The 47,629-nt window shown below is 45.5% G+C and carries 43 protein-coding genes, 5 tRNA genes and 5 pseudogenes; 22 read left to right on the forward strand and 31 right to left on the reverse strand.

Features of this window, described 5'->3' with window-relative positions; translation table 11 throughout:
* Positions 1-45: 45 nt before the first annotated feature.
* Positions 46-1,665 carry an APC family permease gene (locus tag AXI59_RS13440; RefSeq protein WP_061528495.1) on the reverse strand — a complete coding sequence of 540 codons (1,620 nt, stop codon included), beginning with the start codon at positions 1,663-1,665 and terminating at the stop codon, positions 46-48.
* 183 nt (positions 1,666-1,848) lie between these two features.
* Here AXI59_RS13440 and AXI59_RS13445 point away from each other — a divergent pair, with 183 nt between their 5' ends.
* A complete protein-coding gene (locus tag AXI59_RS13445) occupies positions 1,849-2,109 on the forward strand; it encodes a hypothetical protein (RefSeq protein ID WP_061528496.1) in 261 nt (86 codons plus the stop codon).
* 43 nt (positions 2,110-2,152) lie between these two features.
* Here the strand turns inward: AXI59_RS13445 and AXI59_RS13450 are convergent, their stop codons facing one another.
* Positions 2,153-2,851 carry a YqeB family protein gene (locus AXI59_RS13450; RefSeq protein WP_061521316.1) on the reverse strand — a complete coding sequence of 233 codons (699 nt, stop codon included), beginning with the start codon at positions 2,849-2,851 and terminating at the stop codon, positions 2,153-2,155.
* Between the two features lie 116 nt (positions 2,852-2,967).
* Here AXI59_RS13450 and blaOXA point away from each other — a divergent pair, with 116 nt between their 5' ends.
* Positions 2,968-3,780, forward strand: coding sequence for a class D beta-lactamase (gene blaOXA / locus AXI59_RS13455; RefSeq protein WP_061528497.1), 813 nt, complete (start codon positions 2,968-2,970; stop codon positions 3,778-3,780).
* Positions 3,781-3,808: 28 nt separating this feature from the next.
* Here the strand turns inward: blaOXA and AXI59_RS13460 are convergent, their stop codons facing one another.
* From AXI59_RS13460 to AXI59_RS13500, 9 genes are all read right to left on the reverse strand, one after another.
* Positions 3,809-4,057: a sigma-G-dependent sporulation-specific acid-soluble spore protein CsgA gene (locus AXI59_RS13460; protein ID WP_061521318.1), complete on the reverse strand. Its 249-nt coding sequence runs from the start codon at positions 4,055-4,057 to the stop codon at positions 3,809-3,811.
* A 91-nt stretch (positions 4,058-4,148) separates the two neighbouring features.
* Positions 4,149-4,625 carry a DUF4879 domain-containing protein gene (locus AXI59_RS13465; RefSeq protein ID WP_061521319.1) on the reverse strand — a complete coding sequence of 159 codons (477 nt, stop codon included), beginning with the start codon at positions 4,623-4,625 and terminating at the stop codon, positions 4,149-4,151.
* A 101-nt stretch (positions 4,626-4,726) separates the two neighbouring features.
* Positions 4,727-4,906, reverse strand: coding sequence for a hypothetical protein (locus AXI59_RS20500; RefSeq protein ID WP_061528498.1), 180 nt, complete (start codon positions 4,904-4,906; stop codon positions 4,727-4,729).
* A gap of 13 nt (positions 4,907-4,919) precedes the next feature.
* Positions 4,920-6,071 carry an ABC transporter permease gene (locus tag AXI59_RS13475; RefSeq protein WP_420806856.1) on the reverse strand — a complete coding sequence of 384 codons (1,152 nt, stop codon included), beginning with the start codon at positions 6,069-6,071 and terminating at the stop codon, positions 4,920-4,922.
* The gene (locus AXI59_RS13480) at positions 6,071-7,261 is read right to left on the reverse strand and encodes an ABC transporter permease (RefSeq protein ID WP_061528500.1); all 1,191 of its coding nucleotides are present in this window, start codon (positions 7,259-7,261) and stop codon (positions 6,071-6,073) included. The genes AXI59_RS13475 and AXI59_RS13480 overlap by 1 nt, the downstream gene beginning before the upstream one ends.
* A gap of 10 nt (positions 7,262-7,271) precedes the next feature.
* A complete protein-coding gene (locus tag AXI59_RS13485) occupies positions 7,272-8,198 on the reverse strand; it encodes an ABC transporter ATP-binding protein (RefSeq protein ID WP_061521323.1) in 927 nt (308 codons plus the stop codon).
* A gap of 140 nt (positions 8,199-8,338) precedes the next feature.
* Positions 8,339-8,983, reverse strand: coding sequence for a response regulator transcription factor (locus tag AXI59_RS13490; protein ID WP_061521324.1), 645 nt, complete (start codon positions 8,981-8,983; stop codon positions 8,339-8,341).
* Position 8,984: 1 nt separating this feature from the next.
* On the reverse strand, positions 8,985-10,118 hold the full coding sequence (locus AXI59_RS13495) for a sensor histidine kinase (RefSeq protein WP_061528501.1): 1,134 nt from the start codon (positions 10,116-10,118) through the stop codon (positions 8,985-8,987).
* A 24-nt stretch (positions 10,119-10,142) separates the two neighbouring features.
* A complete protein-coding gene (locus AXI59_RS13500; protein ID WP_061528502.1) occupies positions 10,143-10,856 on the reverse strand; it encodes a YjjG family noncanonical pyrimidine nucleotidase in 714 nt (237 codons plus the stop codon).
* 129 nt (positions 10,857-10,985) lie between these two features.
* Here AXI59_RS13500 and AXI59_RS20505 point away from each other — a divergent pair.
* Positions 10,986-11,111 (forward strand): annotated as a pseudogene (locus AXI59_RS20505) (Lrp/AsnC family transcriptional regulator); the annotation flags it as partial.
* A gap of 41 nt (positions 11,112-11,152) precedes the next feature.
* Here the strand turns inward: AXI59_RS20505 and AXI59_RS13505 are convergent.
* Positions 11,153-12,538, reverse strand: coding sequence for an amino acid permease (locus AXI59_RS13505; RefSeq protein WP_061521327.1), 1,386 nt, complete (start codon positions 12,536-12,538; stop codon positions 11,153-11,155).
* A gap of 460 nt (positions 12,539-12,998) precedes the next feature.
* Entirely contained in the window at positions 12,999-13,430 is a 432-nt protein-coding gene (locus AXI59_RS13510) for a MarR family winged helix-turn-helix transcriptional regulator (protein ID WP_061528503.1), read from the reverse strand.
* Between the two features lie 196 nt (positions 13,431-13,626).
* On the opposite strand from AXI59_RS13510, the gene AXI59_RS13515 reads away from it, so the two are divergent.
* The 3 genes and pseudogenes from AXI59_RS13515 (at position 13,627) to AXI59_RS13525 (ending at position 15,654) form a co-directional block, all read left to right on the forward strand.
* Positions 13,627-14,031, forward strand: a complete 405-nt coding sequence (locus AXI59_RS13515; protein ID WP_061528504.1) for a CidA/LrgA family holin-like protein — start codon at positions 13,627-13,629, stop codon at positions 14,029-14,031.
* On the forward strand, positions 14,001-14,693 hold the full coding sequence (locus tag AXI59_RS13520) for an LrgB family protein (RefSeq protein ID WP_061528505.1): 693 nt from the start codon (positions 14,001-14,003) through the stop codon (positions 14,691-14,693). Before AXI59_RS13515 ends, AXI59_RS13520 begins: the two co-directional genes overlap by 31 nt.
* A 117-nt stretch (positions 14,694-14,810) precedes the next feature.
* Positions 14,811-15,654 (forward strand): annotated as a pseudogene (locus AXI59_RS13525) (aldo/keto reductase).
* A gap of 50 nt (positions 15,655-15,704) precedes the next feature.
* On the opposite strand, the pseudogene AXI59_RS13530 reads toward AXI59_RS13525, so the two are convergent.
* Positions 15,705-16,052 (reverse strand): annotated as a pseudogene (locus tag AXI59_RS13530) (DUF4885 family protein); the annotation flags it as partial.
* Here AXI59_RS13530 and AXI59_RS20915 point away from each other — a divergent pair.
* Both AXI59_RS20915 and AXI59_RS13535 read left to right on the forward strand, forming a co-directional pair.
* The gene (locus tag AXI59_RS20915; RefSeq protein WP_420806857.1) at positions 16,011-16,190 is read left to right on the forward strand and encodes an FDLD family class I lanthipeptide; all 180 of its coding nucleotides are present in this window, start codon (positions 16,011-16,013) and stop codon (positions 16,188-16,190) included. The pseudogene AXI59_RS13530 and the gene AXI59_RS20915 sit on opposite strands and share 42 nt — an antisense overlap.
* A gap of 123 nt (positions 16,191-16,313) precedes the next feature.
* Positions 16,314-17,189: a S8 family serine peptidase gene (locus AXI59_RS13535; RefSeq protein ID WP_276203583.1), complete on the forward strand. Its 876-nt coding sequence runs from the start codon at positions 16,314-16,316 to the stop codon at positions 17,187-17,189.
* 126 nt (positions 17,190-17,315) lie between these two features.
* Here the strand turns inward: AXI59_RS13535 and AXI59_RS13540 are convergent, their stop codons facing one another.
* The 12 genes from AXI59_RS13540 to AXI59_RS13595 form a co-directional block, all read right to left on the reverse strand.
* Positions 17,316-17,522, reverse strand: coding sequence for a hypothetical protein (locus tag AXI59_RS13540; RefSeq protein WP_061528508.1), 207 nt, complete (start codon positions 17,520-17,522; stop codon positions 17,316-17,318).
* Between the two features lie 167 nt (positions 17,523-17,689).
* Entirely contained in the window at positions 17,690-19,492 is a 1,803-nt protein-coding gene (gene glmS / locus AXI59_RS13545) for a glutamine--fructose-6-phosphate transaminase (isomerizing) (protein WP_061521344.1), read from the reverse strand.
* A gap of 435 nt (positions 19,493-19,927) precedes the next feature.
* Entirely contained in the window at positions 19,928-21,274 is a 1,347-nt protein-coding gene (gene glmM / locus AXI59_RS13550) for a phosphoglucosamine mutase (protein ID WP_061521345.1), read from the reverse strand.
* Between the two features lie 17 nt (positions 21,275-21,291).
* Positions 21,292-22,734: a CdaR family protein gene (locus AXI59_RS13555; RefSeq protein WP_061528509.1), complete on the reverse strand. Its 1,443-nt coding sequence runs from the start codon at positions 22,732-22,734 to the stop codon at positions 21,292-21,294.
* Complete coding sequence (gene cdaA, locus AXI59_RS13560) at positions 22,727-23,548, reverse strand: diadenylate cyclase CdaA (protein ID WP_061521347.1); 822 nt, start codon at positions 23,546-23,548, stop codon at positions 22,727-22,729. Before cdaA ends, AXI59_RS13555 begins: the two co-directional genes overlap by 8 nt.
* 171 nt (positions 23,549-23,719) lie before the next feature.
* Positions 23,720-24,346 (reverse strand): anti-sigma-W factor RsiW, encoded by a 627-nt coding sequence (gene rsiW / locus AXI59_RS13565; protein WP_061528510.1) that lies wholly within the window; start codon positions 24,344-24,346, stop codon positions 23,720-23,722.
* Between the two features lie 13 nt (positions 24,347-24,359).
* Complete coding sequence (gene sigW, locus AXI59_RS13570) at positions 24,360-24,923, reverse strand: RNA polymerase sigma factor SigW (protein ID WP_061521349.1); 564 nt, start codon at positions 24,921-24,923, stop codon at positions 24,360-24,362.
* A 230-nt stretch (positions 24,924-25,153) separates the two neighbouring features.
* A tRNA-Gln gene (locus tag AXI59_RS13575) sits at positions 25,154-25,225 on the reverse strand.
* A gap of 4 nt (positions 25,226-25,229) precedes the next feature.
* Positions 25,230-25,314 (reverse strand) — tRNA-Tyr (locus AXI59_RS13580).
* A gap of 19 nt (positions 25,315-25,333) precedes the next feature.
* Positions 25,334-25,406 (reverse strand) — tRNA-Thr (locus AXI59_RS13585).
* Positions 25,407-25,411: 5 nt separating this feature from the next.
* Positions 25,412-25,487, reverse strand: a tRNA-Val gene (locus AXI59_RS13590).
* A 3-nt stretch (positions 25,488-25,490) separates the two neighbouring features.
* Positions 25,491-25,562, reverse strand: a tRNA-Glu gene (locus AXI59_RS13595).
* 181 nt (positions 25,563-25,743) lie between these two features.
* Here AXI59_RS13595 and AXI59_RS13600 point away from each other — a divergent pair.
* From AXI59_RS13600 to AXI59_RS13660, 13 genes and pseudogenes are all read left to right on the forward strand, one after another.
* A complete protein-coding gene (locus AXI59_RS13600) occupies positions 25,744-26,199 on the forward strand; it encodes a 2-thiouracil desulfurase family protein (protein ID WP_061528511.1) in 456 nt (151 codons plus the stop codon).
* Between the two features lie 14 nt (positions 26,200-26,213).
* Entirely contained in the window at positions 26,214-26,690 is a 477-nt protein-coding gene (locus AXI59_RS13605; RefSeq protein WP_061528512.1) for a GNAT family N-acetyltransferase, read from the forward strand.
* Positions 26,691-26,789: 99 nt separating this feature from the next.
* The gene (gene murQ, locus AXI59_RS13610) at positions 26,790-27,707 is read left to right on the forward strand and encodes an N-acetylmuramic acid 6-phosphate etherase (protein ID WP_061528513.1); all 918 of its coding nucleotides are present in this window, start codon (positions 26,790-26,792) and stop codon (positions 27,705-27,707) included.
* Positions 27,708-27,719: 12 nt separating this feature from the next.
* Complete coding sequence (locus tag AXI59_RS13615; RefSeq protein ID WP_061528514.1) at positions 27,720-28,571, forward strand: MurR/RpiR family transcriptional regulator; 852 nt, start codon at positions 27,720-27,722, stop codon at positions 28,569-28,571.
* A gap of 15 nt (positions 28,572-28,586) precedes the next feature.
* A complete protein-coding gene (locus AXI59_RS13620) occupies positions 28,587-29,954 on the forward strand; it encodes a PTS transporter subunit EIIC (protein WP_061528515.1) in 1,368 nt (455 codons plus the stop codon).
* Between the two features lie 18 nt (positions 29,955-29,972).
* Positions 29,973-31,256: a penicillin binding protein PBP4B gene (gene pbp4b / locus AXI59_RS13625; RefSeq protein WP_061528516.1), complete on the forward strand. Its 1,284-nt coding sequence runs from the start codon at positions 29,973-29,975 to the stop codon at positions 31,254-31,256.
* Positions 31,257-31,302: 46 nt separating this feature from the next.
* Positions 31,303-33,216, forward strand: coding sequence for a glycoside hydrolase family 3 protein (locus AXI59_RS13630; RefSeq protein ID WP_061528517.1), 1,914 nt, complete (start codon positions 31,303-31,305; stop codon positions 33,214-33,216).
* A 15-nt stretch (positions 33,217-33,231) separates the two neighbouring features.
* Positions 33,232-34,476, forward strand: a complete 1,245-nt coding sequence (locus AXI59_RS13635; RefSeq protein WP_061528518.1) for an exo-beta-N-acetylmuramidase NamZ family protein — start codon at positions 33,232-33,234, stop codon at positions 34,474-34,476.
* Between the two features lie 140 nt (positions 34,477-34,616).
* A complete protein-coding gene (gene btr, locus AXI59_RS13640; RefSeq protein WP_061528519.1) occupies positions 34,617-36,212 on the forward strand; it encodes a bacillibactin transport transcriptional regulator Btr in 1,596 nt (531 codons plus the stop codon).
* 87 nt (positions 36,213-36,299) lie between these two features.
* The gene (locus tag AXI59_RS13645; RefSeq protein WP_061521359.1) at positions 36,300-37,253 is read left to right on the forward strand and encodes an iron-hydroxamate ABC transporter substrate-binding protein; all 954 of its coding nucleotides are present in this window, start codon (positions 36,300-36,302) and stop codon (positions 37,251-37,253) included.
* Between the two features lie 19 nt (positions 37,254-37,272).
* Positions 37,273-38,280, forward strand: a complete 1,008-nt coding sequence (locus tag AXI59_RS13650; RefSeq protein WP_061528520.1) for a FecCD family ABC transporter permease — start codon at positions 37,273-37,275, stop codon at positions 38,278-38,280.
* Between the two features lies 1 nt (position 38,281).
* Positions 38,282-39,292, forward strand: coding sequence for an iron ABC transporter permease FeuC (feuC, locus tag AXI59_RS13655; RefSeq protein WP_061521368.1), 1,011 nt, complete (start codon positions 38,282-38,284; stop codon positions 39,290-39,292).
* A pseudogene (locus AXI59_RS13660) lies at positions 39,289-40,043 on the forward strand (alpha/beta hydrolase). The gene feuC and the pseudogene AXI59_RS13660 overlap by 4 nt, the downstream one beginning before the upstream one ends.
* On the opposite strand, the gene AXI59_RS13665 reads toward AXI59_RS13660, so the two are convergent.
* From AXI59_RS13665 to AXI59_RS13685, 5 genes and pseudogenes are all read right to left on the reverse strand, one after another.
* A complete protein-coding gene (locus tag AXI59_RS13665; protein WP_156476289.1) occupies positions 40,032-40,973 on the reverse strand; it encodes a bile acid:sodium symporter family protein in 942 nt (313 codons plus the stop codon). The pseudogene AXI59_RS13660 and the gene AXI59_RS13665 sit on opposite strands and share 12 nt — an antisense overlap.
* Before the next feature lie 150 nt (positions 40,974-41,123).
* Positions 41,124-42,506, reverse strand: a pseudogene (locus AXI59_RS13670) (SulP family inorganic anion transporter).
* A 289-nt stretch (positions 42,507-42,795) separates the two neighbouring features.
* Complete coding sequence (locus AXI59_RS13675; protein WP_061528522.1) at positions 42,796-43,842, reverse strand: zinc-dependent alcohol dehydrogenase; 1,047 nt, start codon at positions 43,840-43,842, stop codon at positions 42,796-42,798.
* Positions 43,817-44,767, reverse strand: coding sequence for an inositol monophosphatase family protein (locus AXI59_RS13680; RefSeq protein WP_061528523.1), 951 nt, complete (start codon positions 44,765-44,767; stop codon positions 43,817-43,819). The genes AXI59_RS13675 and AXI59_RS13680 overlap by 26 nt, the downstream gene beginning before the upstream one ends.
* On the reverse strand, positions 44,764-46,032 hold the full coding sequence (locus tag AXI59_RS13685; RefSeq protein ID WP_061521365.1) for an aspartate aminotransferase family protein: 1,269 nt from the start codon (positions 46,030-46,032) through the stop codon (positions 44,764-44,766). Before AXI59_RS13685 ends, AXI59_RS13680 begins: the two co-directional genes overlap by 4 nt.
* Before the next feature lie 269 nt (positions 46,033-46,301).
* Between AXI59_RS13685 and AXI59_RS13690 the strand changes: the two genes are divergently transcribed.
* Positions 46,302-47,513: an MFS transporter gene (locus tag AXI59_RS13690; protein WP_061528524.1), complete on the forward strand. Its 1,212-nt coding sequence runs from the start codon at positions 46,302-46,304 to the stop codon at positions 47,511-47,513.
* Positions 47,514-47,629: the final 116 nt, after the last annotated feature.

Below are 47,629 nucleotides of genomic sequence, written 5' to 3' on the forward strand. Positions count from 1 at the left end.
CTCTATGGGGTCAGTCCCTATCACCGCAAGGTTTTTTCAAGCCCATTATTCTTTTCCGGCAGCGGCTTCCGCCTGCGCGCCTTTTAATTGATCATTAATTTCTTTCGCATCTTTCAAATACTCAGTCTGGAATCCGCTCTTGAGCGCCCACGTGTAGAAGCCAAGCGCCACGACCGCAATCAGCCCCATATCCCAGCCGTAAGGAATGATGTTTAAGCCGCCGAACTTATCACTTCCGAGCCATGAAATAACCATCATCGTGAGCAGATAAAAAACCATCCATACACCGGCTTTAAAGTTTCGGCGGAATCCTTTCCACTTTGCTTTTGCCTGATAGTAGAAATAAATCGGAAGACCGATCAAGATAATAAACAGCACCTGCCCCGTTAACGGCCAGCGCGCCCAATACAGCACGAGAGACGCAAACACGAACCCGAGCGGAGCAATCACGCTGAGGCCTTTTAAACGAAGAGGCCGATACAAATCTTTTGCCGTCCGCCGAAGCGTCATCACCGTCACAGGACCCGTGATGTAAGAAATCAACGTGGCAACGGAAATAATTTCAGCAAGCACGCCCCATCCCCTGAATAAAAACAAAAAGATAAAGGATACGATAAGATTAAAAATCATAGCCTGGCGCGGTACGCCATAAAGCGGATGAAGCTTTCCGAAAATGCTCGGCATGTATTTATTTTTTTCCATACCGTAGATCATGCGTGACGTCGTCGCTGTATAGGTGATGCCTGTCCCTGACGGAGATACGAACGCATCCGCATATAGAATGATGACAAGCCAGTTGATGTTTAATGCAATCGCCAAATCAGCAAACGGAGAGTTAAAGTTCAGGTGGCTCCAGCCATGGGCTATCATGGAAGGATCAACCGCTCCGATAAACGCGATCTGCAAAAGCACATAAATCACGGTAGCGACCAAAAGTGATCCGACAACCGCAATCGGTATGGATCTGCCGGGGTTTTTCGCTTCTCCCGCCATGTTGATCGGGCTTTGAAACCCGTTAAACGCAAACACGATACCGGATGTGGCTACCGCTGTCAGTACACTCGCCCAGCCATTCGGTACGATGCTTGAACCGGATGTAAAGTTCCCGCCGTGAAAACCGGCAAACAACAGAGCCCCGATCGTAAGCCCCGGTATAATGATTTTAAAAATCGTAATAAGAGAATTCGCTTTAGAAAATAAATTAACTGTCCAATAATTCAGTAAAAAGTAAATAATCAGCAATACGGATGCGAAGCCAAGCCCCTCGCCCGTAAGCGTGCCGTTGTGCACAAGATTGCTTGTCCACTTTGCCCATTCCCAAGGCCATGAGCTCATATATTGAACCGATGCAACCGCTTCCACAGGAATAACGGATACAATCGCAATCCAATTTGCCCATCCGGCAATAAATCCAATAAACGAACCGTGAGAATATTGGGTGTATTTAACCATTCCCCCGGCTTCAGGAAACATAGAACCCAATTCACTGTATGAAAGTGCGATAAAAAGAATGACGATCATACCGATAATCCAGGAAATAATAGCGGCAGGTCCCGCAATCTGGGCCGCCCGCCATGCTCCGAATAACCAGCCAGAGCCAATCATCGACCCAAGTCCGACCATCATGAGTGCAAACGTTCCCATTCTTCGATGCAATTGGTTCATATAGTTAACACCTTTCAACTCATTTGTGACTCCAGTTGTCATATTTATATTATTATTCTGATTAATCACTTTTGTCAATCTTTATCGCATTAAAGCAGACCACCAAATTCATCCACCCATGTTTAATCAGCCGTTAAGCGGGAATAACAACTGAAACGCCAGAAATAGAAAGGAGTTCTTATAATGAAACAAAAACTGCTCATTTCAGGACTTGCTGTTTCTACTGTCGGAGTGACTTCCTACCTGCTGAAAGATAAATCTAACCGCCAAAAGGTAAAAAACTTTATTCACAGCCTCAAATCATCGTTTTCCGGCAAACCAAATATTGACTCATTTCCCGTCAGTAAAGCAGGAAACCCGCATCCTGAGGATATTGAAGATAACAAAATGGTATCTGAAGGCTCTATGTACCCGGTTCAATACTATGATGAGAAGAAGAAATAATTTTTCCGGAGCTGCCAGCCGTTACAAAACGGCGGCAGTTTTTTTATGAAGGCAACGATTTATAGGTCCGCCAATATTGACGGATTCCTTGATCACGCACCGTAATTCCCAGTTTAGAGATTTCCTCTTTCAGCTCTTTCACATCAGCCTTATCATCTTTTTTCAGCGCCTTTTCTCTTGCTTTTAAAAGGGCGTTTACACCCGGCTCCAAATCCGGAGTGTCCGGCACCCACCGTTTGTATTCTTCTTTAAAAGGATCTTCCAATCCAAGCCATACGTATCCATGCCTGCGAAAAGCCTTCTCTGCTTTTACACCGGCGGGCTCAAGCTTCTCCCGAAAAAGCTCCTGCCCTTCAGTGCCCAATAAGACAAGCTGCTTCTGATCCATAAAAACCCCCGAGATGGTGTCTCTCGAAAACACGCTTTCTTCATTATGAATTTTTAAGGAAACATCGCTGTCAGAAACGATGGCAACAAGACATTCTTTAAAAATGGCCTGCGTCAGCCACGCTCCTCCAATTAAACCGATGATGGCGGTCACAATCGCGGCCTTCCACCCGTGAAAAGAAGCAATAATCCCCAAAGGCCCCTGAAAAGGCACCCACTCCAATGTGACAGCCCATCTTGCAATGACAGGCAGAAACCAGCCGATTGCCGCTCCCAATAACGGCGGCACCAGCCACCCCACCGCTTTCTCAACCGGTGACAGTTCAAGAACCGTCTGATTTTTCATTTCATTCATTTGTCTCCTCCGCCTTTGTTCCTTTATCCTGAATTTCACATTTATTCATTATACAAACAAATAGTTTATGCTGTAAACTGATACAGAAAGTACCAAACAACAGGGAGGTAAAGGTGATGAAAAAGGGGTTATACGGGTTCATTGCATTACTGGTGCTGGCAGCCGCAGGGTTTTCCATTAAAGCGGCAATGCCGGCGGCCGCGGCAAAGGATAAACATCTGAACGTCAGCCGCATGAAGGTGGATAATTTCTTTCACGGACGCGAGGGCACATTTATTATGAAAGATGTTCAGACGAATCAAACCTATATTTACAATGAAAAAAGAGCTAAGGAACGGATGACACCCCAATCCATCTTCAAAATTCCCAATGCTTTAATCAGCCTTCAAGTGAAAGCCGTCCGGGATGAATACGATGTGAAACGGTGGGATGGCGTAAAGCGGGAGCTGGATTCCTGGAACAGGGACCACACGCTCGGTTCAGCCATGAGAGAATCCGTTGTCTGGTATTATCAAGCACTGGCAAGAGATATCGGCGAACCGCGGATGAAGGATTGGGTGCATAGGATTTCTTACGGAAATGAGGACATAAGCGGCGGCATCGACCAATTTTGGCTGTCAAGCTCTCTTACCATTTCACCGCTGGAAGAAGAAAGTTTCATTGAGCGTCTTTATAAGGAAACACTTCCTTTTGATAAACCGGTGATGAAAACAGTCAAACGCATGATGATCCAAGAAGAGGGCGATCATTACACCTTATACGGGAAAACCGGAACAAGAACGGCCGGTTATAACATGGGCTGGTTCGCCGGATTTATCACGACCGAAAAACATTCATATATATTCGTCACTAATGTGAATGATACCGGAATCACCGCTAAACAAATCACAACAGATATTCTCAAAAAGTACGGACTTATTACACACTAAAAAAAGCCCTGCAGCTTGCGGGGCTTTTTTAAAACAGCAGCTCATACACCTCATTCAATTCCCTCGTGCGCTTATCATCCTGTTCGTCCTGTGCGTATTTGATTTCCTTTTCAAGCACTTGATTTAAGAAGTCCATTTCAAGATCATTCAGATCCTTCACAAATTCCTCCTCATTCGCGTAATGCTTCACTCGCAATTTTTTATAAATCCTTTGGCATACCTCGTGCTCCAAATGATTCGAAAGCGACTCACGCAAATATCCGAGTGTCATATCCATCCGTTTCAGTCCCCTTTCCTTTCTGAATAGCTTGCGGAAAGAGAGAAAAACTATACATAAAAGCCCGGTATTTGCATACCGGGCAATCGATTTATTTTTGAACCTGGATTGAGAAAAATCCGCTGCTTAACGGCGTATACGGCCCATTCAGCCCTGTTGCGGAAAAAGAAAACGTGCCGGAGCTGACATTTTGAAGAGGGACACTGTAATATTTAATATATCCGGTAATGATATTGCCGTTTTTCGTATACTCATCCTCCAGCGCTTTTGACGTAAAGCTCGTAATGTTCGTGCCGTTGTTAAAAGCCTGAATCGTATTATTGTTCGGATAACCTTGGAAATACACGGCCAGATAACCTGTTGTGCCTTTCATTGGAATGGAAGCGCTGAGCTGATTGGCACCGATATTTTCCCATTGATAATTCTGTCCGTCAGATGTGACCCCGATAATACGGATTTGCGTTAAAGCAGGAGCGGGCGCTGCAGAAGCTGATTGTGTCAATATCCCGCTGACAAGCACCAAAACAGCGGCGGCCGCGGCAAACATCATAACAATTCTTTTCTTCATGTTTCTTCCTCCCCGCAATCAGTTTTTTCCAATAGATCCTTCCATTCGTATTTTACATGATTTTCCAGGAAAAAGAATACAATATTACAAAACTTTGTTAACTATATATGAAAAGCTCTGGACACACCATTAATGATTAGAAATATTCCGCAAATCCTTAAGATCACTCTCGAACTTCTGTCGTCTTTACCGAAAAAGGTTTTTCCAAGCCAGCCGATCCATATATTCATCGCAATTCCTGCGAGCAATTCTATGATTCCTATGATTTCCGCCATATACAAAGCAGTTATCCTCCTACCCGTGCTTTTTCACATTATGATTGATAAAGTAAAATGATACGGCCAAAGCTGCGGCGCCAATTCCCAAAAATAAGCTTAACGGCGTGATTTGTGAGCCGATCGCAGCGCTGTCATTCATCATGTCTTTTAATGAACCGATCGCCCACTTTTCAGGGGTGAACACAGACAGCACACGCATGTATTTCGGGGCCAGCTCTAAAGAAAAGAAAGAACCGCCCAATATGCCGCTGACCGCTATCAGAATGGAAGCGAGCGAGGTAAATTGTTTTTGGCTTTTCATAAACGGAATCAGCACCATTGTTAAAGCCGTCAGTGCAAATAAATATGCCGCAAGCACCACCCCTGCTTCCAGAACGTTATCGGCAATGCTGATATTGAGCATATATTTTCCGGCCGCGATGATCGCAATAATATGAAGGAGGCCGAAAAGGTAAGCCGCAGCGAGCTTGGATGCTGCATACTTCTGATAGGAAACGGGCGTGCTCAGCAATCTGGTAAATGTATCATTTTCCTTTTCATCAATAAACGATCTTAACCCCTGTACCGCGACAAACCAGATAAACATGGCCAAAAATCCGATAAGCCTGCCAGCCGCTTGCCCGCCTGCTTGATTTGCCTGATGTGTAACGGTTACGGCAGATTGGCCCTGAATATCCTTTAGCAGATCAGACGCCGTCTGCTTCCCGTCGATATGCAATGTCTGGGACATGTGTTTCGCGTCGCGGACTATTTTTTTCAGCGTGCCCGCCTGTTGGGCGATAAGCTGTTCTGTCAAAGCGGCATCACCTTTTTCTTGATTTTGAATAAATGATAAGCTTACTTGGTCCTCGGAAAATAATCGTTCTTCGAAATGGGGACCGATCAACAGTCCGAACGCAATATCGTGATGGTTCACTTTTTTCTTCAGTACGTCTTCAGTTACCTTCGTAATCTTCAAATGCCCATCCGTCTGAATCATGTTCATGAATTGTTCAGAATAGACGCTTTGGTCCGTATCAGCTACAAACACTTCCTTGTGCTGACTGCCATTTAGAGTGAATGAAAATAAATATGTCAGAAGGAGCGGGACAGAAATCGTCGCCAAGATGGCTATTCGATTTTGGAACATCAGCTTCAGCTGATGTTTGACCATCAAAAACATCTGCATTATGAAACCGCCTCCTTCTGCTTAAACACCCATATTGTCATACACAAAAAGACGGCGCCGATAACGGCCATCTCTGCCAAATCGATCCATATTCCGCTCAGACCGGCGTGCTGCGTGACACTTACATAGCTATTGATCGCTTTGCCGTTCGGTATTATTTCCTGAACGATCCGCAATTTGTCAGGCAGGCTGTCTTTCACGATAAAGCTCCCGCCTAAAAAACTGAACAAATACAGAATCGGAGCCGCCATGCTTGAGACGGCTGCATGATTTTTTGCAGTAAAGCCCCAGAGCAGGACCATACTGCCGATCACAAACGAATAAACAGCCGTAACCAGAAACATCTCAAACAAATTGCCCCACTTTACTTGATACACAATGCTGCTGATCAAAATGACGGCAGCCATCTGCATGAGAATCGCAAACATAATCCCGAGAAGCTTGCCCGCCACGTACTGTATATGTAAAACGGGCATTGATTTGATTCTGAATAAAGTGCGCTGCTGCCTTTCCTCCACAATACCGTGAACAAGCACAAATGCCGTCATAATGGAGAACATCACGACCATTGCGATAGAGTAATATTGCATCGCACTAATAGAAGCCGTTAATTCACCGGCCGTCTGTTTCGGAATGTTGACGGCTTTTTCACTATGGCTGGTTAAACCGCAGACCACCGTTTCAATCTCAGCCTTTGTCATATGCCCGGAATGCTTCAGCACTTCTTTCTCTTCACTATGTACAGCTTTGATTCTCGTGACAAACGAATCGGCCATCGTCTCGACAATGTCTCCGTTTACGGATGCTTTGTTGTCTGCAATGACACTGATACTGGTTTTTTTATTGTTTTCCGCCGCATCCGTAAATCCCTTCGGCACATATACAAACACAGAGGCTTTGCCGCTTGCGACAAGCTTTTTTCCTTCTTGAAAGCTGTCTGCTTTTTTGACATGGATGACATCGCTTTGTTTCAGCACGTCGTCCTTTAACACATCTCCCAGCGGCTTCTCTGCGTGATCCGCACTAAAAAATGCCACATCAAATGGCTGCATCCTTGAATCTGAATCATGGAAGACCGTGCCTAAAATAAGAATCATCAGCGCAGGAAACAGTATTAGCTTGAGGTAAAACGACTTTTGCGCTGCCAATAATCGAAAATCCAATATTAAAAGCTGGAATAAAGTTCTCATGACGCTCCCCCTATGAATCCCGCAGTGTTTTTCCGGTGAGCTGGAGGAAGATGCTTTCCAAATTAGCTTCTTCAAAATGAAGGCCTGTAATGGTGAGTCCGGTTTTTCTGATATCGTCTGCGATATCAATCATATTTCGATCCACCAGCATAGAAATATTCTGATGGCTGAGGGTCACCTTAGAGACACCGGGAATATGCTGGATTTTCTTTACGGCGTCGTCATTCAGCTCCGCCACATTTACAATCAGGGTATCGCAAGCATTTGCAGTCTGTTTCAACTCGTCTTTCGTTCCGGCTGCAATAAGAGATCCGTGATCCATAATTGCCGCTTTCTCACATAAATACTCGACCTCTTCCATGTAATGGCTCGTGTAGATGACCGTCATTCCTTTTTCTTCATTCAATGTTTTGACGGTTTCAAGGATATGATGTCTGGATTGCGGGTCGATTCCCACAGTCGGCTCATCTAAAATGAATAGCTTCGGATCATTCATTAAAGCGGCACCGATATTCACCCGTCGCTTCATTCCGCCGGAACATTCAGCCACCCTTTGATTCCGCTGCTCCTTTAATTCAATCATCTCCAATACTTCGTCGACGCGCTTATGGAGCGCCGTCCCGGAAAGGCCGTATAAGCTCCCGAAAAAAGCCAAATTATCCTTCGCGCTTAGCGACTGGTATAATGCTAACTCCTGAGGAACAACGCCCATTATTTTTTTAATGGCGACAGGCTGTTCTTTCAGTGATTTGCCGTCTATATGTATCGTTCCGCCTGTCGGCGCGAGCACGGTGCTGATCATTGACACAGTTGTCGACTTACCGGCTCCGTTCGGCCCTAAAAATCCGAATATCTCTCCGCTTTCAACTCGCAGCGACACATCATTCACAGCGATAAAATCGCCGTACTTTTTTGTCAGATTTTTTAATTCGAGCATTCATTCAGCACTCCTTGTGTCATGTCTGCTCTCATTCTACTCCTGACAATAGTTGTTTTCTATTCACTTTAGTACTCAATGCCTATATTACTTTCGTCATATGTTAGGTGATAAAAAGAGGGAAGGGGATAAAGCGGGGATTACATCATTTTTTGTAAATATAACGTGAGCTCGGTTCTGTTTGTCACTTCCAGTTTTTCGAGGATGCGGGATACATAATTTTTTACCGTGCCTTCTGTCAAAAATAGAGCCGCGCCAATGCTTTTATTACTTTTGCCTTCCATGATGTGCTTTGCCACTTCAAGCTCTCTCGGCGTAAGAATTGCCGTCAGCTCTTCACGGGGCTGTTCTTTCACGGTTTCCGTATTCATCTCATTGAAAGCTTTCACTACCTTTAGCGTAATCTTGGGATTCAGCATCATATTCCCTTCACAGGCAGCTTGAAGAGAGGCGATAATTTCGTCAGAATCAGCATCCTTCAGGATATAACCGTCCGCCCCATTTTTCAGCCCGGTAAAAATATATTCGTTATCATGAAATGTCGTCAAAATGATTACTTTTACAGACGGATACTGCGTTTTTACCGCTTTTGTCGCCTCAATTCCGTCCATTCCCGGCATTCTGATGTCCATCAGAACAACATCGGGCTCGGTTTGCGAAAGCAGCTGCAGCACCTCTTCGCCATGAGAGGCCTCTCCTATCACATTGATCCCTTCATGAAGGCTTAATATCATTTTCAGCCCCTCTCTCACAATGGGCTGATCATCTGCGATAATGACATTCACTTTATCGTTCCTCCTTGCATGGTATATACATTTTCACATCAAATCCCGTCTCTTTTCCCGAATAAAAAACAGCCTCTCCGCCCAATGCGGCGGCTCTTGTTTCAATTCCGTTCAGGCCATTTGATTTTGATATATTTTCACAGCCTGAGCCGTTATTATAAATTTGCGCCAATATCATATCCCGCTCTTTTTGAATACGAATGGAAAAATAGGAAGCATGTCCGTGTCTCAGTCCATTTGTGATTGTTTCCTGCACAGTTTGATAGATGCAGTGTTTTATATCGGGGGCTGCCGTTTCTATTTCCTCATTCATATTAAGCTCAAAGCGTATATCATCCGTTTCTTGAAAATGACTGAATATGTCACGGAGCGCTTGCTCAAACTCACGCCCGGACAAAGGATCGTGAAGAAGCATAACCGCCTGGCGCAGCTTGAGAATGGATTCCTTTGAAAGCTCATGCGCCTTATGAATAACCTGCTTCGCTTTTTCCGGCTTTTGGTCTGCCGCCTTGCCCGCAAATTCCAAATTCAGCCTCAGCGCGACAAGATAATGGCCGAGCGAATCATGCAATTCCTGTGCAATTCTCGTTCTTTCTTTGGAAATCGTCAGCTCCTCTATCCGATCTGAATATTCCTTCAGTGTGGCATTGGCGGTTTGCAGCTCTTGATTTAACCTTTCGATTTTCGATTTTTCCTGCAAATTTCTCCGATATAAATAAATAATCGCAAACATGATCAGATAAGGCAGCACAATATCACTGACACCCGTTCCGGCGGCATATAGACCGACAGCAAATGCGGCGGCATTCATACTTAACGAAACAGCCGAAATCTTCTCCTTGGTGATGAGAATTTCCACTAATAAAAGCACCATGATGACCTGTGTCCCCGCACAATACACACGGTACAGCAAGAAGCCCGCCATCACATTGCTTAGAAGAAAAGATCCGTAATAAAAGACGGATTGCCTTTTCACATATACCGGCCGCAGCCAGTCATTGGCCGTTAACAAAATAGCAAGCACAGCTAAAAAAACCCCCAGCTTCCGTTGGGCCGGCGGAAGCTGAAGAATGGTATGAAAGATTGATAGTAACGCAAAACCCCTAATGACTAATTTCGTATGTGCTATGTTCATCGGATGCTCCTCAGCCTGCAAGATTTATGTGAGAGCGGAAAGCTTTCTTTTCACATGCAGCAGATCATACAGCTCATCAAGCGAATGAATTTCACACGTCGGAACGACCCCAGACTCATTTGCTTTCTTCGCGGGGTTAAACCAGCATGTATCAAGCCCGGCCATCTGTCCGCCCTTCATATCCGCGCTCAGGGAATCTCCGATAATGAGCGTTTGCTCGGCGGAAAAGTCAGGAATTCTGGCAAAGACATAATCAAAATATTCCTTCATCGGTTTTTGAAACCCCGTATCCTCAGATACAAAAATGTCTTTAAAAAACGGATACAGCCCCGAGTCGCGCAAACGCTTATATTGTGATCTGGATACACCGTTGGTCACGATATACAAATCATATTCAGGGTGCAGGCTTTCGATCAGCTCATAAGCGCCATCAATGAGCTGATGCCCTTCTTCTAAGTATTGGCGGTATTTCTGATTCAGCAAAACACCGTCGGCTTCATAGCCGTATTCCTTACATAATAGGGTAAATCGGGTGTTTACAACTTCATCACGAGTCATTTCTCCCTCTTCAAACGCTTTCCATAACCCTTGATTCAGTGCTTTATACCGGGCCTCCACTTCAGCCGTCAGCTCTATCTCCGTGTCTTGAAATAATTTTTGAAGAGCGTCGTTTTCTGAAGCGGTGAAATCCAGCAGTGTATTGTCTATATCAAATAATAACGTTTGGTAATTTTTCATAGATGGTTCCCCCGGTTCTGCTTTTTTTATCCAGTATACCACTGGGGAACACGCCGATAAAGATAACCGCCGGAAACTGTTTTAACCGGACAGCAAGAGTCGTGAAATGAGAGGAAGCGGGCGTGATCGAATTGTTTTAAAATCAGCGGTGAAGGCTGTTATCTGCTGAAATGCAAATTTCCGCCGAACGAAGACCTGGACCGATCCCTTACCGAATGGACCATTTTTCCAATTGTGAATTATCGATTGTCATGAACTAAAAAAGACACCTCCAATTTAGGAAGTGTCTTTCTGACTCACACAGCGTCTTCTATTTTCGTATCATCATCGGCAACCCGCTTGCCAATGCCGAAAGCAAAGTAGCTGACGGCCACAATCACTAAGAAAATCACCCCGACAATCAGCGATACCCTCGTGTCATCGTTAAACCACATACCGACTAACACCATCAGTAAGAAAGCAATCGTCAAGTAGTTTGTCACAGGCGCGAAAGGCATTTTAAACGGATGCTTATCAAGTTCAGCACCTTTCGCCCTTCTGAAGCCGAGATGGCTGATCAAAATGACGAACCACGGAACCATACCCGGAAGCACACTCGCACTGTACACATACACAAATACATTTGGCGGTGCAATATAGTTTAAGACAACACCGACCGCCAGCCCGATCAATACGGCGATTGTACCGTATAACGGCACACCGTTGCGGGAGACTTTCTTAAAGAATGTCGGCGCTTGACCGTTCACGCCCAATGTATAAAGCATACGCCCCGCGCTGAAAATCCCGCTGTTGCAGCCGGACATCGCTGCCGTAATGACAACAAAGTTAATAATACCGGCCGCTGCCGTGATCCCGATTTTCGCAAATGTAGAAACGAACGGGCTTCCGAGTGAATGAAGTTCATCCCACGGATACACAGTGACGATGACAAAAATCGCACCGATATAGAAAATTAAAATCCGCCAGATAATGCTCTGGATTGCACTTTTTAACGTTTTTTGGGGATCTTTCGCTTCCCCGGCGGTAATCCCGATCAGTTCGACCCCTTGATAGGCCGCAATGACAAGAGATAAAGCAAAGAAAAATCCGGAAAATCCATTTGTAAAGAAGCCGCCGTGCGACCAAAGATTAGATAATCCGATCGCATGCCCCCCGTTACCGAAACCGAAGAAAATAATGCCGATTCCCGCGATAATCATCAAGATGATCGTCACGATTTTAATCATCGCGAACCAAAATTCAAACTCACCGAATGATTTCACTGAAATTAAATTCGCCGCGCCGAGAATGGCCATGGCAATAATGCCAGGTATCCAGGCAGGCAGATCCGGAAACCAATATTTCATATATGAACCGACGGCAATGATTTCAGACATCCCGACGATTACCCATTGAAACCAGTTACTCCACGCCGTCATATAGCCGGCTAACGGATGTATATATTTATGGCCGAATGTCGCAAACGAACCCGTACTCGGCTCCACATAAAGCATCTCGCCCATCGCACGCATGATAAAAAAGATAAAAATACCGGCAATTGCATATGCAAGCAGGACAGACGGCCCGGTCCATTGAATCGTGCTGGATGAACCCATGAATAAACCGACACCGATCGTACCGCCCAAAGCAATCATCTGGATATGACGCGCGCCCAAGCCCCTCTTCAACTCTTTGTTTGCCACTTCGCTTCCTCCTCTTAACAGCTCTATATATTTGAAATAATGAAGCAGAAGGTGCACCTGTTTTGAACCTAACTCGATCTTCATTTCTCGCAATATTAGAAATTTTCTATTTTTCTATTGTTATAACATCTCCAATTTCCTTATCCCATCATAATAAATTTCTGTGGAAAATACAATTGTTTTTTTCAGGTAAACACCTTTTGATCTAAACTGACAAAATAAAATTAAAGCGCTTTCATTTTATTAAATTATGAATATTAAGATAATAAAATGCCGTAAACAGCCGAGAAAAATCATTTCCCCGGCTTTAGGCCGCCCGCCCCCCATTCTATATAAATTTGCCTTACATCACATAAGCATGTTCGAGCCAACGCAAAAACTGAAAACTCTTCTTTCTTCCATTCTCCCTCGGATACACTATAATCCTGCTTATATGGAAAAAATGGCGGATTCATTTTCGTTAATCGATAAATGCCTCATTCAGCCGGATCAGCAGCTTGCCGAACAGTTCTTTTTCATCACCTGACCAATCGTCAAGCATACGATGATAACGTTGAAGACGCATCTGCTTATCGGCTTTTAATCGCTGCTTGCCGAGCTTTGTAATTGTAAACAGGCTGACCCGCCCGTCAGAAGGATCAGAAAAACGATAGATCAGCTCTTTCGCCTCCAAGGCCGCGGCCTGCCTCGAAAGCGTGGAAATATCCAGCTTAAAGGAGTCGGCCAATTCCTTGACACGCGCCGGCCCAAACTCATCTAACTGCCTTAATAACAGATAAGCCGGTCTCTCCAGATTCCCGATTTTACGGTCAGAGTTATCGAGATAAACAGCCCGCCGGATAAAGGTGGTGAGCTCATATTCAATCAATTCAATCGGATCTTGTTTTGGCAAATGGAATCGCTCCTTACAATTGACAACAGCATCATTAGTTGTATAATACAAACATATGCACATGTATTCTGCAAACACATAAACAGTTTTTCCGTACATATATTTGTATAGTACAAATATATGCGCAAAAAGTAAAGAAACTCACCGTGACATCAAGAAAGGGGGAAGCTGCTCTTCTCCAGAGAACAGCACCGTTGTGAAAGCAATACGCATTATATTACAAATTATCATTTTATACGCATTTTCCATGATGGGAGAAGCCGCCCAACAGATGTTTCATCTGCCCATTTCGGGAAGCATTATCGGCTTAATCCTCATGCTCATTTGTTTGACGGTTAAGATCATTCCTGTGAAGATCATTGAAGACGGAGCGGGGTTTTTGCTCTCGTTTCTTCCATTATTATTTATACCGGCCATGGCGGGCGTGATGAATTATCCGTCACTGTTTTCCTCAAGCGGAGCCGCTCTGTTTTTGATTGTCGTGCTGAGCACCATCGTCACGATGAGCGCTGCGGGATACGCCAGCCAGCTGTTAGAACATAAAGCCAATCAGAGAAAGGAGAAAAAGAAGTGCAGCAAGCATGCATCGCAATCATTATAATTTTATTAACGGCTGCCGCTTATCTGGCCATGGTGAAATTATATGTGCGCTTTTCATACCCATTTTTCATACCCGTACTGACAACGACGATTCTGATTATCGTGCTGCTGCTCGCCTTTCACATTCCTTATAAAGACTATATGATCGGCGGGAAATGGATTAATTCACTGCTCGGCCCCGCTGTCGTGGCTTTAGCTTATCCGCTTTATAAGCAGCGCCGCATCTTGATTCAATACAGCCTCCCGATCATCGGAGGCGTATTGGCGGGTTTATTTTCAGGAATGATCAGCGGCCTGTTATTTGCCGAGCTGTTTGGCATCAACCGGAATCTGATTGTATCTATCATTCCAAAATCAATCACAACCCCTGTCGCCATTCAAATCGCCACCGGACTCGGCGGCGTTCCATCAATGACAGTGGTGTTTGTCATGATCGCAGGGTTTTCAGGCGTCATTCTCGGACCGCTGCTTCTCAAATGGATTCGCATTCGCAGTTCACTTGGAAAAGGAATTGCATTCGGCAGCGCCTCGCATGCGCTCGGCACTTCAAAAGCAATGGAATACGGGGAATTAACGGTCTCCATGAGTTCCGTTTCCATGACACTCTGTGCCGTGCTCGGCTCTGTATTCGGACCCATTGTGGCGTGGATGTTCCAGATTTAACGGCAGAAAAGCTGACGGACTATCGTCAGCTTTTTTATATGCTGTCACAACCATTTCCATTAACATGTTTTAATTGTAAGAATAATGGTAAAGCAGAGGGAAAGGGAGGGATTCATAATGGATAAAGCAATTCCGGAAAAGAAACTTCATGACGGTACAAGCATTCCTGCGATCGGCTTCGGTACATACACGCTTAACGGGAATGAAGGCGTTCATGCCATTAACAGCGCCATTGATGTCGGCTATCGCTTGATTGACACTGCTTATAACTACGAGAATGAGGGAACTGTCGGAGAAGCCATTCGCCGCAGCTCGGTTCCAAGAGAACAGTTATACATTACATCCAAAACTTCCCGGACGCTACCATGAATATGACAAAGCGGTAAAAGCCATTCAAGAATCTTTATACCGGGCGAATTTAGATTACTTTGACTTGTATCTTGTTCATTGGCCGAACCCGAAACAAGGCCGCTACAGAGAAGCCTGGCAAGCACTGATTGACGCTAAAAAATGGGGTCTGATTCGTTCCATCGGCGTTTGCAACTTCCTGCCTGAGCATATTGAACGGCTCGAACGTGAAACCGGCGTAAAGCCAGGCATTAACCAAATTGAATTACATCCCGCTTTTAATCAGCAGCAGCAGCGTCAATGGCATGAGGAACAGGGCATCGTGACAGAATCATGGAGCCCGTTATCCCGCGCCGGTGAAGTATTGAACGATCAAAAACTCGGACAGATTGCGGACAAATACGGCAAAACCATTTCTCAAGTCATTTTACGCTGGCATATCCAGCTGGGCGCCATCCCTATTCCAAAATCAGCATCGCCCGAACGCCAGCTTGAAAACATCTCCGTTTTTGATTTCTCCCTTGATGAAAACGACATGAAGATCATCGATTCGCTTACCCGCCCGGACGGACGCATAAACGGCCAAGACCCGGCGGAGTATGAGGAATTTTAAGAAGACGTATAAAGAAAAGCTGACGAAATCCATTCGTCAGCTTTTTAATTTTATATACGCACGCCCAGCTGCCGTTTCCATTCAGAAAGCCAGTCCGTATCCCCTGATCCGTATTGCTTGCTTTGGCCGACGTCACGCAGAGATCCGTCACTATAATCAATTGACAGCACCAAATCAGGAATGGCATCATACCCCGTTCTCGCCAGCTTCGTGAGCCTCTGTCCGTAATGGGCGGCTGCTTCTGCTGCCGTATGTTTCAACAAAGGATCTTGCTGCAGCGCTTCTTTATAGACGTCTAAAAGGTCGCAGCCGTCTTCTGTGACTTACTTTCCGTCCATGATCTGCAAGTCTTTCAGATGATAGCCGGTCACTTCATACATTTCCCGAACGACTTGATATTAGATGTTAAAGTAAATCAAGTGAATTTGAATGCAAGTGCAGAACCGGATACGAAAAAAACAATACTATCTTGCGTTACATGTAAATCTACTTGTACTTGTAACTGTACGTTTAATTGTACTATGCTAATCTGCTAATCTAAATTGAAGAAACACAATAATCCCTAGTTTTCCTTATTAGGGAACTAGGGATTTAAATTATCTTGTAAAAAGGGGAATCATCATGCAATTAACAAAGGAAAGAGTACAATAGACAGCGGAATTGACTTTAACCATCCAGATTTAAAAGGAAATATTCTCAATAAAGGAAAATCATTTGTCCCATATACAGAAGATACTCAAGACTATCTCGGACATGGCACTATGGTAGCTGGAGTTATTGCTTCAAACGGAGACTTACTTGGAGTTGGCCCTGAATTAGGCATTGTGCCATATAAAGTGTTTCAAGAAAATAGTGCTGAGTCTAGCTGGATTATCGATGCCATCATTCAAGCGGCAAAAGACAATCTAGATGTAATAAATCTAAGCCTTAGCACCTATCTATCAAAATCTGATAAGAATGACAGAGTTCTGATTAAAGCATTTCAAAATGCTCTACTTTTTGCAAAGCAGAAAGGAAGTATTGTTGTGGCCTCAGCAGGAAATGATTCTTTGAATTTAATTAATTCCAGAACCATCGCCACCCAAAGAGGCGACCTAAATGATTATCAATATCATTTTCCAGGTGGCAATAAAGATGTAATAACCGTATCTGCAACTACTAAGGAAAAAAACTTAGCTTCTTATTCCAATTATGGGAAAATTTCCTTTTCCGCTCCAGGAGGAGACTACGGACCCTATTTCAATGATCTAAAGGAGTTTGATATTAGTTCTTGGATAGTTGTAAACTCCCCAACTAACCTCCCTCAGACAACTCTTAGTAAAAATCTTGGTCTTCCAAAAGGCTATGAGCTAGACGTAGGATCAAGTTTGGCTGCACCTAAAGTATCTGCCCTAACGGCATTATTAATTGCAGAGTATGAAGAAAAACACAATAAAAAACCTTCTCGTTCTTTATTAATAAATCTACTAAAAAAAGGTGCTCTAGACCTTGGAACTAAAGGATTTGATAGTAAGTTTGGCTATATGGAGAAATAAATGTTGTGAAATCACTAAACTCTGTAAATTGAAAAGATATTTAAAAAGGTTACTATAAGTTTATACCAGAAAATTACGGTTTAAAGAGCTTATGATTACTATATAATTATATATAGCCATAAGCTCTTAAGTTTCAGATGCAACTCTTATTAATAATTTAATCTTTTTTTTAATTTTCTCTTTGTCATAACCGTAAATAAAACCGAAAGCTATTAAAACTGCTCCTCCATAACGTAAATATTGTTGATAATCAAAATCTTTAAACACAGTAACTGATCCAATAATCAACAAAAGACCCAATATAATAATAATATTAAGAAAGTTTCCTTTCAAAAAAACACCTCTTTTTTAAATTTTATCCATACCCTATTATATCATCTATAGAGTGTTTTTCCATTACAAAACTTCTAAATGTATTTAATTACTTTTAAATTTCAAATAAAAAAACCTCAGGAAACCTGAGATTTTTAAAGACAGAATAATTTATTTACCTTTCATCCCTACTCCACCGTAACACTCTTCGCAAGGTTTCTCGGCTTATCAACATCACACCCGCGATGCAGCGCAGCATAATAAGCAATCAGCTGCAATGGCACAACAGAAACCAACGGAGCAAGCGCTGGGTTTACTTCCGGCAGAACGAAGCGGTCGTCTGCGTCGTCCAGGCCTTTCAGCGAGATGATGCATGTGTTCGCTCCGCGTGCCGCAACCTCTTTCACGTTTCCGCGGATGCTTAGGTTGACATGGTCTTGTGTCGCCAATGCGAAGACCGGTGTTCCTTCTTCGATCAGGGCGATTGTACCGTGCTTCAGCTCGCCGCCGGCGAAACCTTCCGCTTGGATGTAAGAAATCTCTTTCAGCTTCAGCGCGCCTTCGACACATACGAAGTAGTCAAGGCCGCGGCCGATGAAGAAAGCGTTTCTTGAGACAGTCAGGTATTCGCGCGCGATCATTTCCATTTCGTCCTTCTGGTCGCAGAGGGCTTCCATGGCGTTAGCAGCGATTCCGAGTTCTTTGACCAGATCAAAGCCGATGTCAACGCCGTTACGTTCTGCTGCCACGGACGCAAGGATCGCGAGTACGGCAATCTGAGCCGTATAGGCTTTTGTTGAAGCAACGGCGATCTCAGGGCCTGCGTGCAGAAGCAATGTGTAGTCCGCTTCACGGGAAAGCGTTGATCCCGGCACGTTCGTGATCGTCAGCGCTTTGTGCCCTAACGCTTTTACTTGAACAAGCACGGCGCGGCTGTCCGCTGTTTCTCCGCTTTGAGAAAGGAAGATGAAAAGCGGCTTCTTAGACAGAAGCGGCATGTTGTAAGAGAATTCACTCGCTACATGCACTTCAACCGGCACGTTTGCCCACATTTCAATATATTGTTTCCCGACAAGGCCCGCGTGGTAGCTCGTTCCGCATGCCACGATATAGATGCGGTCCGCTTCCGCCACGGCGTCAGCGACATCGCCCGCCACGGCAAGCTTGCCGTTTTCATCTTGATACGTTTGGATGATTTTGCGCATTACAAGCGGCTGCTCATCCGTTTCTTTTAACATGTAGTGAGGGTAAGTGCCTTTTTCAATATCACTGGCGTCAAGCTCAGCGATATAAGACGAACGTGTCATGACGTCACCGTCTAGGTTTTTAATCACGACTTCGTCTTTTGTCACGATGACCATTTCTTTGTCCAAAAGCTCTACGTATTCATTCGTTACTTGAAGCATGGCCATCGCGTCAGATGCCACGACGTTAAATGTATCTCCAAGGCCGACTAACAGAGGGCTTTTGTTTTTTGCAACATAAATGGTTTCTGTGTTTTCACCGTCAAATAATGCAATTGCGTAAGAGCCTTTTAACAGGGTAAGTGTTTTACGGAACGCTTCTTCTGTATCAAGTCCTCCGGCAACAAATTGCTCGATCATTTGAACGACTACCTCTGTGTCTGTATCGCTTTTCAGTTCAACATTTTCAAGGTACTCGCGCTTCAGCTGAACATAGTTCTCGATCACACCGTTGTGAACAAGTGTAAAGCGGCCGAGTGCGCTTTGATGCGGGTGAGCGTTCAGAAAGCTTGGTTCGCCGTGAGTCGCCCAGCGTGTATGGCCGATTCCCGCTTGAGATTCAACCGTTGAATCCACCACTTCACGAAGGTCGGCGATGCGGCCTTTTTCTTTGTACACGTGCACGCCCTGCTCGTTCGCCACAGCGATACCGGCAGAGTCATAGCCGCGGTACTCAAGCTTCTCCAATCCCTTTAACAAAATCTCTTTCGCATCAAGCTGACCGATATAACCTACAATTCCACACATATTTTCTTCCTCCTAAAGGTGTAAAAGGAGACGAAGAAAGTCAGATAACAAGGGGACTTTCAATCGTCCCCTCCCACATGTTTTTTTGGAAGATCATGTGATTTCTCTTTGTTCGGAGAGTCGCCCCTCCGGTTTGAAGAAATCCTTACGGCTGTGATCTAACATAAATCAGCCGGGAGGCATCCGCCGAAAATTCGATAACCTCCATCCTCGTCAACTAAGCCGTTTTTCGGGCGCTTAGTTCGGGCGCTATAATTATAAGATGCAAACAATGCCGCCTTTCCTGAGAATGAAAAACAAAGGCTGAACAAGCTTGATTTTACAACATGTGCCAAGGACGGTCAATTATTTTTTGCAGCCGCCCTCGGCATCATGTATTACCATCATTTTATGCCAATCCCGCTTGTCATGTTCGCTCTCTGTTTATAAACTTCGCTATTCCGCTCCCATTTCTGTCCGCACGACATCAACAATTCTTGTGACATATTCGTCACAAAGTTCTTTTGTTCTCGCTTCTGCCATCACGCGGACGAGCGGCTCGGTGCCTGACGGGCGCACTAAAATCCGGCCGTCGCCGTTCATTTCTTTTTCCACTTCAGAAATAACAGCCTTCACCTTAGCGTTTTCTTCCACCTTGTATTTATCCGTCACTCTCACATTCACTAACAGCTGCGGGAATTTTTTCATTTCACCCGCAAGCTCTGAAAGGGTTTTGCCGGATGCCTTCAATGTATTGACCAGCATAATCGCTGACAAAAGGCCGTCGCCTGTTGTGTTGTAATCAAGGAAAATAAGATGCCCTGACTGTTCGCCGCCGACATTGTACCCGTCTTTTTTCATCGCTTCCACGACGTAGCGGTCGCCGACTGCCGTTTGAACGCTATTGATGCCCTCTTTTTCAAGCGCTTTGTAGAAACCGAGGTTGCTCATCACGGTTGATACGACTGTATCATCCTTCAAGCGGCCTTCTGATTTCAAATACTTTGCGCATATGTACATAATTTGGTCGCCGTCGACAATGTTCCCTTTTTCATCTATGGCAATCAGACGGTCGCCGTCGCCGTCAAACGCAAGGCCGATGTCGGCATTTTTTTCTTTGACGAAGGCACTTAACGCTTCCGGATGCGTAGAGCCGACGCCGTCATTAATATTTAATCCGTTCGGTGACGTTCCCATTGTTGACACGTCCGCGTCCAGATCAGCAAACAGGTGTGTCGCGATGGACGACGTAGCGCCATGGGCGCAATCAAGCGCTACATGAATGCCGGTGAAGTCTTCGTCAGCAGTCTGCTTTAAAAATTGCAGATATTTTTGCACGCCTTCAAAGTAATCATTCACAAGCCCGAGCTCCGCGCCAGTCGGTCTCGGCAGCTTATCCTCCGGTTCATCCATCAGGCGTTCGATTTCAGCCTCCTGTTCATCAGAAAGCTTAAAGCCGTCGCCCCCGAAGAACTTAATTCCGTTATCCTGCACAGGATTATGAGAAGCGGAGATCATGACGCCCGCCTCTGCATCCATGGCCTTCGTTAAATAGGATACGCCCGGCGTAGAAATGACGCCGAGGCGCATGACTTCAGCTCCGATTGATAAAAGTCCGGCGACAAGGGCTCCCTCCAGCATATGTCCGGAGATACGTGTATCGCGGCCGATCAGCACTTTTGGGCGCTGTTTGTCTTTTGTCAGGACATACCCGCCAAAACGCCCCACTTTAAAGGCCAGCTCTGGCGTAAGCTCGCTGTTGGCAACACCTCTTACACCATCTGTTCCAAAATACTTGCCCATTTTGTATCGCTCCTTTTTCACTCTGTTGAAGAGGAATCAGCATTTGATCCTTCTTCATTTTGGTCTTGGTCTTGATTTTGATTCTGGTTTTGACTTTTATTGTTATCGCTGTCAGTGTCGTCTTCCTGGTTTTTGTCTTTGTCATTTGTGTCTCCGCTGCCGCCATTCTGATGACCGGAATTGGCGGAGCCGCCGTCATTATTATTTGAATTCAGGCTTTTCTTTGATGTCAGCTTTATTTTGGCGGTCTTTTTTGACAGGGACCATGTGATGTTTTGCGGCCCGTTTACTTCAAGCTTTACTGAATGCTCTCCGTCATTTAAGTCCGAGACATTGGCGTACAGCTCAATATCTGATTTCTTCAATGCCTTAATGTTGGCCGGAGAGCCCTTGGCTGTGACGGTTATCGTTTGCGATTTCGGATCGAGAAACTCGATTTGCTGCGAGCTGCCCAGTCCGACTGTCTTAATCGCGACATCGTCAAAATCCTGCTTGTCTTCACTGTCCACCTTAACATGCAGTGTAATTTTTTCAGGTGAAACCTTTGTGACACCCTTTGGCAGCGGAATGTCCGCATCCACGTCCGTATCCTTATCAATTTTGCTCAAATCAAGCGCAACGCCATCAATAAATTCGAGTGAATTCAAGACATCCTGCGGACCGTAAACCGTCACCTCGCTCGGGCTTGAGTCGATACTGGCGACACTCACTCCGTCCGGAAGACTTCCCTCCCGTTCAATTTTAAAAGGGAGTTTTTTGCTGGGGCTTGCCACCGGAACGGTAACTTTAATCACTGACGGTTCAACATCAACAGGAAGTGTGTTTCCGTCTTTATCATAGACGGTCACCTTCACTTCCTTTTCAATCGTCTCAGCTGCATTTTCAAGGTTCACGGATGCTTTGACAAGTGATATGTTATCAATCACATTTTTGGAACCGGTAATCTGCACGTTTTTCGGGCTGATGATCGGCTGCTGCGGAGTATACCCCGTCTTCATCTTGCTTTTATTGTAGTATTCGACTTCAACGGGAAAACTCACAGCCGTTTTTTCCTGAATCGTGACCGTCGTGACTGACGGATTAATGGATATCGTCAGCCCGTCCGATAAGTTTTTAGCCTTCAGCTCGACTTTATGCGTGCCGGTTTTCAGGTTATTCATATCAGCATAAATCTCAAAATTCTTCGTCTGTCTCGCCTTTTTCACCGCGCTTGTAGAACCTTTTATCGTGACATTAACCGTCTGAGGAACACCTGTTACGACGTAATTCGCTTCATCATAATACGCTTTTACGGGAATATCAGTCAGCGTAGCCTCGTCTGTTGTTGATGTCGGAAAAAAAGATTCCCCCGGTTTTTTCGGAGTCGGCGCCTGGTTGTTGTTAACCGCAACATAAAGCAGCAGCGCAAAGAGCAATGCAATGATCTTTACAGCCCAGCGGTTGTTTAAGAATTTATCCATTTTTCTTGCCCCTCCAGTACCAGCGGTTAGAAGAAGTATCTCTGGCGTTTTTCTTAAACTCGGCTTCGAGCATTTCTTTCAGTGCGTCTTCCGTCAATTCTCTGTGAAGATCTCCGTTTCTGGCCACACTGATGGCGCCGGTCTCTTCAGACACAATAATGGTTAAGCTGTCCGTCACTTCACTGATGCCGACGGCCGCTCTGTGCCGCGTTCCCAGCTCCTTGGAAATAAACGGGCTTTCGGACAGCGGCAGATAACACGCCGCGGCAGCAATCTCGTTATTCTTCATAATGACCGCTCCATCGTGCAGCGGCGTATTCGGGATGAAAATATTAATCAAAAGCTCCGAGCTGACCTTCGCATTAAGCGGAATGCCCGTCTCGATATAATCTCCCATCCCCGTATCCCGCTCTATCGCGATGAGAGCGCCGATACGGCGTTTCGCCATGTAGCTGATGGATTTTGTAATCGCTTCAATTGTTTTCTGCTGCGCTTCCTCAACGGGCGTGCCGCTTCTTGAAAAAAACCGCCCCCGGCCAAGCTGTTCAAGCGCCCTTCTCAGCTCAGGCTGGAATATAATAATAATCGCTAAAAATCCCCATGTTATCGCTTGGTCCATCAGCCACTGAAGCGTGCTGAGTCCCAAATATGAACTGGCCATCCGGACTAATACGATGACGACGATACCTTTTAAAAGCTGGACCGCCTTCGTTCCGCGTATGACCATGATTAATTTATATATCACATACCAAACAAGGAGAATATCAACGGCATTGCCGAGGTATTGCAAAAATGGGATGTCCTCAAAAGCCATTTCCTCGTCCTCCAAGAATTCAGTCATTTCGTTTTCGTTATGGATTGTACTTCATGAGCATATGTACTTCACATAGCGTGCTCATTATACCACATTTTGATTTCTTAAGTGAAATGAGCCTCCGCCCGAACTTATTTTTCACAGAAAAAAAGAGCAAAGCGAAAACTCGCTTTACTCATCTCCATTTGGGTCCAATGCGCTTACGATACCTTGGCCCGCCGATTTCAGTTCATACCAAACCCAGTCAAACAATTCGTTAATTTCTTCAATTTGTCCGGTGACTTGTCCGGCTGAGGCCATGTATTTTTCACCGTTTACCACAGTCACATTGCCGTCTACTTTCCCTTTAATGATCAGCTTGCCGTTTTTCACGGTGACATCGCCCTTTACAGTCTCACCTTCAGGAACGGTAACCGTGTGATTCTGGACGACAAGGTTCGGCTGTTTAGACACGCTGAAATTGTGGTCATTATGCCAGCTGTTGAAAAAACCGCCGCCCATTAAAATAACAAAAACCGCTGCGGCTGCAATCATCGGATGTGTTCTGAACCATCGTTTTACAGAAGCGCGTTTCTTCTCTTTTGGGAGATTCGCCATGACGTTGGCAGTAAAATCAGCAGGGGCTGTGACATGCGATGTGCTCCTGACGAGCGCTATGGATTTCTCCATTTCATGAAAATGCCTTTTGCAATTCTCGCATGACTGCAAATGTTGTTTTAATACGTTTTCATCTTCAGGAAGGATATCTCCATCAAGATGCTTATGCATAAGCTGCACAATCTGTTCAGGACAGCTCATTTCATCACCCCACTTAAAGATCCCTTAATTGTTTTCTAAGAGCCTCTCTGCCTCTGTGTATCCTTGTCTTTACCGTGCCGACGGGGATATTCAGAATCTCGCCGATTTCAATTAATGAGAGTTCGTCAATATACTTTAATACGATAACCGTTCTGTACTTGTCAGGCAGCTTTAATATCTTTTTCTGTATCGTGTCCGACAGCTCCAATGACAGTACAGCGTCTTCAGGGAGCACACCGTCCGCGGCAATTTGCGAATACATCGTCAGGCCCTCTGCTCCCGCTACCTCTGCATCCAGATAATAATCAGGCTTTTTTTTGCGAATGCGGTCAATGGTCAAATTGGTCGCAATTCTGTAAAGCCATGTTGAAAATTTCCGGTTTATATCGAAGCTGTCGATATTGACATACGCTCTGATAAAAGCTTCCTGCGCAATATCCTCCGCTTCGTGAACATTGCCGAGCATGCGGTAGCATAGCTGATATATCTTGTCTTTGTAAAGATCAACGATGTCTGCAAACGCATTTTGATCGCCTTTTTTGACTTGCTTGATTCTTTTTTTGATCATGTTTTCCATGTTTTATCTAACCTCTGCCCTTCACCGGTCTGTATGTATACGTCTTTTGTTTTAAAAGGTTTCATTTTTTTGATAGATTTATTTTACCAAATTTCAGGCAGGGTGTAGATGGAAAATACAGAATATACTGCCTTAACAGCAGCTTAAAAATATTATATCTGATGAACAATCGGAAATCGAGGTAATTATCCAACAAAAAAAGACACCCTTTCAGTAAAAGGTGTCCGTGACTGGGCTAGCTGGATTCGAACCAACGCATGACGGAGTCAAAGTCCGTTGCCTTACCGCTTGGCTATAGCCCAATAATGGTGGAGGGGGGCAGATTCGAACTGCCGAACCCTGAGGGAGCGGATTTACAGTCCGCCGCGTTTAGCCACTTCGCTACCCCTCCGTATTTGATTTAAAAACAGTGCCGGCCAGAGGACTTGAACCCCCAACCTACTGATTACAAGTCAGTTGCTCTACCAATTGAGCTAGGCCGGCAAATATGGTGGAGGATGACGGGCTCGAACCGCCGACCCTCTGCTTGTAAGGCAGATGCTCTCCCAGCTGAGCTAATCCTCCATATGACCCGTACGGGATTCGAACCCGTGTTACCGCCGTGAAAGGGCGGTGTCTTAACCGCTTGACCAACGGGCCGTTGTGTCTGCTTCGAGCTGACAAAAGTTATTATATACAGGTTGTACCCCATTTGTAAAGAGGAATTTTATATTTTTTATTTTCAAACTTTTTTACCCGTTTTTTAACTGAAAAACTCGTCTCTCTTCTTTTATTTATTTTATGATAGATCTATCACAGCGTATTGGAGGAATCAATTCAGATGATCTTAGTCAGCTCTTGTCTCGGCGGCATTGAATGCAGATATAACGGCTCCCACTCCGCGTCCGAAAAAATCCGCAGGCTTGTGGAAGAAAAGAAAGCTGTTATGGTCTGTCCCGAACTTCTGGGCGGCTTCACCACTCCCCGCGAGCCGGCGGAAATTATCGGCGGAACAGGCGAAGATGTGCTGAACGGAACGGCAAAAATCGTAACGGCATCAGGCGAAGACGTAACAGCTTTATATATGAACGGCGCGGCCAAAACACTAGAATACGCAAAAGAAATAGGCGCCGACACCGTCATTCTAAAAGAAAACAGCCCGTCCTGCGGCAGCAGCTTTATCTATGACGGCACTTTCTCAGGCCAAAAAATAATTGGCGACGGCATCACTTCCGCCCTTTTAAAACAGGCCGGCTGCCGCGTCATATCAGAAAATGAGCTTGATCAATTGAAATAAAGGAGAGATCTGCCTTGAACGTAACTCTGTCCTTCTATAAACCGGAACACTTGGACGCCCTGAACGGGTTTGTGCTGCATGAAGAAGATAAGAAATTTTCCGCTCTCCCGCAGGATGTCCTGACACAAGCCATCGTCATACGGGACCGATATCCGGCAGTCATTTTAAACGGAGACCGTCCCGTCGGCTTTTTTATTTTACATACATCCAAAGAAACCATATCCCCGTATTCTAACAATGCTTTTGCCATTTTGCTGAGCGCCCTGTCCTTACACGCGCCGCATCAAGGAAAAGGCTATGCCAAACAAGCTATGCTGCAGCTTCCCGCTTTTGTCAAAAGCTATTTCCCATGGTGTGATGAAATCGTGCTCGCTGTTAATCATCTCAATCACCGTGCAAAACACCTTTACCAAACAACCGGTTTCATTGATAAAGGGCGCCGCAAAATCGGCCCGATCGGGGAACAATACATTTTGCATCATTTTTTATGAAAGCGTTTAAAATTTTATTTCACAAAAAGCCGATTTTTCTTGAAACATTATGTCAAAAGCCCATATACTTCAAGTAATAAATACCTGGGAGGTACACATATGACAGACCGGCTGAACATTCACAAACTGACGACAGAAACAAGAAATCCGCAAACCGCTTCTATCCATCAAGCAGACACATTGGAAATCCTGCAATTCATCAATCAAGAGGATTTTAAAGTCGCAGAAGCCGTGCAGCAGGTTCTTCCGGATATTCAAACCGCAGTCGAATTCGCGCACGAATCGCTGCAGCGAAACGGCAGGCTGATTTATGCGGGGGCAGGGACAAGCGGCAGGCTCGGCGTATTAGACGCAGTTGAATGTCCGCCTACCTACAGCGTGAGCCCTGAGACTGTCATCGGATTGATGGCCGGAGGAGCAGACGCCTTTTTACGTGCTTCGGAAGGAATAGAAGACAGCGAAGAAGCAGGAGCTGACGATATAAAGTCGATCGGCCTGACCGAAAACGACACGGTCATTGCCATCGCAGCAAGCGGGCGCACACCGTATGCGGCAGGCGTGCTGAAATACGCAAAAACAATCGGCGCCAAAACCGTTGCGCTGACTTGCAATAAACATTCACTCATTGGCCGTTATGCCGATCACAGCATCGAAGTCATCGTCGGACCCGAGGTGATTACAGGCTCAACACGAATGAAAGCGGCGACAGCACATAAAATGATTCTGAACATGATTTCCACAGCCGTCATGATTAAAAGCGGCAAAGTGTACGAGAACTTAATGGTGGACGTTCATGTCAGCAATGAAAAACTGAAAGAACGGGCAATCGGCATTATCCAAACTATCACGGGCGCCTCGTACGACACGGCAAAAGAAACACTCGAAGCCGCTGATCTCCACGTCAAAACAGCGATCGTTATGCTGAAAACCAATTCGGATGAAAATCATGCCGCAGCATTGCTCAAAGAAGCAGGAGGCTTCATTGACAAAGCCATCGAGCACCATCATTCCATGTAAGGAGAGACGCAATTGGCCAACGGCGGATTATCAATTATTCAGGCAATGAAGCACAAGCTCCCCCCGTCAGAACGCAAGCTTGCCGACTATATTTTACAGCATCCCCACGAAACGGCCGGCGCCACTGTCCATGACGTCAGCGCCTCTGCCGGCACAAGCGGGGCAGCCGTGATCAGGCTATGCAAATCACTCGGCTTAAAAGGATTTCAAGAGTTGAAAATGCGAATCGCAGGAGACTTGGCAAAGCCTTCAGAGCAGGGCTACAGAGACATTCAGCCGAATGAGCCGCTCAGCTCCATTTCTGAGAAAGCGGCTGGCAATGCCATTCAAGCCATCCAGGATACTGCCGGCATTACAGACTATAAAGTGCTGAAACAAGCAGTATCAGCCCTATCGCAAGCCCGCGCCGTCCACTTCATCGGCGCAGGCGCTTCAGGAATTGTCGCCCGGGACGCCCAGCAGAAATGGCTTCGCGTCAATAAACAAGCGACTGCTTTTTCCGACACGCATCTCGTCGCGTCATTAATCGCAAACGCCGGCAAACAGGATATCGTATTTGCCGTATCGTTTTCAGGAGAGACTCAGGAGATAATTGATCTCGTTTTATTGGCAAAGAAAAAAGGTATACAAATTATCAGCCTGACAGCATTCAGCCAAAACGCAATCTCATCTTTAGCGGATATTTCTTTATATACCGCACACTCAAATGAAGCGCCTTTTCGCAGCGCCGCCACATCATCCCGGTTAGCCCAGCTTTTTATGATTGATATATTGTTTTTAGGCATGGCCTCGGAGGAATACGAGGAAACCATTGGATATATTGATAACACAAGAGAAGCCATCCGATTGATGAGACACCCATAAAGAGGAGGGGTTTTGATGCGCAAAGACGAATTTTACAATACGTTAGCCAAAGACATCTTAAAGCACTGCGGCGGGCCATCCAATATTTCAAGCTTCACCCACTGTATGACACGTCTGAGGATTACGCCTTTTGACAAGGATCAAACAGACATTGAAGCGTTAAAGCAGCTCGAAGGCGTCATCGGCGTAGTGGAAGCCGAAACACTGCAGATCATTCTCGGAACGGGAGTCGTCAATCATGTCGCCGCCGCTTTCTCAAAACTTACGGCGCCAGAAAAAAACTCCGATTTAAAAGAAGCCGCCTCACAAAAAAAAGCAGATATCAACAGAAAAAATGAGACACCGATTAAATTATTTCTAAGAAAAATATCCAGCATCTTCATCCCTCTCATTCCCGCACTCATTGCATCAGGCTTAATCACCGGCATCACAAAAGCCGTTATTCAAGCCGGCTGGCTCTCAAAAGAATCCCAAATCGCACTTATATTAACGGTAATCGGCTCAGGCTTATTCGCTTACCTAGGCGTCTTAGTCGGTATAAATGCCGCCAAAGAATTCGGAGGAACACCCGCGATGGGCGGATTGGCGGGCATTTTGATCCTCAACCCCGAAATCGCCAATATCAGTTTATTCGGAGAAAACCTCCTCCCTGGCAGGGGAGGGCTGATCGGCGTCCTTTTCGCAGCCATTTTTATCGCTTATACCGAACGATTCATCAGGCGGTATATTCATCAATCTATCGACATCATCGTTACGCCTACCTTATCTTTACTCATCACCGGATTGGTTACGTATGTCGTCTTTATTCCTGCAGGCGGTTTTATTTCTGATCTCATTACCTCAGGTTTATTGTCGCTGCTGCAATTTGGCGGTGTTATTTCCGGATTCATATTAGGCGCGGTGTTCCTGCCCCTTGTCGTCACAGGCCTTCACCAAGGTTTGACCCCCGTGCATCTGGAATTAATCCGATCCATCGGGGATGATCCGCTTCTGCCAATTCTCGCGATGGGCGGCGCAGGTCAAGTCGGCGCGGCCTTCTCCATATTTATGAAAACAAAAAAAGCCTCACTGAAAAGAGCGATAGGAGGCGGACTGCCATCCGGTCTTCTGGGGATCGGAGAACCGCTTATATTCGGGGTTACTCTCCCGCTCGGCCGGCCGTTTTTGACTGCATGTTTAGGTGCGGGGGTTGGCGGGGCCTTCCAAGCCCATTTTCAAGTGGCGACATTCTCCATCGGAGTTTCCGGGCTTCCGCTCTCTTTTCTCGTTCACCCGCCGCAAATCGTTTTATATATCATCGGTCTGCTTATTTCCTACGCGGCAGGCTTCTTATTCACCTATGCTTTCGGGTTTACAGACGACATGGCAGCTGAATTCGATTAAGCCGGGAGGGATCAGTCTATGAAAACGCTGGTAATCGCATTTCTCACTATCACATTAAGCCTTTCTTTTCTGCCGCCGCATAAAGCCTATGCCCAATCCAAATCATACGATACAGCAAAGCTGAGAAAGGTTGATCAAATGATTGAAAAAGACATTGCCGCAGGCTTCCCCGGAGCCGTTCTCGTCGTTGTAAAGGACGGACGAGTGATCAAAAAGAAAGCGTACGGCTACCGCAAAAAATATGAAGGAGATACACTTCTGCGCCGGCCGGAAAAGATAAAAACAACAACCATGTTCGATTTAGCCTCCAATACGAAAATGTACGCCGCCAATTTCGCATTACAGCGCCTGGCCAGCCAAGGAAAGCTTGATCTCTATGAAAAGGTATCCGCTTATTTACCTGATTTCAAGGACAGAAATGACGATCCGATAAAAGGAAAAGACAGCATCCGCGTCATTGACGTGCTTCTGCATCAATCCGGGCTGCCCTCGAGCTTTTATTTCTACCAGCCGGACACAGCGGGCCAATATTATTCTCAAGCTCGGGAAAAAACAATCCGCTATCTCACACGCATACCATTAGATTACAAACCGGGGACGAAACACGTATACAGCGATATCGGCTATATGCTCCTCGGATGCATCATTGAAAGCATAACCGGAAAAACCCTTGATGTGTATGCGGAACAAGAGCTGTATAAACCGCTGAAACTGACGCATACGCTGTTCAATCCGCTGAAAAAAGGCTTTAAAGCCCAATCGTTTGCGGCAACCGAACGTTTAGGCAACACGAGAGACGGGGTCATCCATTTTCCCAACATAAGGACGTATACGCTGCAGGGCGAGGCTCACGATGAAAAGGCATTTTACTCCATGGGGGGAGTTTCCGGGCATGCCGGGCTGTTTTCCCGAGCCGATGACATGGCCGTCCTGCTTCAAGTCATGCTGAACGGCGGCAGCTATAAACACGTTTCACTCTTTACCAAACAAACCGCTGAACTGTTCACAACGGCCGCTTCCTCCGACCCGACATACGCTCTTGGCTGGAGGAAGAACGGCAGCCAGGACATGGAGTGGATGTTCGGTCCGTATGCCAGCAAGCAGGCATACGGACATACGGGATGGACCGGTACTGTGACCATCATTGACCCGGCGTACAAACTGGGCATTGCACTGTTGACGAATAAAAAGCATTCACCGGTCGCCAATCCCGCTGAAAACCCTAATGTATTCGAAGGAGATCTTTTTCCAACCGGGAGTTACGGAAGTGTCATAAAAGCGATTTACGAAGCCATTGAATGACAACCTATGTCTTTTGTCCAAACTATGACGGCAGGAGGACACCATCATGAAACTTGTCATCTCAGCAGTATTACTGTTGTTTATCGTTTTCGGCACACAGCAGGCCGCGACAAAGCAAGATATTCCTTCACAGGCGAAGCAAGCGGTATCCCGCATGACATTAGATGAGAAATTGGGGCAGATGCTCATGCCTGATTTTCGCAATTGGCAAAAAGATGGGCAGTCATCGCCCCAGGCATTCACCCAAATGAATAACGAAGTCGCCGGGCTTATTAAAAAATATCAATTTGGCGGCGTCATTTTATTTGCAGAAAATGTAAAAAACACTGAGCAGACTGTCCGCCTCACAGATGCTTTTCAAAAGGCCAGTCCGAAAATTCCGCTTTTATTAAGTATTGATCAAGAAGGCGGCATCGTGACACGGCTCGGGGAGGGTACTCATTTCCCAGGCAATATGGCCCTTGGCGCTGCAAGAAAAACAGCTTACGCGTCCCAGACAGGCGCCATCATCGGAAAAGAGCTCAAGGCCTTAGGCATCAATACAAATTTTGCTCCCGTTCTGGACATTAATAACAATCCCGGCAATCCGGTTATCGGCGTCAGGTCATTCAGTGCAAATCGGGATCTGACGGCGTCACTCGGCCTTGCCTCCATGAAAGCTCAGCAAAAACAGAATGTCGCCTCAGCCGTCAAACATTTCCCGGGACATGGCGACACAGATGTCGACAGCCATTACGGCCTGCCGCTTGTTACCCACAGCCAAGAAAGACTTCGAGAAATCGAGCTTTATCCTTTCCAGCAGGCAATTAACGCCGGAGCCGATATGGTCATGACAGCACATGTACAATTTCCGGCTTTTGATGATACCACCTATAAAAGCAAACTGGACGGTTCAAATATCCTCGTACCCGCTACACTCTCAAAAAAAGTCATGACTCGTCTTCTCCGTGAAGAAATGGGCTTTGATGGCGTCATCGTCACGGATGCGTTAAATATGAAAGCAATCGCTGATCATTTCGGACAGGAAGAGGCGGTCGTCATGGCGATAAAAGCAGGGGTCGATATCGCCCTGATGCCTGCTCAGGTGACGTCACTGCAAACAGAAAAACGTTTTGAAGACGTCCTTTCCGCCTTAAAAAAAGCGGTTCAAAAAGGGGATATTCCCCTTCAGCAAATTAACAAATCCGTTGAACGAATCATTTCCCTGAAAATAAAACGCGGCATATATCCCGCACCGAAAGAAACAAGCCTGAAAAAGAAAATCGCAAAAGCAAAGCAAACCGTCGGCAGTAAGGGCCATTTGAAGACAGAAAAAAAGATTGCGGAAAAAGCAGTGACTGTTCTAAAAAACGAGGACCGGACACTTCCGTTCAAGCCGAAAAAAAACAGCCGCATCCTCATCGCCGCGCCTTATGAAGACCAGACAGCATCAATAGAAGAAACCATACGGCAGCTCATCAAGAAAAAAGAGATCAAGCCGGTAATAATCAGCAAAATAAACTTTGCGGAGCGCACCTTTAATGACGAAGACAAACAGAAGGCAGCCAATGCCGATTACATGATTACAGGCTCATATGTCGTAAAAAATGACCCTGTCGTTAACGACGGCGTCATCGACGATTCCGTGACAGATCCCGGCAAATGGACGACGGCTTTCCCGCGGGCATTGATGAAAGCGGCACAATCTTATCAAAAACCCTTTGTGCTGATGAGCCTGCGAAATCCTTACGACGTTGCCAATTTCGAAGAAGCAAAAGCTCTCATCGCCGTCTACGGTTTCAAGGGGTATGCGGACGGACGATACCTCCAGCCAAACATACCGGCCGGCATCGAAGCGATATTCGGGCGGACAAAACCGATAGGCAGACTGCCGGCGGATATCCCTTCGGTCACCCATCCCGGAACAACCCTATACCCATTTGGATACGGCCTCAACATCAAAACCGGTAAACCGCTTTAAACAGGAGGGCTTATGATGAAAAAACAAACGGCTGCGCTTCTCGCCGGATTACTCGTCATCGGCGCCATGACGGCAGTCTCGGCTTCTTCCGATAAAGACATTCAAATCACCAAGAAAGCGAAAGTCCAAACAGGCATCGACCGTTTGCTGAAAGAGTATAAAAAACAGCTGAAAGGGAAAAAAATCGGACTGATTACCAATCCGACCGGTGTAAACTCATCAATGAAAAGCAGTGTTGATGTGCTTTACGAGTCACCATACATTCATCTGACAGCATTATTCGGACCGGAGCACGGCGTTCGGGGCGACGCGCAAGCCGGAGACAAGGTCACATCATATATTGACGAAAAAACAGGCCTCCCCGTCTACAGTCTATACGGAGACACGAAGAAACCGACGCCTGAGATGCTGAAGGATACAGATGTTCTGATCTTTGATATTCAAGACGTCGGCACACGGTACTACACCTACATTTACACAATGGCTTATGCGATGGAAGCCGCCAAAGAAAAAGGCATTCCTTTCTTCGTCTTAGACCGTCCCAACCCCCAAGGCGGAGGAAGCCCTGACGGACCTGTGCTGGAGCCCGATTACGCTTCCTTTGTCGGGCTGTATCCGATTGCGCTGAAGCACGGGATGACCATCGGTGAGCTCGCTTTATTATTCAATCGGGAATTTCAAATTGGGGCCGACCTCACCGTAGTAAAAATGAAGCATTGGAAACGGACGATGACAATGGAAGACACCGGTCTGCCTTTTGTCCTTCCGTCGCCTAACATTCCGACTCCGGACAGCATATTCGCGTACTCCGCAACAGGCCTAATTGAAGGCACAAATGTATCAGAAGGAAGAGGCACGACGAAGCCGTTTGAATTCATCGGCGCGCCTTACATGAAAAGCACCGAGCTTGAGGAACGCCTTAACAGCCTCAAGCTCCCTGGCGTCACATTCAGAGCCGCATCGTTTATTCCGAGCTTCTCGAAGCATCAAGGCAAGCTATGCCACGGAGTGCAATTATATGTGACAAACAGAAACACCTTCGAAGCAGCGAAAACAGGCCTCTCGATCATTAAAACGATACACAGCCTATATCCGAATGACTTTTCATTCCTGTCGACAGGATCTTTCGACAAATTGATCGGCAACGGCTGGGTGCGCAAAAAAATAGAAAACGGTGCTTCAATTGCAGAAATAATGAACACGTATCAACGCCGCCTCGACCAATTCAAGCTCGTGAGAAAGCAATACCTCATTTACTGACAAAATTCGTGTTACACGTGAAACGTTTTTCGACGCTTTTCTCCTTTCCACTTTTTATAGGAAAACATTCATTTATTTGGTACAATTTAATTGATAATTATTATCATTTGAATGAATGTTTCCTAAAAAGGTGGTCTCTTATGCAAAACGCATTGTTCTTTCAGCCAATTGACTTTATCTCCATTAAAAAAACCGCAGAACTCCTGTCAGAGCATCAGCTCACTGATTCTCCGGTACTAATCTTTCATCTAAAAGGCAAAGGGCGTATTGACATTGGAACAGACAGCTTCCCGCTGCAGAAAGAAACGCTCTACATTTGTCCTCCTGAAGAGACATTCAGTATCGAACCGGCGCCGTCAGGCTCCATCCATTTGTACATTGTCAGGCTCCGTGCCTTCTCTTATTCAAAAGACGACAGAGCCATGCTTCCCCAAACCGGAGAAGACATTTTTCACGGCCTTCAGCAACTGAATATACAAACGGTTGAAAATCTGACAAGCCGCCTTCAGTCATTGACCGAAAACGCCCACTCGTCTGACACGCTTGTGAAAATGAAATATACAGCTGATTTTCAGCAGCTTATGTATGACCTCTATTCGGCAAATGTATGCCATCAAAACAATACAAAAGCAGCAATTGAACAGACAAAGCAATTTATAAAGGCACAATCCGATACAAAAATAACGCTCACCCAGCTTGCCCAAATGGCCGGAATCAGCGCTAAACATTACAGTGAAACTTTTAAAAAACTATATGGGAAAAGCGTAACAGAATACATAACAGATATACGCGTAACAAATGCAAAAAAACTGATGTCCAAAGCAAACTGCAAGCTGAGAGAAATCGCTCATCAAACCGGCTACCAGGACGAATTTTATTTCAGCCGCCTTTTCAAAAAGCACACCGGCAGCTCACCTACAAGCTATATGAAAAAAAGGCGCTCAAAGATGGCGGCATACGGGAAAGAAATGATAGGGCATCTGACTCCGCTCCATCATATTCCTTATGCCGCAGCGCTTCATCCGAAGTGGACAGCCTATTATTACAAACAATTTGCTCCCGATATCCCGGTTCATCTCAGCGCCTACCGTTCGAATGCGAACCGGGAAGAGAACCTGGAAATGCTGGCTCAAGCTGCCCCAGACGTGATTTTCAGTATGGACTCGGTCAGTAAGGAAGAAAAAAAGCGCCTGAATGAAATAGCCGACGTCTTTTATGTTCCGTCACAAGAAAATTGGAGAACGCAATTTCTGCGCACAGCAGCATACTTACATGAGGAGAAGGAAGCACAGCATTGGCTGGAATCGTATCAAAGCCTCGTACATTCGGCGAAGGAATCTCTGGAGCGGCTGCAAAAGTATCGTTTCTTATTCATCCGCCTTTATAAGGAAGATTTTTATCTTGCCCATAACAAAAGTATACAAGATGTCTTTTTCGGAGATTTGGCCTTCACTTCTGCAAAGCCAAAGCATATCGCCGCAGACCAAAAGATTTCATTCAACATGCTGGCTGATTGCCAAGCTGACTCTCTCATGCTCTTTACCTGTAAAGAACCGGAAACGCTTGACTATTTTCAGCGTATACAGCAGACCGAGGAATGGCAAAACCTCAGAGCTGTCCGCGATAAACGGGTGTATCCCGTTTCATCAGACCCATGGGGTGAATATTCTCCAAGCGGCCATCAGCGGATCATTCAGCAAAGCATTTCCATTTTTTCCGAAGATCGTCCATGGTAATACCGGAAATTATCCATGGTCTTCTGCCTGTTCATTCTCTATAATTCCAATTGATAATAGTTATCAATTGAACAGGAGGAACAATAGATGAAGAAATTAGCATTTGCTTTCATGATTTTGCTTTTAGCTTTCACAGCCGCGGCTTGCGGAAGCGCAGAGACATCTGATACAGCAAGTAAAGGAAAGGGCTCTTCAGATAAACAGAAAATTGAGTACCTCGGAAAAACATATGAAGTGAAAGCGCCTACCGATAAACTTGCCATTACAGGCAGTGTGGAATCAATGGAAGACGCTAAGTTGCTTGACGTCCATCCGGCAGGAGCCATTTCATTCTCAGGCAAATTCCCTGATTTATTTAAGGACATTACAGACAAATCCGTATCCACCGGAGAAAAGATGCAGCCGAATATGGAGAAAATTCTCGAGCTGCAGCCGGATGTCATTCTGGCATCAACAAAATTCCCGGAAAAAACGTTAAAAAAATTAAGCAGCACTGCTGAGACCATCCCTGTCTCTCATATCTCATCAAACTGGAAAGACAATATGATGCTGCTCGCCCAGCTCACGGGAAAAGAAAAAAAAGCGAAACAGATCATTGCCGATTACGAACAGGATCTGAAAAAGACGAAAACAAAAATCAATAACAAAGCGAAGAAATCAAACGCGCTTGTCATCAGAATCAGACAAGGCAATATCTATATTTATCCGGAACAAGTATATTTCAACTCTACGCTATACGGTGATTTAGGCCTGAAGGCGCCGGCTGAAGTAAAAGCGGCAAAAGCGCAGGAGCTTATTTCTTTAGAAAAATTAAGTCAAATGAACCCTGATCATATCTTCGTACAATTTTCAGATGATGAGAACGCAGATAAGCCGGATGCTTTAAAAGACTTAGAGAAAAACCCGATCTGGAAAAGCCTGAAGGCGGTCAAAGAAAACCATGTATACGTTAATACGATTGATCCTTTAGCTCAAGGCGGGACGGCTTGGAGTAAAATCCGCTTCTTACAAGTCGCGGCTGATAAATTGACTCAAGACTAATGAAGAGTAGGTTTTTCACATGTATTCAAAACGGCGGACACACATTATTTTAATCGCTGCTCCGTTTGCCATTGTTCTGTCATTGCTGCTTTCCGTTTTATATGGCGCAAAGCAGCTTGACGCTCATACTGTGTTTTCCGCATTGCTTCATTTTAATCCGGAGAATACCGACCATCAGATCATATGGCATTCAAGAATCCCAAGGGCGGCCGGCGCTATGTTTATCGGTGCGGCCCTTGCTGTTTCCGGAGCGCTCATGCAGGGAATCACACGGAACTATTTGGCGTCGCCTTCGATTATGGGTGTATCGGACGGCTCCGCTTTTATCATTACACTTTGCATGGTTTTGCTCCCTCAATCAACATCCATTGAAATGATCATATACTCGTTCATCGGCTCTGCATTTGGCGCCGCCCTGGTTTTCGGGCTGGCCTCCATTCTGCCCGGCGGCTTTACCCCGGTGCAGCTTGCAATCATCGGAACGGTGACAAGTATGCTTCTCAGCAGTCTATCGGCTGCGCTTTCTATCTATTTTCAAATCTCGCAGGATCTCAGTTTCTGGTACAGCGCAAGACTCCATCAAATGAACCCTGATTTTTTAAAACTGGCCGTCCCGTTTTTCGCAATAGGAATAATCGTTGCAATGATTCTCAGCAAAAAGGTCACCGCCGTATCATTAGGAGACGACATTTCAAAAAGTCTGGGACAGCAGAAAAGATCCATCAAACTCATCGCGATGGCAGCTGTTGTGATATTAACCGGAAGCTCTGTGGCGCTGGCCGGAAAAATCGCCTTTGTCGGTTTGGTCGTTCCGCATATCACACGATTTCTTGTCGGATCAGATTACAGCCGGCTGATTCCTTGTTCCTGCATCATCGGCGGCGTTTTCCTGACACTTTGCGATCTTGCCAGCCGTTTCATTAATTATCCGTTTGAGACACCGATCGAAGTGGTCACATCTATCATCGGCGTTCCTTTCTTTCTTTACCTCATTAAAAGAAAAGGAGGGGATCAGCGTGGTTCGTAAAATGGCCGGAATCTATATAATCCTGATCGCTTTGATTCTGCTTGTAAGCTACGTCAGCATGACAAGCGGTTCCTTTTCCGCAAAGCCGGGAGAACTGCTCAGTACGCTCTTTCATATCCATCCTAATCCGCAATATGAAATTTTGCTGTTTCAGCTGAGGCTGCCCCGCATCGTGATGGCCGCCGCCGTCGGGCTCGGATTGGGAATAGCCGGAGCCGTCATCCAAGCCGTCACTAAAAACGGACTTGCCGATCCGGGCATATTGGGCATCAACGCAGGAGCCGGAGCGGGCATTGTTGCATTTATGCTGCTGTTTCAGGGACAATCCGAAGCGACAGCATTGGCATCCGCGATGGGTATGCCTTTTTTCGGTCTCATCGGCGGACTGATGGCGGCAATTTTCATTTATATTTTCGCTTGGCACAGAGGCCATCTGGAATCCGGGAGAATCATTCTCGTCGGGATCGCCATGAATTCCGGGTTCAGCGCGCTGTCATTATTTTTATCGTTAAAAATGGACCCGCAAGATTATGAGATGGCGATGGTCTGGAAAAACGGCAGCATCTGGTCGGCGAACTGGATGACTATTACGGCGATTCTGCCGTGGCTGATTGTATTCATTCCTTTACTGATCACAAAATCTTCTTTGCTGGATACCATCCGTTTTGACGAAGACACAGTGAAAAGCCTCGGTGTTTCAACGAATAAAGAAAAAACGATTTTACTGATTGCCTGCATCGCTCTTATCAGCGCGTGCGTTTCCGCAGCAGGCAGCATGGGATTTGTCGGGCTGATCGCGCCTCACATTTCCCGCAGGCTTGCCGGTATTGAACATCGTTATTCATTACCCGTCAGCGGCTTGGTCGGCATGCTTCTCGTCATATCCGCCGACTTTGCGGGTAAACTGTTCTTTCAGCCGTCAGAGGTTCCCGCAGGCATTATTCTCGCCATCCTGGGCGTTCCTTATTTCTTCTATTTATTGTTCAAGCAAAAAAAGGGGATGGACGCATGAGAGGCACGCTCATGGAACACCGTATAAATGGAAGGACATGCACAGTGTATCTGCCGCCTTCCTATTCGGCTCGCGCGCGGAGGCTTTCCCTTGTGTATATGTACTGGATGGCGGTTATTTGTTTTTAGAACAGATTGATTTTCTCGAAACACAATTTGCACAAGAAAAACTGCCCGAACTCATTTTTGCAGGGATCGAGCCGGATACCAGACTAGATGAGTACACACCATGGCCTGCGCCATCCCTCAGCCCCGATTACCAAGACTTCGGCGGCAAAGGGGACCTTTACTTATATGATTTGACACATCATTTCATCCCAATGGCTGAGGAGAAATGGAACATATCTAAAAACCCGAGGACAAGAGGTTTAATCGGTGCTTCGTTAGGCGGGCTGTTTTCCATGTACGCCTTTTTACAAAAGTCTGGCGTGTTCGGCAGAATCGGCTCTCTTTCCGGATCGTTTTGGTATGAAAAAGCGGCATGCTTTGTCCGTTCCGCGCCTTTACGGCCGAAACAGCAGCGTATTTATATGTCTGTCGGAAGCCGCGAAGCAGAACATAAAAACAACATCCAAAACACGATGGTCAAACAGAACATAGATGTTCATGAAAGCCTTAAAAACATAGGCTTCTCCCCATCACAGCTCATGTTCACTATCGAAAAAGACACCGTGCACCATCAAGAAGCTTTTATCAAACAATTCGTTTCAGCCTTAAACTGGCTATACGGAAAAAACCGCTCACGTGGCTGAGCGGTTTTTTTCATACTTGATGACGACCGGCTTCAATTCAAATCGTTTCAGCAAAAAGCCGAAAAAAGCGGCAAGGATTTGCTGAAAAAGCATCCCGATAACGACCGGAACCGCCACTTGTGACGGAAAAAAAGAAACGGCAAGAACGGCCCCTGCGCTGATATTGCGCATACCTCCCGTATAAATCAGCGACACAATTTCATCCTGGCTCCGTTTCATCAGCCTTCCGATCAGCCAAGCGACCGCATAGCCCGTCATTGCGATAAAAAATACCATTGCCGCGATACCCACAAATTTTATATCCACATGTGTGACATACGGCGCGATTTCTGAACTGTTAATCGCAATGACAATCATCAGACAGATTTTAGAAATGGGAGACAGCGTCCGGCTTACCGCTTGCGTCCTGGCTGGCGAAGAAAACTGGTTGAAAAGCATACCCAAAATAGACGGGAGCACCACCATCTCCACCAGCCCTTTCATCATTCCCCACACATCCATTTGGACATTTGCCCCGGCCAATACAGAAAGGCTTAACGGAACGATAAAAGGAGAAAGCACGGTATCAACAAGAATAATAGAAAGCGTTAATCCGACATTCCCCTTATACATCGCAGCCCAAATCAAACTCGTAATTCCGGTTGGAATCACCACGCCCATAATAAGCCCTGTCGTGGTTAAAGGATCGCCGCTGAATATCAGATGGCCGCTTCCCCATGCAAAAACCGGCATGAAGATATGCAAAACAAATAAAGCCATGATCATAGGGAGCGGCTGCTCAATACTGCGCTTCAGCGATTGGAAATTGGCGCTCAAGCTGCCCGTAAACGTAATAAACGCGAAAATCCACGGCACAGCGCCGCCCATCCAGCTGATATGCTGTGATAACAGCACACCTGCCGCTACACTCGACGGAGTTAAAAGCGGCATAATCCTCCCCAACACTTGATTCAACTTCTGAAGCAACATCATATGCAAGTCTCCTATATACGGTTTTCAAGTCTCATCCATTATAACAATGCCCTCCGGCAAATTTAACCGAAAAAAAGCCCGGATATATTCATCCGGACTTCACAAATTCTATGCCATTTGCTTCATTATATTTTGGCTTTTCTGATTTAATCCCTTTAATTCCGCTTCAATTCCTTGATCTTTACATTTAGCGACAATTTTTTCAAGAGCGGCCGCTCCTGAAGCGTCCCAGACATGAGCATCGGTTAAATCAATGACAATCCGCTCGACATCGTCATGATAAACGATCGCATTTGTCAGCTCAGTCACAGAAGCAAAAAAGATTTGCCCCGTTACCTTATATGCTCTGACGTTTTTATGTTCGGAATGTGATACAATCGTCAGCTTTGAAATTTTAGCCGTGAAAAAGACTGCGCTTAATAACACACCGGCAAAAACGCCTTTTGATAAATCATTTGTAAGGACGACGGTAACGACAGTAATCACCATAACGATCGAATCAGTCAGCGGCGCTTTCCGCAATCCTTTAATAGATGACCAATCAAACGTGCCGATTGACACCATAATCATCACGGCCACAAGTGCCGCCATCGGAATTTTCACGACGATATGGCTTAAGACGGCAATTAAAAACATCAAAAACGCTCCCGCGACAAAAGCTGATAACCGCCCGCGGCCGCCGGCTTTCGTATTGATGACTGACTGCCCGATCATCGCACACCCGGCCATTCCGCCGAAAAATCCGGTCACGATATTGGCGATCCCTTGCCCGCGGCTTTCTTTGTTTTTGTCACTGTCTGTGTCAGTCATCTCGTCAATAATCTGAGCCGTCAGCAATGACTCAAGCAAACCGACCAATGCAAGCGCTAAAGAATACGGGAAAATAATCCGTAATGTCTCAAACGTCAACGGAACATCCGGAATCAAAAAATGCGGAAGTGAACTCGTAATGCCGCCCATATCGCCGACTGTCCGAACGTCCGCATGAAAGACAACCGCAATGACCGTCATGACAATGATAGCCACCAGCGAAGACGGAACAGCTGTCGTAAGCTTCGGCAGAAGATAGATGATGGCAAGTGATCCGGCAAGCATGGCGTACATCATCCATGAAGCTCCGGTAAACTGCGGAAGCTACGCAGAAAAAATTAAAATCGCCAATGCATTCACAAATCCGATCATGACCGAACGCGGAATGAACTTCATTAACCTTGCAATCTTGCTGACACCTAAAATAAATTGAATAACACCTGTCAAAATCGTTGCGGCAAATAAATACTGCAGCCCGTGATCCGCCACCAATGTTACCATCACAACCGCCATAGATCCTGTTGCGGCCGAAATCATTCCCGGTCTTCCGCCGAAGATAGAAATAATAATAGCGATACAAAATGATGCATAGAGGCCAATCATAGGATCGACTCCCGCAATAATCGAAAAACCGATCGCTTCAGGAATTAAAGCCAAAGCAACCAAAATACCGGCCAGAATATCTTTACGGACATTCCCAAACCACTGCTGTTTTAACGTAAACCATTCAAATCATAACGACTCCTTTTACATATAAAAATCCGCACCGTATTAGTTGGAAGCATTGATTTTCATCGGACGGAACAAAGAAGAATACTTACGGGGAACCGGAGGAAACGCTCAGAGTATAATGTATTGAGGAAAGGAATAGTTATTCAAAGAGTATCATATTAAATTTTAAACAAATGTGCAAGGTCAAAAAAAACGGCTCAAATCGAGGGGGAAAATGAGCCGTTTTGATGTTCTTCTTTTATAATAGCTCCGGATCACACACAAGAATGGTCTTAATGGCGCTGATATCGGTTCTTTCTTTTGTAACCGGGTCAATACCCATCAAGTTCTCGATGGCTTGTTCAAAATTCTCCAATTCTACCTTTTCAGTGATCAAATCATAGAGCTGAGGGAGATCGGAGGCACATGATAACGCAGCCTCCATAATCTGCCGCGCTTCACCCGTGCCGACAATCGTCACACCGTTGGAGAGCAGCTGATACGGCCTGACCGTCATCTCATACGTATCGTCAAAGCCCATAGGGACAAGCCTGCCTCCCTTTTCTATTAAAGGATAAGCCCAATCAAGCTGATTGCCGATTGCGTCAAAAATAACATCAAATTTTCTTCCTTGATTAATCTGCTTTACTTCCTCGACAGTCAAGGCTTCAGGATGATAGACATGATCGGATATACGGCTTGCCGCCTCAGTCCGAAAGCTTCCTATTTCCGTTGCAACCGTCAGCCTTGCCAGTTTTTTCACCATCATCTGCACAAGCAGGCCGATTGGTCCTGATCCCAATACCAATACGGAATCCTCCGGCTGAATTGAGGCCTTGTCCACGACATTCAGCACGCACGAAAGAGGTTCAACCAATGTGGCCCGCTCCCATTCCATTGAATCCGGAATTTTATACATGAACCGGTCTTCCCCCACATAATACTCCGCAAACGTCCCGTGCGCGCCGATCCCAAGCTGCCAATCCTCAAAGGTTTCACAATAACAGGTCAGCCCTTTTCGGCAATAATAACATTTACCGCAAAACTGCGTGGGATCAATCACGACCCGGTCTCCGACTTGTACATTTGTGACATCTTGACCGACTTCAACGACTGCCCCGACTGATTCATGCCCCATAATCATTTGATGGGTCGCATTCATTTTTCCCTTTAAAACATTCAAGTCAGTGCCGCAGATGCCGGTGCCGAAAATTTTCACTTTGACATCATTGTCTTTCCGAATTTGAGGCTCGTCCACCTCTTGATATTCAAGTTTATCGTTAGGAGTCCAGACCAACGCCTTCATATCTCTCTTCCTTTCTGCCCCAGCGGATTTGGTCCAGCAGCTTTTGATGAAGCTCCTTCGTAGATGCCGCAATACATGATTGCTGATTTTGATAACTTAAATCGGTGAGAAGCGTATTGTCCAAAGACTGGCCATATGCATCAGTAATCACTACACCCGCTTTTTTTGCCAAAAATACGCTGGCAGCGATATCATAAGGGAATAAGTGCAAAACCTGTCCGTTCCCGACCTGCTGAAAATCAGAGAGCAGTTTTGGATCATCTTTCAGCAGTCGGTTGCCGATATCGACATAAGCATCCATCTGTCCTGTAATAATTCTGGAGATCGAATAAGAAGCGCTGTTGAAAACAAAGACGCCTCCATTATTTGCTGATTGGTCAATCAAGTGTCCGTAAGCGTCAGTCATGAGATGCGCCGGATGTCCGTTAAATTCAAGGCTCCAAAACATGTTTTTTATGTCTTGCACGCCGCTCAAATTCGGTAATTCTCCCTGATAATCTTCAAATTGGATAGCGTCACTATAAATATCACCGTACATATAAGCGCCGGATTTAAGCTCAAGCAAAAAAGCAAATTCGATATCCTTTATTTTTGCGTCCTGCTTATACGAAGCCAATGCAATCGAAATGCATGACATTTCAAGCCCCGCAGCAGCCGGCCGCGTTCCGTCTATAGGATCTACAATCAAAATATACTGCGGATTTTCTCCAACCAGCTTCAGTCCGCCATCTTCCGTGTAAAAAGCGACGGGATGTTCCTGCTTCTGAATATAGTCAAGAACCGCATCCTCGGCGGCTGCATCAATGTTAAACTGTGCATCGCCTCCCGGAGAGTACCCGTTGACCAGCCGATTTTTCAGCGTACCTTTTTGATTTTTCACCTTTTGATAAACGAATTTCCCAAGTTCAATAATATAGTCCCTCACTTGATTTCCTCCAATAGCTTGCGGAGCCTGTAGCAGAGCACCTCAGCTTCACTAAGTGTAATGGTTAAAGGCGGACGGATTTTAAATACATTTCCGAATCCGTATCGTGACGTCCGGAGAATTAATCCGTGATCCATCGCCCGTTTCGCGATATAATTGGTCAGCTCTACATCCGGCTCATTGTTTTCTTTTACAATTTCAACGCCAATCATCAGGCCGACGCCTCTTACATCAGCAATAAAAGCAAAATCCTCTTTCATCGTTTCTAAGCGATCCATAATATAGTTTCCGACAGTCGTCACATTCTCTAAAAAGCCGGGGCGCTGCATAATGTCAATGGTTTTACAGGCAGCAGCAGATGCCATCACATTCGAACCGTAAGTAAAGGAATGAGTATAACCGGGCAATCCTGTATACTTTTCTTCCGTCACAGTGGCGGCGACTTGGAAGCCCGTGCCTCCCAGCCCCTTAGCGACAGTCATCATATTAGGTTTTACATCAAAGTGGTCGGCAGCAAACATCTTTCCGGTCCGGCCGAAACCGGTTTGAATTTCATCAAAGATCAAAGTGATATCATGCTCATCACAAAGCTTTCTCAGCTGTTTAAAATATTCCTTAGGCGGAACGACATTTCCTCCGTTTCCGGAGATCGGTTCAACAATCATAGCGGCAATTTTTCCATTGCTCGCATACTCAATAAAATCATTAATTCTTTCTACGCACAGCATGCCGCATGTGTCTGGTTTTTGATTATAAAAACAGCGATTGCAATACGGATCGGGAACTTGCAAACCAAAAGAAATTTGAGGCGGGAACGGTTCTTTTCGAAATGAATTACCGGATAAAGCAGACGTCATGTAAGTTTGTCCGAGGTGGCTTCTGAATAGGGAGATAACATCAGTTTTTCCGGAATAGTACTGAGCCATTTTAATAGCTCCTTCATTCGCGCCGGAACCGCTGCTGACTTTAGGGTGTACTTTTGTGAGATTATCAGGGGTGATTTCTACAAGTTTTTCAGCCAGTTTGTTAACTGCGTCTGTTTGAAAGGAAGATGTAACATGGATCAGCTTATCTGCCTGATCTTTAACCGTGTCAATGACTTCTTTGTTTCCGTAGCCTAGATTCAGGTTAAATGTAGCGGAGGCACAATCAATATATTCATTTCCCTCTTGATCGTACAGGTAAATCCCTTCTCCTCGCTCCATTACTACATCATCAACACCGTAATACAAGCTGTCTGGATTCGTGATTTCCTTCGTTCCCACATTACCACCCCTATTAAATTATTAGAAATTCGCTTTTTATCGTATTAATTATTGAAATTAATGTCAACGCACTTTTTGTAAAATATGTTAACAATTTGTTAACGTTATCATTAGGGGTGTGCAGGGAAAAGTTATGTGATATAGTAACAATAATTGGGATTAATGTAAAATAATTTATCGACGCTTCTATCATATCCGCTAAAATCCTATTCGCATCATGTCATAACTAGTAGAGAGAAATATTATTTTACCAATAAGGAGATAAAATGATGAAAACTCGTCTGCTGTGGATTGGCTGTTTTTCTTATGGATCAATTGCTTTTACACTCGTTATTCTTGGAGCCGTATTGCCTGAGTTACTCACACATTATTCACAAAGTTACAGTAATGGCGGAATATTAGTGTTCTCTCAATTCATGGGCTTCCTAATCGGTGTCCTCGGAATGCCTTATATGGTGAAAAAGCTGGGACGCAAAAACGTGGTTATCTTTGGCTTGGCGCTCATCAGCTGTGAAATTGTGATATCCTTCCTCCCACCTTGGCCTTTACTCTTTCTTCTTGTCAGCATAGCTGGGCTGGGCGCGGGCTTAGTAGAGTCCTGTGTAGGAACCATTATCCTCACGGCTATTAAAGAAAGACAAGCCGTGGCCATGAGTAAGATGGAGGTTGCTTATGGACTGGGCGCACTGTTTATGCCGCTGCTGTCAGGCTTTCTTATCAACAGCCACATGTGGACATTAGCATTTTCGGTCTTAGGATTAAGCAGTTTGGCGCTTTTGGTCGCTTGGAAACAAATGAGCTTCGGCAGTATTGATCAATTGCTCATACGTAAAGAAGATTCTCCCGGCACCGATAAAAAAGAAAGCCCAAACTACCGGACTCATGGATTGCTGTTTATTTCTATGGCAGCTGCTTACTTCTTCTTCTACGGAGGCAGTGAAGTATCAATCGTACACTTTATCCCCTCAATCTTCGCTGAGAAATGGGATATCCCCAACTCTTTAGCTACGATAACGGTAACAATTTATTGGACCGGCATGATCATCGGCCGGTTATTAACAGGCCCGGTATCAGAAAAACTAACCTACCACCGGTTTCTCCGTCTCATAAGCATTGGCGGTCTGGCCGCGCTTGCCGTATTAGCGTTAAGTAAAACCGTTTGGCTCGGTTTTGCTCTTTGTTTCTTCTTAGGTCTGTTCATGGCCGGTATGTTCGCAATCGCATTAATCATCACCAATCACTTTTACCCCGGAAAAACAGAACAAACCACCAGCATCCTGCTTGCTTCAAATGGGCTGGGAGGATCAATTCTTCCAATAGCTGTTGGCTGGAGCTTAGATGAATATCCGGCACAAACTGCGTTCTGGCTGTTCACAGCTTTGATGCTGGTCATGCTCCTGATTGTATTCAGTTTAAGAATGCTCGAAACAATTAAATCAAACAGCCTTAGAAATCATAGCAGCAAAGCAAAATCTATATAAACACAAAAAGCTAATGCTCTCTTCAGGAGGCATTAGCTTTTATATTAGAGATCTTTTTTCTAAATAAAAAACCCAGCTCATGATGAGCTGGGTTAAAGATTGCTTGGCGGCGTCCT

It is taken from the genome of Bacillus nakamurai, from assembly GCF_001584325.1.
Classification (GTDB): domain Bacteria; phylum Bacillota; class Bacilli; order Bacillales; family Bacillaceae; genus Bacillus; species Bacillus nakamurai.

Excerpts from the sequence above, each read along its gene's own strand:
- AXI59_RS13440 (WP_061528495.1), bottom strand. The coding sequence starts at position 1,665 with ATGAACCAATTGCATCGAAGAATGGGAACGTTTGCACTCATGATGGTC.
- AXI59_RS13445 (WP_061528496.1), top strand. The coding sequence starts at position 1,849 with ATGAAACAAAAACTGCTCATTTCAGGACTTGCTGTTTCTACTGTCGGA.
- AXI59_RS13450 (WP_061521316.1), bottom strand. The coding sequence starts at position 2,851 with ATGAATGAAATGAAAAATCAGACGGTTCTTGAACTGTCACCGGTTGAG.
- blaOXA (WP_061528497.1), top strand. The coding sequence starts at position 2,968 with ATGAAAAAGGGGTTATACGGGTTCATTGCATTACTGGTGCTGGCAGCC.
- AXI59_RS13460 (WP_061521318.1), bottom strand. The coding sequence starts at position 4,057 with ATGGATATGACACTCGGATATTTGCGTGAGTCGCTTTCGAATCATTTG.
- AXI59_RS13465 (WP_061521319.1), bottom strand. The coding sequence starts at position 4,625 with ATGAAGAAAAGAATTGTTATGATGTTTGCCGCGGCCGCCGCTGTTTTG.
- AXI59_RS13475 (WP_420806856.1), bottom strand. The coding sequence starts at position 6,071 with ATGCAGATGTTTTTGATGGTCAAACATCAGCTGAAGCTGATGTTCCAA.
- AXI59_RS13480 (WP_061528500.1), bottom strand. The coding sequence starts at position 7,261 with ATGAGAACTTTATTCCAGCTTTTAATATTGGATTTTCGATTATTGGCA.
- AXI59_RS13485 (WP_061521323.1), bottom strand. The coding sequence starts at position 8,198 with ATGCTCGAATTAAAAAATCTGACAAAAAAGTACGGCGATTTTATCGCT.
- AXI59_RS13495 (WP_061528501.1), bottom strand. The coding sequence starts at position 10,118 with ATGAACATAGCACATACGAAATTAGTCATTAGGGGTTTTGCGTTACTA.
- AXI59_RS13500 (WP_061528502.1), bottom strand. The coding sequence starts at position 10,856 with ATGAAAAATTACCAAACGTTATTATTTGATATAGACAATACACTGCTG.
- AXI59_RS20915 (WP_420806857.1), top strand. The coding sequence starts at position 16,011 with ATGATAGCCGGTCACTTCATACATTTCCCGAACGACTTGATATTAGAT.
- glmS (WP_061521344.1), bottom strand. The coding sequence starts at position 19,492 with ATGTGTGGAATTGTAGGTTATATCGGTCAGCTTGATGCGAAAGAGATT.
- glmM (WP_061521345.1), bottom strand. The coding sequence starts at position 21,274 with ATGGGCAAGTATTTTGGAACAGATGGTGTAAGAGGTGTTGCCAACAGC.
- AXI59_RS13555 (WP_061528509.1), bottom strand. The coding sequence starts at position 22,734 with ATGGATAAATTCTTAAACAACCGCTGGGCTGTAAAGATCATTGCATTG.
- cdaA (WP_061521347.1), bottom strand. The coding sequence starts at position 23,548 with ATGGCTTTTGAGGACATCCCATTTTTGCAATACCTCGGCAATGCCGTT.
- rsiW (WP_061528510.1), bottom strand. The coding sequence starts at position 24,346 with ATGAGCTGTCCTGAACAGATTGTGCAGCTTATGCATAAGCATCTTGAT.
- sigW (WP_061521349.1), bottom strand. The coding sequence starts at position 24,923 with ATGGAAAACATGATCAAAAAAAGAATCAAGCAAGTCAAAAAAGGCGAT.
- AXI59_RS13600 (WP_061528511.1), top strand. The coding sequence starts at position 25,744 with ATGATCTTAGTCAGCTCTTGTCTCGGCGGCATTGAATGCAGATATAAC.
- murQ (WP_061528513.1), top strand. The coding sequence starts at position 26,790 with ATGACAGACCGGCTGAACATTCACAAACTGACGACAGAAACAAGAAAT.
- AXI59_RS13620 (WP_061528515.1), top strand. The coding sequence starts at position 28,587 with ATGCGCAAAGACGAATTTTACAATACGTTAGCCAAAGACATCTTAAAG.
- pbp4b (WP_061528516.1), top strand. The coding sequence starts at position 29,973 with ATGAAAACGCTGGTAATCGCATTTCTCACTATCACATTAAGCCTTTCT.
- AXI59_RS13630 (WP_061528517.1), top strand. The coding sequence starts at position 31,303 with ATGAAACTTGTCATCTCAGCAGTATTACTGTTGTTTATCGTTTTCGGC.
- AXI59_RS13635 (WP_061528518.1), top strand. The coding sequence starts at position 33,232 with ATGAAAAAACAAACGGCTGCGCTTCTCGCCGGATTACTCGTCATCGGC.
- btr (WP_061528519.1), top strand. The coding sequence starts at position 34,617 with ATGCAAAACGCATTGTTCTTTCAGCCAATTGACTTTATCTCCATTAAA.
- AXI59_RS13645 (WP_061521359.1), top strand. The coding sequence starts at position 36,300 with ATGAAGAAATTAGCATTTGCTTTCATGATTTTGCTTTTAGCTTTCACA.
- AXI59_RS13650 (WP_061528520.1), top strand. The coding sequence starts at position 37,273 with ATGTATTCAAAACGGCGGACACACATTATTTTAATCGCTGCTCCGTTT.
- feuC (WP_061521368.1), top strand. The coding sequence starts at position 38,282 with ATGGCCGGAATCTATATAATCCTGATCGCTTTGATTCTGCTTGTAAGC.
- AXI59_RS13665 (WP_156476289.1), bottom strand. The coding sequence starts at position 40,973 with ATGCCGCTTTTAACTCCGTCGAGTGTAGCGGCAGGTGTGCTGTTATCA.
- AXI59_RS13675 (WP_061528522.1), bottom strand. The coding sequence starts at position 43,842 with ATGAAGGCGTTGGTCTGGACTCCTAACGATAAACTTGAATATCAAGAG.
- AXI59_RS13690 (WP_061528524.1), top strand. The coding sequence starts at position 46,302 with ATGAAAACTCGTCTGCTGTGGATTGGCTGTTTTTCTTATGGATCAATT.